The organism is Nitratireductor aquimarinus, from assembly GCF_017255295.1.
Taxonomy (GTDB): domain Bacteria; phylum Pseudomonadota; class Alphaproteobacteria; order Rhizobiales; family Rhizobiaceae; genus Nitratireductor; species Nitratireductor aquimarinus.
This window is the reverse complement of the sequence record NZ_JAFKDE010000006.1, coordinates 1-56,684: the sequence shown is the minus strand read 5'-3', so window position 1 is coordinate 56,684 and position 56,684 is coordinate 1. Positions and strand designations below refer to the sequence as shown.

At 62.2% G+C, this 56,684-nt stretch carries 51 protein-coding genes and 1 other RNA gene (1 of these 52 running past the window's edge); 35 read left to right on the top strand and 17 right to left on the bottom strand.

All coding sequences use genetic code 11. The annotated features are described in order from the left end of the window. The 8 genes from ftsA to JYP46_RS11240 all read left to right on the top strand — a co-directional run. Positions 1-500 carry the 3' portion of a cell division protein FtsA gene (ftsA, locus tag JYP46_RS11275; protein WP_113155637.1) on the top strand. 817 nt of this gene lie to the left of the window's left edge, so the window shows 500 of its 1,317 coding nt (coding positions 818-1,317); its start codon lies off the left edge, out of view; its stop codon occupies positions 498-500. A gap of 69 nt (positions 501-569) precedes the next feature. Beyond that, complete coding sequence (gene ftsZ / locus JYP46_RS11270; RefSeq protein WP_206548134.1) at positions 570-2,282, top strand: cell division protein FtsZ; 1,713 nt, start codon at positions 570-572, stop codon at positions 2,280-2,282. Positions 2,283-2,663: 381 nt separating this feature from the next. Then, positions 2,664-3,602: a UDP-3-O-acyl-N-acetylglucosamine deacetylase gene (lpxC, locus tag JYP46_RS11265; protein WP_113155635.1), complete on the top strand. Its 939-nt coding sequence runs from the start codon at positions 2,664-2,666 to the stop codon at positions 3,600-3,602. A gap of 171 nt (positions 3,603-3,773) precedes the next feature. After that, a complete protein-coding gene (locus JYP46_RS11260; RefSeq protein WP_222474089.1) occupies positions 3,774-4,616 on the top strand; it encodes an outer membrane protein assembly factor BamD in 843 nt (280 codons plus the stop codon). A gap of 8 nt (positions 4,617-4,624) precedes the next feature. Beyond that, entirely contained in the window at positions 4,625-6,298 is a 1,674-nt protein-coding gene (gene recN / locus JYP46_RS11255) for a DNA repair protein RecN (protein ID WP_206548133.1), read from the top strand. A gap of 129 nt (positions 6,299-6,427) precedes the next feature. Continuing rightward, on the top strand, positions 6,428-8,539 hold the full coding sequence (gene ligA / locus JYP46_RS11250; protein WP_206548132.1) for an NAD-dependent DNA ligase LigA: 2,112 nt from the start codon (positions 6,428-6,430) through the stop codon (positions 8,537-8,539). A gap of 1,238 nt (positions 8,540-9,777) precedes the next feature. Further along, positions 9,778-10,506, top strand: coding sequence for an AzlC family ABC transporter permease (locus JYP46_RS11245; RefSeq protein WP_206548131.1), 729 nt, complete (start codon positions 9,778-9,780; stop codon positions 10,504-10,506). Next, complete coding sequence (locus tag JYP46_RS11240) at positions 10,503-10,802, top strand: AzlD family protein (protein WP_113155630.1); 300 nt, start codon at positions 10,503-10,505, stop codon at positions 10,800-10,802. Before JYP46_RS11245 ends, JYP46_RS11240 begins: the two co-directional genes overlap by 4 nt. A 19-nt stretch (positions 10,803-10,821) precedes the next feature. On the opposite strand, the gene JYP46_RS11235 is transcribed toward JYP46_RS11240, so the two are convergent. After that, complete coding sequence (locus tag JYP46_RS11235; RefSeq protein WP_206548130.1) at positions 10,822-12,651, bottom strand: aminopeptidase P family protein; 1,830 nt, start codon at positions 12,649-12,651, stop codon at positions 10,822-10,824. Positions 12,652-12,876: 225 nt separating this feature from the next. On the opposite strand from JYP46_RS11235, the gene JYP46_RS11230 reads away from it, so the two are divergent. Continuing rightward, complete coding sequence (locus JYP46_RS11230; RefSeq protein WP_113155628.1) at positions 12,877-13,056, top strand: hypothetical protein; 180 nt, start codon at positions 12,877-12,879, stop codon at positions 13,054-13,056. A gap of 192 nt (positions 13,057-13,248) precedes the next feature. Beyond that, positions 13,249-14,427: a GGDEF domain-containing protein gene (locus JYP46_RS11225; RefSeq protein WP_206548129.1), complete on the top strand. Its 1,179-nt coding sequence runs from the start codon at positions 13,249-13,251 to the stop codon at positions 14,425-14,427. A gap of 39 nt (positions 14,428-14,466) precedes the next feature. On the opposite strand, the gene JYP46_RS11220 is transcribed toward JYP46_RS11225, so the two are convergent. From JYP46_RS11220 to JYP46_RS11210, 3 genes are read right to left on the bottom strand one after another with little or no spacing between them, the layout of a single operon-like run. Then, entirely contained in the window at positions 14,467-15,339 is an 873-nt protein-coding gene (locus JYP46_RS11220; RefSeq protein ID WP_206543879.1) for a 50S ribosomal protein L11 methyltransferase, read from the bottom strand. A gap of 12 nt (positions 15,340-15,351) precedes the next feature. Continuing rightward, positions 15,352-15,930 (bottom strand): SCO family protein, encoded by a 579-nt coding sequence (locus tag JYP46_RS11215; protein ID WP_236042179.1) that lies wholly within the window; start codon positions 15,928-15,930, stop codon positions 15,352-15,354. A gap of 40 nt (positions 15,931-15,970) precedes the next feature. Further along, positions 15,971-16,132 (bottom strand): hypothetical protein, encoded by a 162-nt coding sequence (locus JYP46_RS11210; RefSeq protein WP_206544343.1) that lies wholly within the window; start codon positions 16,130-16,132, stop codon positions 15,971-15,973. Positions 16,133-16,393: 261 nt separating this feature from the next. Between JYP46_RS11210 and JYP46_RS11205 the strand changes: the two genes are divergently transcribed. Together JYP46_RS11205 and JYP46_RS11200 are read left to right on the top strand one after the other, a co-directional pair. Next, a complete protein-coding gene (locus JYP46_RS11205; protein ID WP_206543878.1) occupies positions 16,394-16,759 on the top strand; it encodes a DUF488 domain-containing protein in 366 nt (121 codons plus the stop codon). Between the two features lie 214 nt (positions 16,760-16,973). Further along, the gene (locus tag JYP46_RS11200; RefSeq protein ID WP_113155623.1) at positions 16,974-17,438 is read left to right on the top strand and encodes a hypothetical protein; all 465 of its coding nucleotides are present in this window, start codon (positions 16,974-16,976) and stop codon (positions 17,436-17,438) included. 202 nt (positions 17,439-17,640) lie between these two features. Here JYP46_RS11200 and JYP46_RS11195 read toward each other — a convergent pair whose 3' ends face one another. After that, positions 17,641-20,139, bottom strand: a complete 2,499-nt coding sequence (locus JYP46_RS11195; protein WP_206548128.1) for an ATP-dependent helicase — start codon at positions 20,137-20,139, stop codon at positions 17,641-17,643. A gap of 117 nt (positions 20,140-20,256) precedes the next feature. After that, the gene (locus tag JYP46_RS11190; RefSeq protein ID WP_113155621.1) at positions 20,257-20,670 is read right to left on the bottom strand and encodes a MerR family transcriptional regulator; all 414 of its coding nucleotides are present in this window, start codon (positions 20,668-20,670) and stop codon (positions 20,257-20,259) included. 176 nt (positions 20,671-20,846) lie between these two features. Here JYP46_RS11190 and JYP46_RS11185 point away from each other — a divergent pair, with 176 nt between their 5' ends. Then, on the top strand, positions 20,847-21,725 hold the full coding sequence (locus JYP46_RS11185) for a dienelactone hydrolase family protein (protein WP_206548127.1): 879 nt from the start codon (positions 20,847-20,849) through the stop codon (positions 21,723-21,725). A 2-nt stretch (positions 21,726-21,727) separates the two neighbouring features. Here the strand turns inward: JYP46_RS11185 and JYP46_RS11180 are convergent, their stop codons facing one another. From JYP46_RS11180 to JYP46_RS11170, 3 genes are all read right to left on the bottom strand, one after another. Next, positions 21,728-21,955: a hypothetical protein gene (locus tag JYP46_RS11180; RefSeq protein ID WP_113155619.1), complete on the bottom strand. Its 228-nt coding sequence runs from the start codon at positions 21,953-21,955 to the stop codon at positions 21,728-21,730. Positions 21,956-22,129: 174 nt separating this feature from the next. Continuing rightward, the gene (locus JYP46_RS11175) at positions 22,130-23,770 is read right to left on the bottom strand and encodes a chloride channel protein (protein WP_113155618.1); all 1,641 of its coding nucleotides are present in this window, start codon (positions 23,768-23,770) and stop codon (positions 22,130-22,132) included. A 121-nt stretch (positions 23,771-23,891) separates the two neighbouring features. Further along, positions 23,892-24,380 carry a thioesterase family protein gene (locus tag JYP46_RS11170; protein ID WP_206548126.1) on the bottom strand — a complete coding sequence of 163 codons (489 nt, stop codon included), beginning with the start codon at positions 24,378-24,380 and terminating at the stop codon, positions 23,892-23,894. A gap of 181 nt (positions 24,381-24,561) precedes the next feature. On the opposite strand from JYP46_RS11170, the gene JYP46_RS11165 reads away from it, so the two are divergent. After that, entirely contained in the window at positions 24,562-25,980 is a 1,419-nt protein-coding gene (locus JYP46_RS11165; RefSeq protein WP_206548125.1) for an FAD-binding oxidoreductase, read from the top strand. A gap of 198 nt (positions 25,981-26,178) precedes the next feature. Continuing rightward, positions 26,179-30,051, top strand: coding sequence for an AsmA family protein (locus JYP46_RS11160; protein ID WP_328850487.1), 3,873 nt, complete (start codon positions 26,179-26,181; stop codon positions 30,049-30,051). Between the two features lie 32 nt (positions 30,052-30,083). Here the strand turns inward: JYP46_RS11160 and JYP46_RS11155 are convergent, their stop codons facing one another. The 4 genes from JYP46_RS11155 to ssrA form a co-directional block, all read right to left on the bottom strand. Continuing rightward, a complete protein-coding gene (locus JYP46_RS11155) occupies positions 30,084-30,323 on the bottom strand; it encodes a ribbon-helix-helix domain-containing protein (protein WP_206548124.1) in 240 nt (79 codons plus the stop codon). After that, entirely contained in the window at positions 30,320-30,517 is a 198-nt protein-coding gene (locus tag JYP46_RS11150) for a DUF4169 family protein (protein WP_206543872.1), read from the bottom strand. The genes JYP46_RS11155 and JYP46_RS11150 overlap by 4 nt, the downstream gene beginning before the upstream one ends. 2 nt (positions 30,518-30,519) lie before the next feature. Further along, positions 30,520-31,107: an SspB family protein gene (locus JYP46_RS11145; RefSeq protein WP_206548123.1), complete on the bottom strand. Its 588-nt coding sequence runs from the start codon at positions 31,105-31,107 to the stop codon at positions 30,520-30,522. A 268-nt stretch (positions 31,108-31,375) separates the two neighbouring features. After that, positions 31,376-31,743: a transfer-messenger RNA gene (ssrA, locus tag JYP46_RS11140) on the bottom strand. Between the two features lie 158 nt (positions 31,744-31,901). Between ssrA and JYP46_RS11135 the strand changes: the two genes are divergently transcribed. The 7 genes from JYP46_RS11135 (at position 31,902) to JYP46_RS11105 (ending at position 37,754) form a co-directional block, all read left to right on the top strand. Continuing rightward, the gene (locus JYP46_RS11135) at positions 31,902-32,213 is read left to right on the top strand and encodes a DUF2853 family protein (RefSeq protein ID WP_206543870.1); all 312 of its coding nucleotides are present in this window, start codon (positions 31,902-31,904) and stop codon (positions 32,211-32,213) included. A 186-nt stretch (positions 32,214-32,399) separates the two neighbouring features. Further along, positions 32,400-33,194 (top strand): thymidylate synthase, encoded by a 795-nt coding sequence (locus tag JYP46_RS11130; protein WP_113155610.1) that lies wholly within the window; start codon positions 32,400-32,402, stop codon positions 33,192-33,194. 14 nt (positions 33,195-33,208) lie between these two features. Beyond that, positions 33,209-33,703, top strand: a complete 495-nt coding sequence (locus tag JYP46_RS11125; RefSeq protein ID WP_206543868.1) for a dihydrofolate reductase — start codon at positions 33,209-33,211, stop codon at positions 33,701-33,703. Positions 33,704-33,850: 147 nt separating this feature from the next. Continuing rightward, the gene (hflK, locus tag JYP46_RS11120) at positions 33,851-34,951 is read left to right on the top strand and encodes an FtsH protease activity modulator HflK (protein ID WP_206543867.1); all 1,101 of its coding nucleotides are present in this window, start codon (positions 33,851-33,853) and stop codon (positions 34,949-34,951) included. Further along, positions 34,951-35,889, top strand: a complete 939-nt coding sequence (gene hflC, locus JYP46_RS11115; protein ID WP_206543866.1) for a protease modulator HflC — start codon at positions 34,951-34,953, stop codon at positions 35,887-35,889. Before hflK ends, hflC begins: the two co-directional genes overlap by 1 nt. A 12-nt stretch (positions 35,890-35,901) precedes the next feature. Beyond that, positions 35,902-36,087 carry a DUF2065 domain-containing protein gene (locus tag JYP46_RS11110; protein WP_206543865.1) on the top strand — a complete coding sequence of 62 codons (186 nt, stop codon included), beginning with the start codon at positions 35,902-35,904 and terminating at the stop codon, positions 36,085-36,087. A 167-nt stretch (positions 36,088-36,254) separates the two neighbouring features. Next, positions 36,255-37,754: a DegQ family serine endoprotease gene (locus JYP46_RS11105; RefSeq protein WP_206543864.1), complete on the top strand. Its 1,500-nt coding sequence runs from the start codon at positions 36,255-36,257 to the stop codon at positions 37,752-37,754. Positions 37,755-37,844: 90 nt separating this feature from the next. Here the strand turns inward: JYP46_RS11105 and JYP46_RS11100 are convergent, their stop codons facing one another. Together JYP46_RS11100 and serB are read right to left on the bottom strand one after the other, a co-directional pair. After that, positions 37,845-38,408: a GNAT family N-acetyltransferase gene (locus JYP46_RS11100; RefSeq protein WP_206548122.1), complete on the bottom strand. Its 564-nt coding sequence runs from the start codon at positions 38,406-38,408 to the stop codon at positions 37,845-37,847. Continuing rightward, entirely contained in the window at positions 38,405-39,292 is an 888-nt protein-coding gene (serB, locus tag JYP46_RS11095) for a phosphoserine phosphatase SerB (RefSeq protein ID WP_206548121.1), read from the bottom strand. The genes JYP46_RS11100 and serB overlap by 4 nt, the downstream gene beginning before the upstream one ends. A 29-nt stretch (positions 39,293-39,321) precedes the next feature. Here serB and miaA point away from each other — a divergent pair, with 29 nt between their 5' ends. Continuing rightward, a complete protein-coding gene (gene miaA / locus JYP46_RS11090) occupies positions 39,322-40,266 on the top strand; it encodes a tRNA (adenosine(37)-N6)-dimethylallyltransferase MiaA (RefSeq protein ID WP_206548120.1) in 945 nt (314 codons plus the stop codon). A gap of 80 nt (positions 40,267-40,346) precedes the next feature. Further along, positions 40,347-41,129, top strand: a complete 783-nt coding sequence (locus JYP46_RS11085) for a GGDEF domain-containing protein (protein ID WP_113155601.1) — start codon at positions 40,347-40,349, stop codon at positions 41,127-41,129. A 136-nt stretch (positions 41,130-41,265) separates the two neighbouring features. Here JYP46_RS11085 and JYP46_RS11080 read toward each other — a convergent pair whose 3' ends face one another. Continuing rightward, on the bottom strand, positions 41,266-43,143 hold the full coding sequence (locus tag JYP46_RS11080; protein WP_206548298.1) for an ATP-binding protein: 1,878 nt from the start codon (positions 43,141-43,143) through the stop codon (positions 41,266-41,268). Positions 43,144-43,478: 335 nt separating this feature from the next. On the opposite strand from JYP46_RS11080, the gene JYP46_RS11075 reads away from it, so the two are divergent. The 5 genes from JYP46_RS11075 (at position 43,479) to JYP46_RS11055 (ending at position 48,699) form a co-directional block, all read left to right on the top strand. Beyond that, positions 43,479-45,281: an acetolactate synthase 3 large subunit gene (locus tag JYP46_RS11075; protein ID WP_113155600.1), complete on the top strand. Its 1,803-nt coding sequence runs from the start codon at positions 43,479-43,481 to the stop codon at positions 45,279-45,281. Positions 45,282-45,364: 83 nt separating this feature from the next. Next, on the top strand, positions 45,365-45,937 hold the full coding sequence (gene ilvN, locus JYP46_RS11070) for an acetolactate synthase small subunit (protein ID WP_113155599.1): 573 nt from the start codon (positions 45,365-45,367) through the stop codon (positions 45,935-45,937). A 127-nt stretch (positions 45,938-46,064) separates the two neighbouring features. Continuing rightward, positions 46,065-46,661: a LysE family translocator gene (locus JYP46_RS11065; RefSeq protein ID WP_206543860.1), complete on the top strand. Its 597-nt coding sequence runs from the start codon at positions 46,065-46,067 to the stop codon at positions 46,659-46,661. Between the two features lie 135 nt (positions 46,662-46,796). After that, entirely contained in the window at positions 46,797-47,297 is a 501-nt protein-coding gene (locus JYP46_RS11060) for a hypothetical protein (RefSeq protein ID WP_113155597.1), read from the top strand. Between the two features lie 274 nt (positions 47,298-47,571). Further along, on the top strand, positions 47,572-48,699 hold the full coding sequence (locus JYP46_RS11055) for an ATP-dependent DNA helicase (RefSeq protein WP_206543859.1): 1,128 nt from the start codon (positions 47,572-47,574) through the stop codon (positions 48,697-48,699). A 123-nt stretch (positions 48,700-48,822) separates the two neighbouring features. Here the strand turns inward: JYP46_RS11055 and JYP46_RS11050 are convergent, their stop codons facing one another. Next, a complete protein-coding gene (locus JYP46_RS11050; protein ID WP_206543858.1) occupies positions 48,823-49,230 on the bottom strand; it encodes a SpoIIAA family protein in 408 nt (135 codons plus the stop codon). A gap of 145 nt (positions 49,231-49,375) precedes the next feature. Between JYP46_RS11050 and JYP46_RS11045 the strand changes: the two genes are divergently transcribed. From JYP46_RS11045 to JYP46_RS11020, 6 genes are all read left to right on the top strand, one after another. Continuing rightward, positions 49,376-50,116, top strand: coding sequence for a pyridoxine 5'-phosphate synthase (locus tag JYP46_RS11045; RefSeq protein ID WP_206548119.1), 741 nt, complete (start codon positions 49,376-49,378; stop codon positions 50,114-50,116). Between the two features lie 115 nt (positions 50,117-50,231). Further along, complete coding sequence (locus JYP46_RS11040; RefSeq protein ID WP_113155593.1) at positions 50,232-50,813, top strand: transglycosylase SLT domain-containing protein; 582 nt, start codon at positions 50,232-50,234, stop codon at positions 50,811-50,813. 805 nt (positions 50,814-51,618) lie between these two features. After that, on the top strand, positions 51,619-52,269 hold the full coding sequence (locus JYP46_RS11035; protein ID WP_206548118.1) for a TetR/AcrR family transcriptional regulator: 651 nt from the start codon (positions 51,619-51,621) through the stop codon (positions 52,267-52,269). Positions 52,270-52,318: 49 nt separating this feature from the next. After that, positions 52,319-53,338 (top strand): ketol-acid reductoisomerase, encoded by a 1,020-nt coding sequence (gene ilvC / locus JYP46_RS11030; RefSeq protein WP_206548117.1) that lies wholly within the window; start codon positions 52,319-52,321, stop codon positions 53,336-53,338. Positions 53,339-53,591: 253 nt separating this feature from the next. Next, entirely contained in the window at positions 53,592-53,909 is a 318-nt protein-coding gene (locus JYP46_RS11025) for a hypothetical protein (protein ID WP_206548116.1), read from the top strand. A 318-nt stretch (positions 53,910-54,227) separates the two neighbouring features. Continuing rightward, positions 54,228-56,435, top strand: a complete 2,208-nt coding sequence (locus tag JYP46_RS11020) for a KAP family P-loop NTPase fold protein (protein ID WP_206548115.1) — start codon at positions 54,228-54,230, stop codon at positions 56,433-56,435. Positions 56,436-56,684 lie beyond the last annotated feature (249 nt).

Sequence of the window (56,684 nt, the reverse complement as noted above, 5' to 3'; positions counted from 1 at the left end):
AGCGGCTGAAGGTCATGCACGGTTCGGCGCTCATCTCTTCGAGCGACGACCGGGACATCGTTTCGATCCACCCGATGGGGGCGGACCCGAGCGAACAGCCGATCCAGGTGCCGCGCGCCGTGATGACCCGGATCATCCGCGCGCGCATCGAAGAAACGCTGGAGATGGCTCGCGACAAGCTGAACCGCTCCGGATATGGCGGCCTGGTGGGGCGTCGGGTGGTGTTGACGGGTGGCGCTAGCCAGCTTGTCGGTCTGCCTGAGGCAACCCGCCGGCTATTCGGGCGCAATGTCAGGCTCGGGCGTCCGCTCGGCGTGGCGGGGCTTCCGGAAGCGGCCAAGGGGGCGGCTTTCTCCGCCTCGGTGGGCCTCTTGATCTATCCGCAGGTTGCGGAGTTCGAAAACCGTGGCCGCAGCGGAAAGAGCGGCATATTCACTCGCGCGACTGGCACTGGTGGCCGGTTCCAGCGCGTCAGCCAGTGGCTGAGAAGCAACTTCTAGCGGGGGCGGCCCCAAATTGACGACCGCGGCGGCGACCAGGCGGCGGCAAAGGCGGAAAGGACGAGGACAATGACTATCAATCTGCAGAAGCCGGACATTACCGAGCTGAAGCCACGCATCACCGTTTTCGGTGTCGGGGGCGGGGGCGGCAACGCCGTCAACAACATGATCAATGCCGGTCTGCGTGGCGTCGAGTTCGTTGTCGCAAACACCGATGCGCAGGCTCTGACCCAGTCCAAGGCCGAGCGCCTGATCCAGCTCGGCGCTGCCGTGACCGAGGGGCTTGGCGCCGGTTCGCAGCCGGAAGTTGGTAAGGCCGCCGCCGAAGAATGCATCGACGAACTGGTCGATCACCTGTCCTCCACCCACATGTGCTTCGTGACCGCCGGCATGGGCGGCGGCACCGGCACCGGTGCTGCGCCCGTTGTGGCCCGCGCCGCCCGCGAGAAGGGCATCCTGACCGTTGGCGTCGTCACCAAGCCGTTCCACTTCGAAGGCCAGCGCCGCATGAAGACGGCGGAAGCCGGCATCGAGGAACTGCAGAAGTGCGTTGACACGCTGATCGTCATCCCGAACCAGAACCTCTTCCGCATCGCCAACGACAAGACCACCTTCGCCGACGCCTTTGCGATGGCCGACCAGGTGCTCTACTCGGGTGTCGCCTGCATCACCGACCTGATGGTCAAGGAAGGCCTGATCAACCTCGACTTCGCCGACGTTCGCTCGGTGATGCGCGAGATGGGCAAGGCCATGATGGGCACCGGCGAAGCGTCCGGCGAGGGCCGTGCAATGGCTGCCGCCGAGGCTGCAATCGCCAACCCGCTGCTGGACGAGAGCTCCATGAAGGGCGCGCGTGGCCTTCTGATCTCGATCACCGGTGGCCGCGACCTGACCCTGTTCGAGGTGGACGAAGCTGCGACCCGCATTCGCGAGGAAGTGGACCCGGACGCGAACATCATTCTCGGCGCGACCTTCGACGAAGACCTGGAAGGCGTCATCCGCGTTTCGGTCGTCGCGACCGGCATCGACAAGTCGGCAGCGGAGATTTCCGCACCTGCATCCGCTTCGCGTCCGGCTCAGCCGCGTACGGTGGAAATGCAGCGTCCGGCAGCCGTTGAAGCCAAGCCGCAGGTTGTTGCCGATCCGGTGGCCGAAGCAATCCGTGAGGCCGAGCGCGCCGAGCCTGCTCCGGTAGCCGCCCGTGCGCCGACGCCGCGTCCTGCCGTCAGCAATGGTGGTTTCCAGCCGCAGAGCTCGCTCTTCCGTGGCGCACAGCCGGTTCAGCCGGCTCCGAAGGCCGCAGCGCCTGCGCCGGCTCCCAAGCCGGTACAGCAGCAGCCCGCACCGGCTCCGGTCGCCGCACAGGCTCCGCAGCAGCCGCAGCCGGCTCCGATGCAGCCGCGCGCCGAGCAGGTTCAGCCGCAGCCGCAGGCCGCCGCACCGCGCATGCCGCGCGTCGAGGATTTCCCGCCGGTCGTGAAGGCCGAGATGGAAGCCCAGGCGCAGGAGCATGAGGATCGTGGTCCGATGGGCCTGATCAAGCGCCTCACGCATGGTCTTTCGCGTCGTGACCCCGAGCAGGGTTATTCGGAGCAGCCGCGCGAGCCGAAGCTGCGTCAGGCAGCCCCGCAGGCGCGCCGTGCACCCGAAAGCGACGGTCAGCTCTATGCGCCGCGTCAGGGTCGTCTCGACGAGCATGGCCGCCTGACCACGCAGCAGCGCAATGTGCAGGAAGAGGATCAGCTGGAGATTCCCGCTTTCCTTCGCCGGCAGGCCAACTAGATCGCCGTGCATCCAATTGGATGCACAAAGGACGATCCAGGTTTTTGAAGAGCATCGGAATCAACCGAAAACCGGATTCCGCTTTTCGGTCCGATGCTCCGGCGGTAACGCCTGTAACGAAATGTCAGGGAGGGGGATGCGGCGCATCCCCCTTTTTGTTAAAATTTATTAAACAAATCATGTCGTTATGGCGGAATCTCATTTTTGTGATGCCGTAACAAGAAGTAAGAAAGCGTGATTTGGAGTCTGTATTTGGCGACATTATCTTCCGTCGCAACTAAAGGCGGGGCGTGGGACGCATTTTGGGGGTGTTGTCCTGAAAACCATGGACGTGCTGGCGCTTGACTGAGCGCAGGCCTTTGAGAGCTTACGGGGACCATTTTGCTCGAATATCAGACGACACTCAAATCGCGCTGTTCTCTCTCGGGTATCGGCGTTCACAGCGGTAAGCCCGTTTCCATTCACTTTTCTCCGGCTGAGCCTGACACGGGCATCGTGTTTCAGCGGATCGACGAGGCCGGCACCGGTCGCGTGATTCGCGCGCTCGCCTCTGAAGTCTGCCAGACGGATCTCTGCACGGCGCTGGGCGATGCCCGCGGCGAATATGTCGCCACCGTCGAGCATCTCATGGCAGCGCTTCTGGCTGTCGGCATCGACAATGTCGTGATCGAGATCGATGGCACCGAAGTGCCGGTTCTCGATGGCAGCGCCATCGGTTTCATGGATGCGTTCGAGCAGGCCGGCATTGCAACGCTTGCCGTCAAGCGCCGCTATATCCGCGTCGTCAAACCGGTTCGCGTCGACAATGGTGGTTCCTGGGCGGAGTTCCGCCCCTATGACGGCACGCGTTTCGAGGTCGATATCGATTTCGACACTCCGGCCATCGGCCGGCAGGCGCTTGCGCTGGACCTGAATGCCGGGAACTTCCGCAAAGAGGTTGCGCGCGCCCGTACCTTCGGTTTCATCAAGGATGTTGAGCGGCTGTGGGCTGCCGGCTATGCGCTGGGTTCTTCGCTGGAGAACTCGGTTGTCATCGGTGAGGACCACAAGGTCATCAACATGGAAGGCCTGCGCTACCCTGACGAGTTCGTGCGTCACAAGATGCTCGACGCCGTGGGCGATCTGGCTCTGGCCGGTGCGCGTTTCATCGGCTGCTTCCGCTCCTACCGTGGCGGACACCGACTCAATGCGGCTGCACTGCGCCACCTTCTGACCGACCATTCTGCCTACGAGATCGTCGAAACGACGCGTCGTGAGCAGGGACGTCGTGCGGAAATGGTTGCCGTCAGCGCACCCGTTTACGCGCCCTGGACGCTTTAGTTCTGCGCTTTATGCGCCAGTTCAGGGCCTGCGCTTCCTTCCTCGTGCCACAAAATTGTACGATTGGCGGGCAATAGCGTTGCCGCGTGGCGGTCATTTGCTCTATGACTGCGTTCCGATATCGATTTTCCGTTTGCGAGAGGCGAAATGCGTTCAACTTTTGTTGCCGGCATGACCAGGACAGGCAGAGCTGCCATCACGACAGCTTCCGTGCTTGGCGTTTCGCTTCTTCTTTCCGCCTGTAATGCGGAGAAGGACCTTGATCTGTCGACCTATGTCGAGCAGACCGATCCGGCTGACGTGCTCTACAATCAGGCGCTGGCCAACATGAATGCCGGACGGCTGAAGGAGGCGAGCGCGAAGTTCGAGTCCATCGACCGTCAGCACCCCTATTCGGAATACGCCCGCAAGGCGATGGTGATGAACACCTTCGCCAACTACCGGCAGGGCAAGTATGACGAGGCCATCAACAGCGGCAAGCGCTATGTGGCGCTCTATCCGACCACGGAAGATGCAGCCTATGCGCAGTATCTCGTTGGCCTGAGCTATTTCCGCCAGATCCGCGATGTGACGCAGGACCAGCGCGAGGCGCGCCGCACCGTCGAAGCGATGGAAGAGGTTGTGCAGCGCTGGCCGGATTCGGAATATGTGCCGGATGCCGAAGCCAAGATCCGCATTGCCCGCGACCAGCTCGCCGGCAAGGAAATGCAGATCGGCCGCTACTATCTCGAGCGTCGTGAATATGTTGCCGCCGTGCGCCGCTTCCGTGGTGTGGTGGAGAGCTATCCCAACACACGCCATGTCGAGGAAGCGCTCGCGCGCCTGACCGAAGCCTATTACGCGATGGGCCTGGTGTCGGAAGCGCAGACGGCTGCTGCCGTTCTGGGTCACAACTACCCGGACAGCCAGTGGTACAAGGATTCCTACGCATTGCTGCAGTCTGGCGGGCTGGAGCCGCGTGAAAACAGCGGTTCCTGGATTTCCAAGGCTGGAGCGGCAATTCTGGGCGGCTGACCCTAACCATGCTGTCTCATCTGTCGATCCGCGATATCGTCCTGATTGAACGCCTCGACATGGATTTTTCCTCGGGGCTCTCGGTTCTGACCGGTGAGACCGGCGCGGGCAAGTCCATCCTGCTCGATTCACTCTCACTGGCTCTTGGTGGCCGTGGCGACGCCTCACTGGTGCGCCATGGCGCAAATCAGGGGCAGGTGATCGCCGTGTTCGATCTGCCGGCGGCACACCCCGTGCGCGCCGTGCTGGCCGAGAACGCCATTGACGATGAGGGCGACGTCATTCTGCGCCGTGTGCAGAGCGCCGATGGCCGCACCCGTGTTTTCATCAACGACCAGCCATCCAGCGTTGCGCTGATGCGGCAGGTGGGGCGACAGCTTGTCGAGATCCACGGCCAGCATGACGAGCGCGCGCTTGTCGATGCCGCGATGCACCGCGACCTGCTTGACGCATTTGGCGGGCATGGGCCTGACGTTGAGCGTGTGCGCACCGCATGGCGCGATCTGCGCCAGTGTGAGCAGGAGCTTGCGCGGCACCGTGCGCGTGTTGAGGCTGCGGCCCGTGAGGCCGATTTCCTGCGCGCCTCGGTGGAGGAGTTGACCAAGATCGATCCGCGTCCGGACGAGGAAGCGGTGCTCGCCGGCGAACGCGCGGACATGATGCGTGCGGAGAAGATCGCGTCCGACATCTCCGATGCGCAGGAAGTGCTGTCTGGCCATGCGTCACCCGTGTCACAGCTCTCCAGCTTGCTGCGCCGCTTGCAGCGCAAGGCGGAAGAAGCGCCGGGCCTTCTTGACGGCATCATCGAACCGCTCGATTCAGCGCTTCTGTCGCTTGATGTCGCCCAGTCCGGCGTGGATGAGGCGATGCGCGCAACCGAGTTCGATCCGAAGCGTCTGGAAGATACGGAAGAGCGCCTCTTTGCGCTGCGCGCCGTTGCGCGCAAGCACAATGTGCAGGTGGATGATCTGGCCGAGCTGTGCGCCCGCATGGTGGGCGATCTGGATGATCTCGACGCCGGTGAGGAGCGCCTTGGCGCGCTGGAGGAGCGGGCGAAGGCTGCGATCGGTATCTACAGCGCTGCGGCGGAAGAGCTCTCTCAGCGACGCCGTGAGACGGCTCTGACGCTGAGCAAGGCCGTCATGGAAGAACTGCCGGCCCTCAAGCTGGAGCGCGCCGAGTTTATCGTGGAGATTGCCACCGAGGCCGACGACCGGGGCGAGGATGGCATCGACCATGTGGAGTTCTGGGTGCGGACCAATCCGGGCACCCGCGCAGGCCCGATGATGAAGGTCGCTTCGGGCGGCGAGCTTTCGCGCTTCCTGCTGGCCCTCAAGGTGGTGCTGGCGGATCGCGGTTCTGCGCCGACGCTCGTTTTCGATGAGATCGACACGGGCGTGGGCGGTGCGGTGGCAGATGCCATCGGTCAGCGCCTTGCGCGCCTTTCCGACCGCATTCAGGTACTTTCAGTGACCCATGCGCCGCAGGTGGCGGCGCGCGCGGGCACGCATTACCTGATCGCCAAGAGCGGCGATACGGACCGCGTCGCGACCGGCGTTTCGGTGATGAACACCGACGCACGGCGCGAAGAGATCGCCCGCATGCTGGCTGGCGCCACGGTGACCGACGAGGCGCGCGCAGCCGCGCACAAACTGCTTCAGGGCAACGCAGTCGCCTCCTGATCCATTCTTCTGTTCGGGGTTTGCCGGCGACCCTTGTCAGCAGGCTTCAGGCGCTTAAAAAGACCGCTGCCCCTATCGGGCGCGAATGTTTTACACTGCGCGCCGTTTCACACAGTCGGATCCATTGTCATGCCCAAAGCCAAGCCCGCCGTTGACACGCTGACGGAAGCCCAAGCCATTGAAGAACTCGAGGCGCTCGCCCTTGAGATCGCCAAGCATGACCGGCTCTATCACGCTGAAGACGCGCCGGCGATTTCGGATGCTGACTATGACGCGCTGCGGCGGCGCAACCTGGCCATCGAGCAGCATTTTCCGGCTCTGGTGCGGGACGATTCGCCTTCGCGGCGGGTTGGTGCGCCTGTCTCCGGGAAGTTCGAGAAGGTCCGGCACAAAGTGCCGATGCTGTCGCTCGACAATGCCTTTTCCGACGAGGACGTGATCGACTTCGTGGCGCGCATCCGCCGCTATCTGAAGCTTGCCGCCGACGCGCCGGTGGTGATGACCGCCGAACCCAAGATCGACGGCCTGTCGCTTTCTCTGCGCTATGAAAACGGTCGCCTGATCTCCGCCGCCACCCGTGGCGACGGGCAGGAGGGCGAGAACGTGACGGCCAATGCGCGTGTGGTGGCGGACATCCCGAGCGTGCTTGCAGGCAATCCGCCCGAGGTGATCGAGGTGCGCGGCGAGGTCTATATGACCCATGCCGACTTCTTCGCGCTGAACAAGCGCCAGGAAGAGGCGGGCAAGCAGACCTATGTGAACCCGCGCAACACGGCTGCCGGTTCGCTGCGCCAGCTCGATTCCTCCGTCACCGCCGCCCGGCCGCTGAAATTCTTTGCCTATGCATGGGGCGAGGTGTCGGAAATGCCGTCTGACACGCAGACGGGCATGGTGGAAGCGCTCGAGGAATACGGGTTCCGCGTCAACGATCTGATGAAGCGCTGCGAGAGTGCCGAAGCGCTTATCGCGCAGTATCGCAAGATCGAGGAAGAGCGCGCGATGCTGCCCTATGACATCGACGGCGTGGTCTACAAGGTGGACGATCTTGAACTGCAACGGCGGCTCGGCTTCGTCTCGCGCAGCCCGCGCTGGGCGATTGCCCACAAATTCCCGGCCGAGAAGGCGACGACGATCCTGCATGGCATCGACATTCAGGTGGGGCGCACGGGCGCGCTGACGCCGGTTGCGCGGCTGGAGCCGGTCACGGTCGGCGGGGTGGTGGTGACCAATGCGACGCTCCACAATGCCGAGGAGATCGAGCGGCTGGGCGTGATGGTCGGCGACACGGTGACGGTTCAGCGCGCCGGCGATGTGATCCCGCAGATCCTCGGCTTCATCGAGGAGAAGCGTCCCAAAGACGCCGTGCCCTTCGCGTTTCCCACGGTCTGCCCCTGCGATCTGAAGACGCCGGTGGTGCGCGAGGGCATCGGCTCTGGCGTTGAGGGGGTGGTGCGCCGCTGTTCGGGCGAGTTTGCCTGCCCGTTCCAGCGCGTGGAGCATCTGCGGCACTTCGTTTCGCGCCGCGCCTTCGACATTGACGGGCTTGGCGAGAAGCAGATCGAATTCTTCTTCAACGATCCCGACCTGCCGGTGAAAGCGCCGGGCGACATCTTCACGCTGGCTGCGCGCGACGCCGAAAGCTTCAAGAAGCTGAAGGACAAGGAAGGCTGGGGTGCAACCTCCGCCGTCAAGCTGTTCGAGGCCATTGAGCAGCGCCGCACGATCACGCTGGAGCGCATGGTCTATGCGCTTGGCATTCGCCATGTGGGCGAGCAGACGGCGAAGACCCTGGCGCGCGCCTATGGCAGCTGGCAGGAGTTCCACGACGCCGCGCTGGCGGTGGCCAATGGCGACGTGCAGGCGCGTGAGGAAATGGACGCGCTTGACGATATCGGCGATGCGGTGATCGCTTCCATCGCGCAGTATTTCGGCGAGGCGCACAACCGGGAACTGGTCGAGCGTCTGGCAGGCGAAGTGACCGTGAAGGAAGCCGAGCGCCCGGCCGCCGATTCGCCCGTGGCCGGCAAAACCATCGTCTTTACCGGTAGTCTGGAACGCATGTCGCGCGATGAGGCGAAGGCCATGGCCGAACGGCTGGGCGCGAAGGTTGCCGGCTCCGTCTCCAAGAAGACGGATCTGGTGGTGGCCGGCCCCGGCGCAGGCTCCAAGCTTAAGAAGGCGGCGGAGTTCGACATCGAGGTGATCGACGAAGACGCGTGGTTCGAGCGCGTCGGAGGTTAGAGCGCCATGCGTCTGTTCGGACGCACAACGGACGCTCTAACCCCTTGAAAGCACGATGCGCTTCAAACAGCGCGCCGTCGGTGGTGCACTGTTTGAAGCGCACCGTGCCGCTGGCCGTCTTTGGCTCGGTGATTATGCGGTCGTGGCGTTCTGGCATGGATCCCCGGGTCAAGCCCGAGGATGACGAGTGTGTTTTGACGCTGGTACGCAACCGTATTCGAACTGGACTGGACACCACCCCCCCGTCGTCATCCTCGGGCTTGACCCGAGGATCCATGCCCGGGCATCCGGACAGCTCCAGAAACGCTCTAACCCCTTGAAAGAACGATGCACCTCAAACAGCGCGCCGTCGGTGGTGCACTGTTTGAGGCGCACCGTGCCGCTGGCCTTCTTTGGCTGGGTGATGATGCGGTCGTGGCGTTCTGGCATGGATCCCCGGGTCAAGCCCGAGGATGACGAGTGTGTTTTGACGCTTGTACGCAACCGTATTTGAACTGTACTGGACACCATCCCCCGTGGTCATCCTCGGGCTTGACCCGAGGATCCATGCCCGGGCATCCGGACAGCTCCAGAAACGCTCTAACCTCCTGAAAGCACGATGTGCCTCAAACAGCGCGCCGTCGGTGGTGCACTGTTTGAAGCGCACCGTGCCGCTGGCCGTCTTTGGCTGGGTGATCATGGGTGGTGACGATCCGGCATGGATCCCCGGGTCAAGCCCGAGGATGACGAGTGTGTTTTGACGCTTGTACGCAACCGTATTCGAAATGGACTGGACACCATCCCCCGTCGTCATCCTCGGGCTTGACCCGAGGATCCATGCCTGAGCATCCGGACAGCTCCAGCAACGCTCTACCCCCTTGAAAGAACGATGCGCTTCAAACAGCGCGTCGTCGCTGGTGCACTGTTTGAAGCGCACCGTGCGGCTGGCCGTCTTTGGCTGGGTGATTATGCGGTCGTGGCGTTCTGGCATGGATCCCCGGGTCAAGCCCGAGGATGACGAGTGTGTTTTGACGCTGGTACGCAACCGTATTCGAACTGGACTGGACACCATCCCCCGTCGTCATCCTCGGGCTTGACCCGAGGATCCATGCCTGAGCATCCGGGCAGCGCCAGCAACGCTCTAAACCCTTGGAAGCTCGATGCGTCAGGTCAGCTTCGGTATTCACTGGTCCGTGGTTCAAAGGAATTCACGTGACTGGTCAGCACTGCTGACCTAGGGTCGCGCTTTTGAGGGTTTGATGTCAGTCGAAATTGCCAGAGAAGATGCGCCTCCGCGCGAATTTATGGATGGGTTGCGCGACAGCGTGCCTGTGGTCGTCGCGGCGATGCCGTTCGGCCTCCTGTTCGGGGCGCTGGCCGTCGAAAACGGTTTCACCACGTTCGAAGTCGTGCTGATGAGCGCGACGATCTTTGCGGGCGCGAGCCAGATGGTCGGCATTGACCTGTTTGGCCAGAAGGTTGCGCCATGGCTCATCGTCCTGTCCATCTTCGCCGTCAATTTCCGGCATGTGCTCTATTCGGCCACCACGGGCAGGCGCATTGCGCATTGGGGGCCGGTGCAGCGTCTGATGGGGTTCTTCCTGCTGGCCGATCCGGTCTTTGCGGAAGCCGAGCGCCGTGGCGAGACACATGGCAAGATCACCTTCGGCTGGTATATGGGCTCCGCACTGCCGCTCTATCTGTGCTGGGTGGCGGAAGGCTGGGTTGGCGCGCTGTTTGGAAATCTGGTGCCCGATCCGCAGGCGCTGGGCATCGACTTCCTTCTGCCGATCTATTTCCTCGGCCTCGTCATGAGTTTTCGCAAGCGGTCTTTCTGGCTGCCGGTGGTGCTGATGAGCGCCGTTGTATCGGTGATCGCGTATCGCACGGTCGGCTCGCCCTGGCATGTTTCGATCGGAGCCATCGCCGGTGTGGCGCTTGCCGCTGCCGTGGCGCCGGGCACGCGGGCAGGGAAGGAGAAGTCATGAGCACGACAGTCTGGATCATTCTGGCAGGCGCACTCCTGACCTTTCTGACACGCGTTGGCGGCCATGTGGTGCTGTCGCGCTTCGAGCGCATTCATCCGCGTGTGGAGGCGGGCCTCAATGCGGTTCCCGCAGCGGTTTTGACCACACTGGTCGCACCGGCGGCGATGAATGGCGGTGTGGCCGAAACGGCGGCCCTTGTGACCGGCATCGCCGTTTCGCTGGTGACGGGCGGTATGATGCCGATGTTTCTGTCATCGGCGGCGGTGCTGATTCTGCTCCGCCACCTGCTTGGTTAGATGCCCGAACCGAACCCGCTCAATCGAGCGGGGCGGTCACTTTCTCCAGCCAGCCAAGCGCTTCTCCATAGAGCAGGGGCGAGAGCATGTCCCGCACCCGCGCATGATATGCATCGAGCCAGGCGCGCTCCTGCGTTGAGAGCAGGGCGGTGTCGATCAAACGGCGGTCGAACGGGCACAGGGTGAGTGTTTCGAAACCGTGCATGTCGATCTCGCCGCCTTCGATTGCGGTGGCAGGCTCGACGACGATCAAATTCTCCAGACGAATGCCATAGCCGCCCGGTTTGTAATAGCCGGGCTCGTTGGAGAGGATCATGCCGGCTTCCAGCGCCTGCGTACCGGTTTTGGCGACCCGTTGCGGCCCTTCGTGAACGGCAAGATAGGAGCCGACGCCGTGGCCGGTGCCATGGGCATAGTCGAGCCCGGCCTGCCAGAGGGCGTGACGCGCGAAGGGATCGAGATCCATGCCGCGCGTGCCTTTGGGAAAGCGCACGGTGGTGAGCGCGATCAGCCCCTTGAGAACCCGCGTGTAGCGCTCGCGCATTTCATCATTTGGCGTGCCGGAAATCACCGTGCGGGTAATGTCGGTGGTGCCGTCTTCATATTGCGCGCCGGAATCGACCAGATAGAGCTCGTTCTGGCCAAGCGTGCGATTGGTTTTCGTGGTCACACGATAATGGATGATCGCGCCATTGGGGCCGGCGCCGGAAATCGTGTCGAACGAGATGTCGCGCAGCGGCATCTGCAATTCCTGCCCGGTATCCGCCCGGCTTTCTTCCAGCTTGCGCACGGCGCTGATCTCATCGACCGTGCCGGGGTTCTGCCGGTCCAGCCAGCTCAGGAAACGCACCATGGCGACGCCATCGCGGCGGTGCGCCGTGCGCGCGCCCTCAAGCTCCGTCGCGTTCTTGATGGCGCGGGGCAGGCGGGCGGGATCGCCCAGATCGACAATGCTTCCGCCGGCCTGTTCGGCAACCTGCCGCAACCGCTCGGCGACCAGCACCGGGTCGAGGCCGATTGCGTTGCCGCCCTCGGCGCGCTCGGCCAGCACGTCGTCGAGCGTGGAGGGCGCTTTCAAATCGGCAAGCTGCGTCAGATAGGCTTCGGTCTCCCGGTCGAGCTTTCGTTTGTCGATGAACAGGATCGGACGCCCTTCGCCGGGGATCAGCGCGAAGCCGAGCGCGAGCGGGGTGTGCGGCACGTCCTGACCGCGAATGTTGAACGCCCAGGCGAGTGATGACGGATCTGTCAGAACGGTGCAGTCCGCGCCGCCTTCGCGCACGGTCTCGGCCATCCGTTCGAGCTTGGCGCTCGCCAGTTCGCCTGCGTATTCCTTCGGCTGGATGCGCGCCGGTCCAAGCGGCGGGGCGGGGCGATCATCCCAGATACTGTCCACCAGATTGTCATCGACCGGCACCATTTCGACGCCGCGCGCCGCAGCCGCCTTTCGCAGCGCGCGCAGTTCGACAATCGTGTGAAGCCAGGGATCGAAGCCGATGCGCGCGCCCTTCGGCGCGTTCTGGCCGATCCACGCCTTGGGCGGATTCTCGATCAGGCTTTCCACGGTGAAGGTGGATGGATCGGTCTGTTCCGCTGCCTGAAGCGTGTAGCGGCCATCGACAAAGAGAATGGCGCGGTCCTTCATGACAAGGGCAGCGCCGGCAGAGCCGGTGAAGCCGGTGAGCCAGGCAAGCCGCTCCGAGGAGGGGGCGACATACTCGCCCTGATGCTCGTCCGCCCTGGGAATGAGATAGCCGTCCAGATTGGCCTTCAGGAGCGCTTCGCGGAGCCGTCCAACGCGGGATATGCCCTGGCTGGAATCGGCGGTGACATCAAAAGACTGAAACATGGAACCCTGTCGCTTCTTCGAAATCGGCCCGAACCTACAGCATGGCCGAAGAAAGCGGAACGGGTTTCACGCGAGGCGGTATGCTGCACTGCACAATTTCAAGTGTGCAATGCAAAATGAGATGGTAGCCATGCGCAAACTGCGCTGGTTGTGCCGGAAAGACAGGCCTATCTACAGGGCCACGGGCGAGGGAACATCCTTCGCAGGATTTTTAGGAGAACTCAGATGGCCAATAAGCGTGGCTTTTTCCGCGGCGCATTCGACGCGCTGATCGAAGCTCGTCAGAAGCAGGTCCGGAGCTATGTCAACGGCGCGCTTCTGATGCTTGACGACGAGACCCTGCGTGCTCACGGCTACAACCGTGAAGAGCTGAAGCGCAGCCGTAGCGTGTCGCACATGTTCTGATCCGCTGGAAACAGCGTTTGACCGAAACCCCGGAAGCTCTGCTTTCGGGGTTTTTGTTTTTTGTTAAGCATCCTTGAGAATTTCGCCGGCATATTAAAAGTGTTCTTTCCGCTTCCATGTAAGGAAGACGGAAGTCTGCCGGGTTTTATTGTTTGCCGGCGCGAAGCTTCATGACCATCGTTGGCCTGAACCATGCAACTTGATTTCCAGACCCTCTACATCATCATTCTGCTGAACTCCCTCGGGCTGATCGTGGTCTGGACCTCCGTTGCCTTCGTTTACCGGGAGATCGCTGCCGCGCGGTACTGGCTGGCAGCGCTGGTCGGAACCAGCATTGGCGGGCTTCTTCTCACAGTTGATGCGAATGGAGCGGTCGGTGTTGCCACAGTGGCCGGCATGGTCTTCATCGGATGCGGCTTCGCGACGATCCTTCAGGGCGTGGCCGTGTTCTATGACGGCCGCGCGCGCTGGAGACTTTTAGCCGCCTATGCGGTCGTCTGCGCGGTTCTGGCGGAAATGGCGGGGCCTGACCGGGCCGTGCAGAATGTCGTTTTTGCGCTGCTTCAGGCGCTGCCGACATCACTGCTGTTGCTCGTGCTCGCGACAAGACGGCCCGTCCGGCTCGGCGCTACGGTGGCGACCTTTGCTGCCGGCATTGCGCTTTCCGGTCAGGTTCTGGAGATTGCGTCCAATCTTGCCCGGATTTCCGGTTCTCTGTCCGATGCGGGATACTACGCGTTTGCGCCATGGCTGCTGGTGGCAAACATTCTGGGAACGAGTGTTCTCAATCTCGGTTTCCTGCTGATGACCATCGACCGGTTGAGCTCCGCACTTGCTGATCTCGCCAGCCGCGATGACCTGACGGATTTGTCCAACCGCCGTGGGCTGCGCAACCGCGCACGGCGGGTCGAGAGAAGGGGGCGTGAGCAGGGGGAGTGCGTTTCGGTGATGATGCTGGACGTCGATTCCTTCAAACAGATCAACGACACATTCGGCCATCATGCCGGGGATGCCTGCCTCGTGCATATCGCCGGCATTCTGAGCAATGGTCTGCACCGCAAGGACATTCTGGCCCGTGTGAGCGGTGATGAGTTCTGCGCCATACTGCCGGCGACGGATATGCGCGATGCAGCGCAGATTGCCGATATGCTGGTGAAGCAGATCTCTACGACACCGTTCATTGCCGGCAAGAGCCGCATTCCGCTGTCGGTGAGCATCGGCATTGCCGAGTGGAGTCCGGTGGGAAGCGAGGGGCTTTTTGAAGCGCTCACGCGCGCCGATGCCGCCCTTTACGACGCCAAGCGCTCCGGCCGAAACGGCTATGCGACGGATGTGCCCGAAGGGGAAGACAGGCGTCGCGCCCTGGGCTGACAGGGAACCCGGGCGGTGCCGGGTTCCGCTTTCCTGACCCTAGCGCTTCATGTGAATGGTGACCCAGCCCTCACGCGCCTGCGTGCGAATGTGCCGGAAGCCCTGAACGCTGTAGGCCGCGATGACGGCGCGGCGCTGGCGCTCGAGAATGCCTGACAGGATGATCGAGCCACCCGGCGTGAGATGCCGGGCCATGGCCGGTGCAAGGCCCATCAGCGGCCGGGCCAGAATGTTTGCCACGATCAGGTCGAAGGGTTTCTGCTGGGCAAAGATGGCGTGGTGAAAGCCCGGCGCCGTCTGCGTGTCGACCAGGCTGGTCACGCCGTTGAGCTGGACATTGGCGCGGGCGACCTGCGTGGCGATGTCATCGATGTCGGTTGCCAGAACCGGGATGCGCGCGGCCTTGGCCACGGCAATCGCCAGAACGGCGCTGCCGGTGCCCAGATCCAGCGCATTGCGCGGCTGCTCGCATTTCAGGACATCGGCAATCGCTTCAAGGCAGCCGGCCGTGGTGCCATGATGTCCGGTTCCGAAGGCGAGACCCGCATCGATCTCGATGGCGATGTCGCCGATGCGCTGCAGATGTCGGTCGTGGCTGCCGTGAACCAGAAAGCGCCCGACGCGGACGGGCTGCAGCCCTTCCAGCGAATGGCTGACCCAGTCGATGTCCGGCACCGTCTCGCGCTCCAGCGCGGGCGTGGGCGATATGCCGGCCAGACATTCGAGAACCTGCTTTTCGAGCTGGTCGACATCGTCTTCCGTGTAGACGGAGATCTGGAAGATCCCGCTGTCTTCTTCCGGTTCGAAGATGCTGATCGGCAGCCCATCCTCTTCAAAACGGGTATCGAGGATAGAAAAGATCGCTTCGGCTTGTTCGCGCTGAGCGGTCAGGAAAAGTCGTGTCTGGCCCATGGATTTCCGATGTCAGGTTTCGTTCGCCAGACGCTTCAGCTTGGCGATTGCGGTATCACGATTTTCTTCATAGGCGATCGTTCCGAAAAAGTCGCCATCGCTGTCGAGCAGCAGGATCGATGCGGTGTGGTCCATCGTGTAGTCGTCACCTTCAAGCTCGACCTTGCGCACATAGATGGAGAAGCCCTTGGCCATGGCCGCCACCTTCTCGGGATCGCCGGTGATGCCGGTGATGCGGTCGGAGAAGTTGGAGAGATAGGTCTTCATCACTTCGGGCGTGTCGCGCTCGGGATCGATGGAAACGAAATAGGGCTCGATCTCCTCGCCTTCCTCGCCAAGCTCTTCCAGATAGCCATCCAGTTCAAACAGCGTGGTGGGGCACACTTCCGGGCAATGGGTGAAGCCGAAGAAGACGACGCGCGGCCCGCCCCTGAAGGCGGCCTCGGTGATGGTGTTGCCATCCTGATCGACCAGTTCGAACGGCACGCCGAAGGCCCTGCCGGAATTCTGCTGCTGGTACCACTGGAAGGTAAGAAGTCCGACGCCCACGGCCATGACCGCGAGAATGCCGATAAGAATGGATCGCATCATTGAAGTTCACCCGGAAACAAGAAAGCGCTGAAAGGCGGTGTCAGAGGCACCAGGCCAGCCCGGACTGGGCCAGCGCGAGAAAGATGTCGGCTCCGTTTTCCAGCCACATGGCAAAGACAAGACCGGTCAGGGCGGCAAGAACCAATGCTGCCGCGCCCATCACGATCCAGTTGGCCAAAGGCCTGGAGCCGTTTGTTTTCATGCCCCATGATAGGCGAAATGCGCTGCCGGACGCAAAGCCCATCTTGTCGCAAGCCTGTGCAGAAAATCGGAAGGGGAGGGAACCTCCCGTCGCCGGGAACGCGACGGGAGGACTGCGGGGTTGAGGTGTTTTGCCTGGAGGCATTGCGCGGGTTTCTGGCCCGCAGGAACACAATAGGCATTCACGGCTAGGAAATGGTGTCCTTGATCTTCAATCATCGGGTGTGGATGATTGTATCGCCAATCAGCAGGAGACCGGGCAATGTCGATTGCGGGCATTCGTCTCAAGCGGATCTATGATCCTGTCGAGCCGGAAGATGGGGCGCGCATCCTCGTCGACCGGCTGTGGCCGCGCGGCGTCAGCAAGGAGCGCGCGGCACTTGAAAGCTGGCTGCCTCAGATCGGGCCGAGCCACGAGCTACGCCGGTGGTTTGCGCATCAGCCGGAGCGCTGGGACACGTTCTGCAACAGATATTGCGCTGAATTGAAGGCGCAGCCTGATCTTCTCGAAGACTTGCGTGAAAAAGCGCGAAAAGGACCTGTGACGCTGCTTTTCTCGGCACGGGACCGTGAGCGCAATCAGGCGGCTGTGATCCGCAATCTTCTTCAAGAAAGCACGGATGGCTGAGGGAAAAAGTATACGAATTCTGAAAACGGCAACCTGCCATTGTACTTTTTCGCAAATGACTGTTTCTTGTAAAAAAGAGTAGAGCCGGTAATGAAACCTGTTTGCCTTTAGCGTATACGCAGGGGCTCTCTCTTGACTTCATTCATACAGACAGAGACATATGTGTTCAGGCAGCGCGCTTGTTTTGGGCAGCTGCGGCATCGGGGCGGATTTTATGATCAAGGATTTTGACAAGTTAAAGCAGCAACTTGCCGAGCTTTCCGAGGCGGTGAATAAGTTCGAGTCTGAAGCGGTGCAATTGCGCGTCGTGGAGCTTGTTCTGGGCCAGCGCGACGGTCAGGTTGCCGGCCTGTCCGAAAATGGTATCGATGGATACATTGCCGGACCGGGCATGATGCACATTGTGCGCAACACGCCGCGTCCCGGACGCAAGAAGACGACCACCGACAGCGCCAGGGGCGCCGTCGCGGCGCTGAATGAGCTGCTTGAAGGCGATTTCTTCAGCGAGCCGCGCACGATTGGCGATGTCGTCGCCCACTGCCAGAGCCAGTTTGGCACGCGCTACAAGTCGAACGCCTTTTCAGGCCCGCTCTCGCGCCATGCCCGCAACGGCATTCTGACCCGCGAGAAAAATGAAGACGGCAAGTTCGTCTACGTCGATCCGCAAAAGGCTGCCTAGAGCAGCGCGCACACATTGCGGGCCGGGTGAGTGCGCTTACAGCCGCCCGGGTTTGCTCCTTCCAGAAAACCGAAACGCTCGATTCCCGTCGGGGCCGCGCATTTTGCAGGTCAGGTGATTCCACCTGACCCCTCGTTCCTGTTTTCACGAAATTCTGGACGGAAAACCGTTTCCCGATTCTGCCGCTGGGTCTAGGCCGGCTTTAGGCCGGCTTCACGAAGCCTTCGAGAACGCGTTTCTGGCCGGCCTTGTCGAAATCGATGGTGAGCTTGTTGCCCTCGATTGCCGAGACATTGCCATTGCCGAACTTCATATGGAACACGCGGTCGCCGACCTTGAAGGTGGACGGCTTTTCGGACACGGATCTGGCGACCAGCTCGCCCTCGATCACACGGCCCTTCACCGAGCCGCGCCCCGCGCCATAGCCCGAATCCGCCTCGCCATAGCCGATGCGCTCGACCTGATGGCCGGAGCGATTGCCCCAGTTGCGCGCGGTTGCGTCGGTGCGGTTCTTCTGGGCGCGCTGCCAGCCGGGCGTCGCGTAGCTGTTGGAGAACACGCTCTGGTCGTCGAAACGCGATTTGCCATAGGGGTTGGGCCGGCCGGGCTGGCCGACGGAATACCCGCCATAGCTGTTGCTCTCTTCGGCCACGTCCACATGCGCTTCGGGAAGCTCGTCCAGAAAGCGGGAAGGAATGGTCGACTGCCACAGACCGTGGATACGCCGGTTTGAGGCGAACCACAGGTGCAGGTTCTTCTTGGCGCGCGTCAGGCCCACATAGGCCAGCCGCCGCTCTTCCTCGAGGCCCGAGCGACCGCCTTCGTCAAGCGCGCGCTGATGCGGGAAGAGGCCTTCCTCCCAGCCGGGCAGGAACACGGTCGGGAACTCAAGACCCTTGGCCGAGTGCAGCGTCATCAGGCTTACGGCGTCGAGCTCTTCATGGCGCTCGGCGTCCATCACCAGCGCCACATGCTCCAGAAAACCGCGCAGGCTCTCATATTCCTCCATGGAGCGGATCAGCTCCTTGAGGTTTTCAAGCCGTCCCGGCGCTTCGGCCGAACGGTCGTTCTTCCACATTTCCGTGTAGCCGGATTCCTCGAGGATCATCTCGGCCAGTTCCGTGTGGGGCGTCCGGTCGAGCATGCTCTGCCAGCGCTCGATGTTCTCCACCAGCGTGCGCAGCGAGGCGCGCGGCTTTGGCTTCATCTCCTCGGTGCCGACGAGATCGCGTGCGGCCTGCAGGAGCGTTGCCTCACGCATGCGCGAAACATCGTGGATCTGGCGCACGCTGGCTTCACCCAGCCCGCGCTTGGGCACATTGACGATGCGCTCGAATGCCAGATCGTCGGCGGCCTGCGCGACGATGCGGAAATAGGCCATGGCGTCGCGGATCTCGAGGCGCTCATAGAAGCGCGGTCCGCCGATGACGCGGTAATTGAGCCCCAGCGTGACGAAGCGGTCTTCGAACTCACGCATCTGGAAGGAGGCGCGCACGAGGATGGCGATGTCGTTGAGCGCGTGGCCCTTGGACTGCAACGCCTCGATCTCTTCGCCCACGGCCCGGGCCTCTTCCTCCGAATCCCAGGCGGCATGCACCTTCACCTTGGGATCGTCGGGGTCGGAATGCTCGGTGAAGAGCGTTTTGCCAAGCCGCCCTTCATTGTTGGCGATGAGGTGCGAGGCGGCGCCCAGAATGTGCTTGGTGGAACGGTAATTGCGCTCCAGCCGGATCACGGCGGCGCCGGGGAAATCCTTCTCGAAGCGCAGGATGTTGTCCACTTCCGCGCCGCGCCAGCCATAGATCGACTGGTCGTCATCACCGACGCAGCAGATGTTCACCGGTTCCGTGCTCCTGGGGCGCTGCGCGAGCAGCCGCAGCCACATGTACTGGGCGGTGTTGGTGTCCTGATACTCGTCCACCAGAATGTATTTGAACCGGCGGTGATAGTCCGCAAGCACATCGGGATGATCGCGCAGAATGCGGATCGGATGGCAAAGGAGATCGCCGAAATCGACGGCGTTGAGCGTCTTCAGGCGGTTCTGATAGGCGGTGTAGAGTTCACGGCCCTTGCCATTGGCGAAGGCGCGGGCGTCGCCCTCGGGAATTTCCTTCGGCGCGAGCCCCTTGTTCTTCCAGCCGTCGATCATCTGCGCGAACTGGCGCGGCGGCCAGCGCTTGTCGTCCAGCCCTTCGGCCTGAATGATCTGCTTGATGAGGCGGATCTGGTCGTCGGTATCGAGAATGGTGAAGGAGCTTTTGAGCCCCGCCAGCTCGGCATGCTTGCGCAGGATCTTCACACCGATGGAGTGGAAGGTGCCGAGCCATGGCATGCCCTCGATGGCCTCGCCGACCAGCGTGCCGATACGCACTTTCATCTCGCGCGCGGCCTTGTTGGTGAAGGTCACGGCCAGGATCTGCGAGGGATAGGCGCGGCCGGAGGCCAGAATATGCGCGATGCGCGTGGTCAGAACGCGTGTCTTGCCGGTGCCCGCGCCCGCAAGCACCAGAACCGGGCCTTCGGTGGTTTCCACCGCGAGCCGCTGCTCGGGATTGAGCGCATCGAGATAGCGTGTGTCGGGTCCGCCCGTGCGCGCAGCCATGGCGCGCGCTGCAATGCCTGAAGGCTTCTGCGCAGCCGGGGGCGTCGGGGCGGGTTCGTCCTCGTCAAAGAACGGAATATCATCAGGAAAGCCGGACATCGCACCTGCTTATGGTGATTCGGGGGGCATAGCCCATGGATGTTTTCTATTTGTACCGGTTTGCGCCTCACGAACCAAGGGGGTGCCAAGCCGGCAAAATGCGGGGGAACAGCGTCGTCAGTGCTCGCTTTCGCAGAGTGAATGGTCGGATAGCGCCCGCAGCACATAGCAATCGCAAACCGAGCCGCTGTCGCAACTGTCGACGATGCGCTGGAGCTCATGCTCCAGCCTTTGCAGGCGGGCAATGCGCTCGCGCACTTCGGTAAGGTGCTCGCGGGCAATGCTGTCCGCCGTTTCGCAGGGTTTTTCGGGATGCCCGCTCAGTTCGATCAGCGAACGGATTGCGTCGATGCCCAGCCCCAGGTCGCGGGCGTGGCGGATGAAGGCGAGGCGCTCCATCGCCTGCTTTCCATAGCGGCGCTGGTTGCCGGCGGAGCGCTCGGGCGGTTCGATCAGCCCGGTTTCCTCGTAATAGCGGATGGTCGGCACCTTTACGCCCACCCGTTTCGACAGTTCGCCAATTGACCACATGCCGTGCGGCTCCTTCAAAATCTCTAGTCTATATAGGTATTGCCGGTCTTCTGCGAAAGGCGAGAGGGGGGGCGGGCGAAGAGAAAATTGGTTCACGCGGGCGTGAATGGACGTTTTCCCGGCTGGCCCTACCTTGGACTTCGGCGGGAACCAGTCAACGAAATGGGAGTGAATTCATGCAGGATCAGCCGAAGATCACCCAGGCGATGATCGACGCCTATGACGAATACACCCATCTGACCCTCGACCGCCGCGCCTTCATGAACAGGCTGACGCGACTGGCCGGGTCGGGTGCAGCTGCGGCCGCCATCGCGCCCCTTCTGGCGGCAAATTCCGCCCGCGCGGCCATGGTCGCAGACGATGACGAACGCCTTGAAGCCGAAGACATCACCTATCCGGGTGAGGGCGGCGAGATGAAGGGCTATCTCGTGCGGCCTGCGGATGCGGGCGAGAAACTGCCGGCTGTGATCGTCGTTCACGAAAACCGCGGCCTCAACCCGCATATCCGCGATGTGGCGCGGCGTGTGGCGCTGGAAGGCTTTGTGGCGCTTGCCCCGGACTTCCTCTCACCGCTGGGCGGCACGCCGGAGGATGAGGACAAGGCGCGCGGCCTGTTCGGCGCGCTGGATCGCGATCAGACGGTGGGCAATGCGGTGGCCACGCAGGCCTTTCTGGCGGGGCATGACGCCACGACCGGCAAGGTGGGCGTGATCGGCTTCTGCTGGGGCGGGGCGCTGGTGAACAATCTGGCCGTTGCCGATCCCGAACTGGATGCGGGCGTCGCCTATTACGGCACGCAGCCGGCGGCGGAAGATGTGGTGCGGATCGAAGCACCGCTGCTCCTGCACTATGCCGGGCTGGATGAGCGCGTGAATGCGGGCATCGACGCTTATCGGGCCGCACTTGAAGATGCGGGCAAGACCTTCACCATCCATGTCTATGAAGGGGTGAACCACGCGTTCAACAACGACACCTCCGAAGCCCGCTATGACAGTGCTGCGGCGGAACTGGCCTGGGAGCGCACCATTGCGTTTCTGAAGGAGAATCTGACCTGACTTCAGTATGAGCCGAAGGGCAGGGGATCGAAGTCCAGAAAAATGCGTTTCTGGCGCGCGGTGCGCACAATGGCGCGCACATAGATCAGATCGATGGGAATGGGCCTGCGGTTGCGCTCCAGCCAGTAGAGCTCGTCCTCGATGGATTTGAGCGCGCGCCAGAAATCATAATCGGAGATCTCGTGCGAATGCGCGAGACTGTCCGACAGGGCTCTGGCTTCCTCGTTCAACAACTGGCTTCTCGCCGCCTACGAATCGACTGGTTTCAGGCGATGGTCTGCGCGGGGAGGGGCCGCTTCAAGCGGGCGACATGGTTAAACTTGTGCAAAGATCTGGCCGCTGGCGTTATGGTTAACGGAGCCTTTAACCAGTCCTTATCCCTTTAAGCCTTTGGCGCAAAAGAACTATCGGTGTTCTTCTTCGCTGATGTCCACCAGCGCGCGGTTGAAGAAACGCAGCGCCCGCACATGGCTGGCAAAGGCGATGACGCGGCCCGGATCCTGCAGATCGACCACGGGCAGGCGGTCATAGCCGCCCTTGTCGAAGGCGCGCAGCGCCGCCTCCAGCGTGTCGGTCGGTTTGAGCGCCGGCGCGCCCGTTTCCGGGTCGAAGGCCACAGGTTCCTCATCCTCCGGCAGTGGCTCCATGAAATCCATCACACGGGTCATGTGGCCGAGCGTCTTGTGCGGCCCCTCCACGAGAAACAGCCCGCGCATCTCCAGCTGCCACTGGAACCAGGAATGGCCGTGAATGGCCTGGGTGATGCCATGCGCCACCGCAACGGTGAGCAGGAGCGCGATGGACAGTTCGTAGCCGCCGGTCAGTTCGAACACGATGACGGTGGTGGAGATGGGGGCGCCGAGAACGGCTCCGGCAACGGCACCCATGCCGAGGATGGCGTAGAGCCCTTCGCTCGATGCCATGTTGGGGAAGGCTGCGGCGGCGATGATGCCGAATGCGCCGCCGGTGAGCGCGCCGAGGAAGAGGGCTGGGGAAAAGATGCCGCCGCCAAACCGCATGGCGAGCGTGATGGAAGTTGCGGCCGTCTTGACGACGATGAGCGCCAGCATGGTCATGAGCGGCAGGCGGTTCCACAGCGCCATGTCGGTGATCTCGTAACCGACGCCGAGGATCTGCGGGAAGACCACGGCCATGCCGCCGACGATGAGCCCGCCGACCACGGGGCGCGTCCATAAGGGAATGCGCACGCCGCGCGCCGCATAGTCGGAGACGAAGAGCGAGAACTGGAACAGGATCGCGACCACGGCGGCGGTCACGCCGAGCAGCGCGAAGGCCGGAAACTCCCAGAAGGACGTGATCTGGTGGGTGGGCACCAGAAAGGCAGCCGAACTGCCGAACCAGAGGCGCGAGGCCACCGCACCCGCCGCCGAGGCGATGACGATGGGCACGAAGGAGCGCATGGCGTAGTGCCCGAGGATGACCTCATGGGCGAACAGGACGCCGGCGATGGGTGCGTTGAACGAGGCGGAGATGGCGCTTGCAACACCTGCGCCAAGCAATGTGCGCCGGCACCATTCGGGCAGGTTTGCGCGCCAGGCGATGGCGCTGGCAAGCACTGCGCCCAGGTGCACCACGGGCCCTTCGCGCCCCGCACTCGCGCCCGAACCGAGCGAAAGCGCGGTGATGAATGCGGACAGGATGCCTTCGCGGAAGGAAAGCTTGCTGCGGCCGGAAAGCGCGCGCGCCTCGATCACGTCGGCCACCGCGCCTGTGCGGCGCGCTTCAAGCCGCGTGAGCAGCAGGCCGACGAAAAGCCCGCCCACGGTGGGGCCGGCCACGATCCAGTACCAGGGCAGCGACAGGGCGGCGGTGAACACGCGCTCCGAACGCGTGCCGAGCCAGAAAAGCTGGAAGACGCCGATCAGCTCGCGGAAGATGATTGCGGCAATGGCGACGCCGAGCCCCAGAAACAGCGACAGAAGCCAGACAAGCGGCAGGCGCGCGTTGAGGAACGCGCTGACGTTTGGTTCAATCCACGTCCGCAGAATTTGCGGAAGCCGCTGTATCAGCCTGAGAATCGACATGCCTGCCCCGTTTTCCCGAGCCTAAAGCATCGGACCGGAAAGTGGAATCCGGTATTCGGCTATTCCGGTGCTCCATCAATAGTTTAGATCGGCCTTTTGCGTCCGAAGGGACGCTGGTGATCTAGCTCTTTCGGCGACGGATTGCGATTGACCGGCCAGCGCGGGTGGGTGTTTCGAGCGTCGCGTGGAGCGTGCGCATCGCTTCGACCCGCTCAAGCACATCACGGGGGAAGGGGGTGACCTTCGGCCCCGACATGTCGATGTGAAGCGTCATGGTTTCGCAGGTGGCCGCCAGCCAGCCCTCGTCGGCGTGGCGCAGCTCCTGATAGGAGTGAAGCCGCTTTTCGTCATGGTCGAGCAGCTGGTAGGTGCCGCGCACCCGGTCGCTGAGATGCAGTTCGCGCACATAGCTAAGATGGATTTCCGCCGTGTAGGTGGTGAGCCTGCGGGTGGCCGCATAGTGCGCGCCCATGCCCAGGCTCTCGCCCACTTCCTCATAGGCGCGGTCGAAGAGCACGGTGTAGTAGGCCATGTTCAGATGGCCGTTGAAATCGATCCAGTCTTTCTGCAATTCGAAGACGCGGGAAGTGTAGGGCGCGTTGTCTGGCATTGTTCTTCCGTATTTCTGGCCTGTGGACTGTTTCGGACCTGCGGCGTTTGTGTCACCCAAATTGATCCAAACTGCCTGTAAAGGTGCTTTATTGCGGCAGATTCGGATAGAAACGAAAACCACCCCGCTGGACAAGTGTTGGACCACGCGAAGGGTTGGACCAGGTAATTGGAGAACAGGCATGGCGCTGGCGGAACTGGAAAAGCTGGATCGCAACGAAGAGGGCATTGCCCGCGTTCTTGAGATACTCGGGGAGCGCTATGGCGAGCGTTTGCTGACGGGACTTTCAGTGCGTGAGCAGCATGCCCACTCGACCAGCTATATTCCCGCGCAATTGCCCGATGGCGTGTTCGCGCCGAACAATGTGGAAGAGGTGCAGGATGTGGTGCGCCTGTGCGCCGAGCACCGCGTGCCGGTCATTCCCTTCGGCACGGGGTCTTCGCTTGAAGGGCATGTGAATGCGCCGGCCGGCGGCATTTCGCTCGATCTCATGAACATGAACCGCATCATCGCCGTCAACGCCGAGGATCTGGACTGCACGGTCGAACCCGGCGTGACGCGTGAGGATCTGAACCACTATCTGCGTGATACGGGCCTGTTCTTCCCGATCGATCCGGGCGCGAACGCCAGCCTTGGCGGCATGGCCTCAACGCGCGCTTCCGGCACCAACGCCGTGCGCTACGGCACGATGCGCGACAATGTGGTGAATGTGCAGGCGGTGATGCCCGACGGGCGTCTCATCACCACCGCGCGGCGCGCCCGCAAGACCTCTGCCGGCTACGATCTGACCCGGCTCATGGTCGGCTCGGAAGGCACGCTCGGCATCATCACGGCGATGACGCTCAAGCTCTACGGCATCCCGCAGGCGGTATCCGGCGGCGTCTGCTCGTTCCCGGATGTGGAATCGGCCTGTCAGGCGGTCATCATGACGATCCAGATGGGCGTGCCGGTGGCGCGCATCGAGTTCGTCAACGGCCTCGCCATGAAGGCGATCAACGCCTATTCCGATCTGGATTACCCGGAAGGCCCGTGCCTGTTCCTGGAATTCCATGGAACCGATGCAGGCGTGAAGGAACAGGCCGAAACCTTTGGCGAGATCGCCGAGGAGTTCGGCGGCGGGCCGTTCCAGTGGACGAGCGTTGCCGAGGAGCGCACCAAGCTCTGGAAGGCGCGTCACAACGCCTACTGGGCCTGCGTGGCGCTGCGCCCCGGCGCGCAGGGGCTCTCCACCGATGTCTGTGTGCCGATCTCGCGGCTGGCCGAATGCATTGTCGAGACCGAGGCCGACATCGCCGAATCCGGCCTGATCGCCACGGTCATCGGCCATGTGGGCGATGGCAATTTCCACGTGCTGGTTCTGATGGACATGAACGATCCGAAGGAGATCGAGCAGGCGGAAGCCTTCGTTGCGCGTCTCAACCGGCGGGCCCTCTCCATGGACGGCACCTGCACCGGCGAACACGGCATCGGCCAGGGCAAGATGCGCTTCCTCGAAGAGGAGCTGGGCGACGCGGTGGACGTGATGCGCGCGGTCAAGGAAGCCATCGATCCGCACAACATCATGAACCCGGGCAAGATCATCGGGGCAAGGCGCACATAAGCCGGATTTGTGCGACCATGCGTGGTGTTAGAGCGCCGTGCGTCCATTCGGACGCACAAAGGACGCTCTGACCTGTTGAATCTGCGCATCGTGCTTTCCGAAAATCGATCTCGATTTTCGGGCCGATGCGGCAGCCCCTTTAACGCCACTGAAATACGCATAGTGTAGGGGCTGAGGACGCATATTTAGGAGACGGAACTGGCCCGGCTGTTCGTATTCTTCGGTGGACTTGTGGTGCTGGCGCTGACCTCGGCGCTGGTGGCTCCCTATTTCATCGACTGGAACCATTATCGCTCCGCCTTCGAACGTGAGGCGGGGCGGGTGCTTGGCCGTGAAGTCCGGGTGGAAGGCTCTGCGCGCGCGCGGCTTCTGCCGTTTCCGTCTCTGACCTTCACCGATGTCGTCGTGGCCGGGAAGACGCCGCAGGCGCCGGGCATGACGGTGGACGAGTTCTCCATGCATGCGGAGCTTGCGCCCTTCCTGCGCGGCGAGGTGCTGATCTTCGACATGCAGCTCACGCGGCCGCATGCGCAGATCGCGATTGCCGCCGATGGCGGCATCGACTGGGCGGTGCGTCCGTCCGGGCCGTTCGATGCGCGACAGGTGACGCTGGAGAATGTCTCCATCGTCGATGGCTCGGTGACGCTGGCACATGCGGCAAGCGGGCGTCAGCACGAACTGACCGACATCGATGCGCAGCTTTCCGCCCGCAGTCTGGCCGGGCCGTGGCGTATTGGCGGAACGCTCTCGCTCGACGAGATGCCGATGCGCGTTTCCGTTTCCACCGGCTCGCTGGGCGATGATGGCCGCATGCGGGTGCGTTTCGAGGCGCTGCCGGACGATTTGCCGGTCAGGCTCGCCACCGATGGACAGGCGCGGATTGAGGAAGGGGCCGCCTTTTATGACGGCGCCTTTGCGCTCAACACCTATTCCGATGAGGCCATGGCCAGGCTGCGCAAGGAGGCCGAGCGGCCGCTGGCGCTGACGAGTGCCGCCGCCACCAACCGGCTGACGGGTCTCTTCGACCTGCGCCACGACCGTCTGGCGGTCGAGCAGTTCCGTTTCGAGACGGGGCCGGCCGACGCGCCTTACACCGCCGAGGGGCGGGCCAGTCTGGAGCTTGGCGGCGAACCGCGCTTCTTCATTTCAGCCGACGGCGCGCAATTGCGTTTCGATGGCGAGAATGACGGCGACAGCGCGTCGGGCGGTCTGGATATCGCCAGGCGTTTCGAGGCGTTTGCCGCACTGATCCGCGCCGTGCCTTCGCCAACCATACCGGGCGAGGTTGCAATCAACCTGCCGGCGATCGTTGCCGGCGACACGACCATCCGCAACATCGAACTGCGCGCCGAACCCGCCGAGGGCGGCTGGGCGGTGGGGTCCGTTGCGGCCACACTTCCCGGGCGCACCCGCTTCGAGGCGAACGGATTTCTGGCGACGGATGAAGAACTCGGCTTCAACGGGCACATGCTTCTGGCAATCGCCCAGCCCTCGGGCTTTGCCGCCTGGGTTTCGCGCGATGTGGACGACGCGATCCGCCGACTTCCGGCTGCGGGTTTCAGCGCCGATGTGGCGCTTTCGCGCCGCGCGCAGACCTTTGAGGGGCTTGAACTCATCCTGGGTGACGCGCGTTTCAACGGACGCGTCGAGCGCCGGGAACCGGAGAACGCAAAGCCCTGGCTCGATGCAACGCTCGACGGTGAGACGCTCGATCTGGAAGGCATTCAGGCCTTCATGTCGCTGTTTGTCAGCGATGCGGGCGTGAACCGGCTTTCGGGCCATGATGTGGATCTCGACATCAAGGCCGGCCCGGTGGCGGCGCTGGGCATGCAGGCCAACACGCTCGACACGGCACTTCGCCTGCGCGAGGGCGTTCTGGAAATCGACCGGCTGACGCTCGGCGGGTTTGCCGGCGCGCAGCTGAGCGCGACCGGTCAGTTGCGCAATTTTGCAGGCATGCCCACGGGGCAGGTCGATGCGACGGTTCTGTCGACCGATCTTGGCGAGCTGGTTCTGGCGCTGGCGGGACGCTTTCCCGAGAACCGTGTCTTCAGGGCGCTGGCGCAGCGCGTTCAGGCGTTTCCCGGTCTGCTTCAGGACGCCGAGCTGAACCTCGTCGCCAGTGCCGCCGAGAATGGCGATGAAACCATGGGCATCGCCGTCAGTGCCGAAGGCGTTGCCGGCGGCACGGATCTGAGCCTTTCGCTTTCCGACAGCGGTGCAGAGGACGATCTGGCGCGCGGTGATTTCAAGCTCTCGCTGACGGCGCGAAACGACGAAGCCGCCGTTCTTTATGGACTGGCCGGCATTCCGGCCCTGCCGCTTGGTCTGGTCGGCGAGGCGCGGCTTGAGCTTTCGGCCGAAGGCTCTCTGGCCGATACGGTTGACGGGCAGGCGCGGGTGATGGGCGAGGGGCTTGTCGCCTCCTTCAAGGGGCAGGCGCTCAATGCGCTTTCCGCGCCATCGCTCGACGGCGAGGTGAAGCTTGTCAGCGATGACATTGAAACCTGGCTTGCCGTTGGCGGCGTGGTTCTGCCCGGTTTCGGGCTTGGCATGCCCGTTGCGCTTTCCGCTGATCTTGAATGGAGCGAGAAGCTTGCCGTTCTGACCGATCTCGAAGGCGAGGTGGCAGGCAGCGGTGTGACGGGGGATCTGAACATCGCGCTCGATGGCGGCAAGCCGCATATCGATGGCGCGCTCACCATGACGCGCTTTGATCTCGCACCGGCTGCCGAACTCGTCATGGGGCCGGACGTGCTTTCGGGCGAAGAAGACGGGGCATGGCCGCAGGCGCCATTCGGCAACGACGTGTCTTTGCCGTTCTCGGCCAATCTCGACCTGCGCACGGATGCGCTTTGGACGGGATTTCTCTCGGCTGGCCGCGATGCGCGCCTGAAACTCAGGCTGGACGATGAGGGGCTGACGGTCTCCGATCTCAAGGCGTCCCTGTTCGATGGTTCCGTTGAAGGCTTTGCCACGCTGAAAAACAATGCAGGCACCGGGCTTCTTTCGGCCCAGATCGGTCTCAACGACACCGCGCTTGATACGCTGATGCCGCAGGGCAGCCTGGAAGGGCGCATGAGCGCTCGCGCCAGCGTGACCGCCAGCGGCAAGAGCGTGAATGCGATGGCGGCGGCCCTGACGGGCTCCGGTTCCGCGACGCTGAAGGATCTGGTCATCAACGGGCTGAACCCGAAGGCGCTGCCGCAGATCCTTGAAGAAGCCGATGCGGTGGGCAATGGGATCGATCTTGAAAAGACCGAGGCTTTCGCGCCGCGGCTGATCCGCGAAGGACAGTTTTCCGCAGGCGAAACGGAATTCGCCTTCACCATTGCCGGCGGCATGGCGCGCACGCCGCCCGTGCAGCTGGCGACGGATGGCGCGACCTTCAGCACCACGGCCACGGCCGATTTGCAGAAGATGGAAGTCTCCACCGATGGCGCGCTGGTCTTCGATCCCGGTGTGGATGCGGTGGTGGGGGCGGAGCCGCGTGTCGAGGTGGTTGCCTCCGGGCCATTCGGCTTTGTTGGTTCCCGGCTTTCGGTCGAACCTCTGGCGCAGTATCTCACCCAGCGCGCGCTTGAGCGCGAGCAGGTGCGTGTGGAGCGCATGCAGTCGGTGCTTCTGGAGAAGCAGCGCCTACGCCGTGAAGCGCGATATTTCGCAGAGCTTGAGGTCAAGCGCGAGCAGGCCGAAGCCGAGCGGCAGCGGCTTGAGCGCGAACTCCGGCTGGAGCGCGAGGAGGCCGAGCGCCGCGCGGCTGAAGAGGCGGAGCGCAAGGCGCGTGAGGCGGAAGAGGCCCGCCGCCGTGAAGCCGAGGAAACGGCCCGGCTGGAGGCTGAAGAGGCCCGCCGCCGCGAGGCGGAAGCCGCTCGCGCCGCCGAAGCCCTTAAGCGTACGCAGCGTGTCGCGCCGGCTCCTTCTGGAAATGGCTCCGCAGCAGAGATCGAGCGTGCGCCGCTTGAGCCGCTGTCAGGCGGCATCAATACGCCTGATGCGGTGTCGGAGTTTTTCCGGGCCAAGGATCTTTCAGCGGATCGTCTGCGCGAACTTCTGGACGGTGGCCAGTAGAGCGGTCGCCGCTCAATTCTCCCGGCAGGCTCTCATGCCTTGTCGTTCGTTTCCTCAAGACGCGCCTTGAGATCACGCAGCACATGGAGGCGAAGCTCGGAGGACAGATTGTTGTCCGCGCTGCGGTTCTCATCCACCTCGGCAATCAGCGTGGCCAGCGGCATGTTCTGCCGCCGGGCTATGGCTTCAAGTTCCTGAAGGAATGGTTTTTCGAGGGAAATGCTCGTGCGGTGGCCGCGAATGCTGACCGAACGCTTGGCAATTCCGCTCATTTTGGATCGCGTTCCGGGCGACCGGTGAGCCGGTGCCCGTCCAGCTGCGCGATGGTCTGCGATCTGTCACTCTCATCGCGCATGCGCTCGGCCTTGCTGCGGCCATGCAGGATGCGGTTTTCGGCGGCGCGCTGCTCTTTTTCCGCACGCGCACGCTGCTTGCGGCGCTGGCGAAGATTGACCAGCTCGCCCATCGTCACTTCTTCCGGAAGGCGTCCAGGGAAACCACTTGCGCACCCTTGTTCCCGGGCCCGGCGTCGTCTTCTGCCTCATCGGTTGCCGTCTCGGCATCCGCTTCGGCCTTTTCCTTCTTCTTCGGCTTGCGGGCGGCTTTCTTTGCGCCGGCCTTTTTCGCCGATCCCTCATCCGCCTCGTCGCCATCGGTGTGAACCGCGGTGATCTCGGCGCTGGGAGCGTCTTCCTGCTCGGGCTTCACATCGAATTCGAGCTCGAAATTCACGGACGGATCGTAAAACCCGCGCACTGCAGAGAAGGGAACGCTGAGCATTTCCGGCACATCGGCGAAGGAGAGGCCCACTTCGAAACCCGTCTCGCTGACTTTCAGGTCCCAGTACTGATACTGCAACACGATTGTCATCTGTTCGGGATAACGTTCACGCAGGCGTGACGATACACGGACACCGGGTGCATTGGTCAGAAAGGTGATGAAGAAGTGATGCTCGCCGGGAAGCCCCGTGCGCGCAACTTCAGTCAGGACTTTGCGCATGACGCCACGCAGCGCATCCTGAGCGAGAATATCGTATCTAATGCGGTCTTCGGCCATTCTGCGAACCGGTTGTTGAATCTTTGACTTACCTCTAATCAAGGACCGTGCTCACGTAAACCGGCAAAAGGCGGCTTATGTCTGTTCGCACGCTCCCACCCGCCTGACAGACCAGTTTTTTCAACCATGGCCCTCTTGTCTGTATTGCAGACAATCGCTGCGGGACGCTGCACTGCGCCGGAGACATTGCCTGACAGCTTCGCTGTCTGCGCGCGAATGTCGATGCAGGGAAGGGGAGATTGAAAGGAGAGGTCGAGAGCGGGGCAAGAGTGGAGGCTTCTGTTGCCAGGTGCCTCCGGACCCCGCCTAAAGGTGCGAACCCTTAGGAGTTCAAGTGAAGCTGTCGCACTGCATTAAGCAGCGAGACGTGCCTCCGCATAGTTGTCGTTTGCAACTACTAGTTTGACCCGATAACGGTGGTATCATGCCGAGCGAAAGTCCGATCTTTACACCCTCGTCGATCCTGTTTCGCCCCCATCAGAAGCCGCCCTTGGGCCGGAGCCCTGCGGCGGTTTGTGGTGGAGGCGCCGGGCACTGCCCCCGGGTCCGAATGGCTTATTTCACCGGCAGTTTATCGCCATAGTCGGTCAAGCCGACGCAGCGAATATAGTGACCCGGCCCTCGCAAGAAAAGGGGTCTTCGCGTGAAACCCGTGGGGTTTTCGCATTGACTTAGCGTCAACCTTTAATAAATGTCTTTTTTGGTGTGAGGCGGCTTTGGCAAACGCACAGGTTGCGTGAGGTCCGGCCGTTTCTGTGGAAGCGTACCCACGTTGAAAAGTGAGGGAAAAGATCATGGCCGATTATCTTGCGGATGTCCGCAAATACGATGCCACCGCGAGTGAGGAAGTCGTCAACAAGATCGTGAAGCATCTTGGCATCGCGTTGCGCAACAGGGATTCCTCCCTGGTCTCCTGCAGCGATTCCAGCGAGCTTGACCGCGTTCGCACCAGCTGGTGCATGAAGAAGCTCGGACAGACCGACGCCGCAAAATGCGATGCCGTGATCGAGACCGTGTGCGAAACCATGTCTGGCGACCGGTCCAAGAGCCGCGTGACGTTCTACTATCTGGTTGCGAAGCATCTGGGCCAGCTTTCCGAACTTTGAGGTTCCGGCTTCGCTGAACTTCGCCGCCTCTTTCTGCCGGGGGGAGGGGCGGCTTTCTCCTTAACCCTGTTGCCCGAATGTGCGCCGGCGTATGTGGATGGCGTCGCCAAACCCTGTGGCGCGCACTTTTCGTGGCAGGTGGCTGCTTTATGATGGCGCGATAACGCCAGCCCGAATCGGACAGCCATGCGCCAGTATCTCGATCTTCTTTCCCATGTTCTCGAAAACGGTGTCGACCGCGACGACCGCACGGGAACCGGCACGCGCGGCGTGTTCGGCCATCAGATGCGCTTTGATCTGGAAGAAGGCTTTCCCGTTCTCACCACCAAGAAGCTGCATCTGCGTTCGATCATTCACGAGCTGCTCTGGTTTCTGAAGGGCGACACCAACATTCGCTACCTGAAGGAAAACGGTGTTTCCATCTGGGATGAGTGGGCGGATGAGAATGGCGATCTGGGGCCCGTCTATGGTGCGCAGTGGCGCTCCTGGCCGGCGCCGGATGGCGGGCATATCGACCAGATCGCGAATCTTCTGAAAGGTTTGCGCGACAATCCTCATTCGCGGCGTCACGTGGTGTCGGCGTGGAACCCGGCCGAGGTGGATTCCATGGCGCTGCCGCCATGCCACTGCCTTTTCCAGTTCCACGTGGCCGACGGGCGGCTTTCCTGCCAGCTCTACCAGCGCTCCGCCGACATTTTTCTGGGCGTGCCCTTCAACATCGCCTCCTATGCGCTTTTGACGATGATGGTCGCCCAGGTGACCGGGCTGCGCGCCGGCGATTTCGTGCACACGCTGGGCGACGCCCATCTTTATTCCAACCATTTCGATCAGGCGCGCGAGCAGCTGACGCGCACGCCCAAGCCCTTGCCCACCATGTGGATGAACCCGGATGTGACGGATCTCTTTGCGTTCCGCTTTGAGGATTTCCGTCTCGATGGCTATGTCGCGGATCCGACGATCCGTGCGCCGATTGCCGTTTGAGCGGGGAGGGGGCGATGAGCATCGAACTGGTTGTGGCAATGGCCGAAAACGGTGTGATCGGCCGCGAGGGCGACCTGCCGTGGCGGCTGTCGACCGATCTGAAGCGCTTCAAGGCGATCACCACGGGCAAGCCCGTGGTCATGGGGCGCAAGACCTGGGAAAGCATCGGCAGACCGCTGCCGGGACGGCGCAACATCGTCATCACGCGGCAGGCGGGATACGAGGCTGAAGGGGCGGAATGCGTCTCTTCGCTTGCCGTTGCGCTTGCGCTGGCTGGCGGTGGCGATGCGAAGGCCGATGTCTGCGTCATCGGCGGCGGGCAGATCTACCGCGAGGCGATGGAGATGGCCGACCGTCTGCATGTCACGCATGTGCATGCCGAGATCGACGGTGATACGGTGTTTCCCGAAATCGACCCGGAAATCTGGGAAGAAGTCTCGCGTGAGGACGTGCCCGAAGGCGAAAAGGACGTTTACGCCACAACCTATGTGGTCTACCAACGGCGCTGAACAGGCTGGGCAAGGCACTCTTTTCCCTGCAAAGATCAGGGAACGCGGCGGGCTGCCGCGTTGAAAGGGGATTTGCCGCTACCTATAACTGACCGGATGGGAGAGCTGGCCTTTGGGCCGGAGCCCGGATCAAGAAAAGGAACACGAATGCCCTGGAACAATCAAAGTGGCGGAGGCGGCCCTTGGGGCGGCGGCAATAACGGGGGGCCCTGGGACCAGGGACCGCGTGGGCCGAGCGGACCGCAGGGATCTCCGCCCGATCTGGAAGAGATCATCAAACGCGGACAGGACCGGTTGAAGAACGCACTGCCCGGTGGCGGTGGCGTCAGCCCGGCCATGATCGTTCTGGTGCTCGTTGCGTTGGCCGGTCTGTGGCTGTTCAAATCCGTTTACACGGTTCAGCCGGACGAACTGGCGGTGGAACTGCGTTTCGGTAAGCCGAAGCCGGAACTCTCCGAGCCGGGCCTGCACTTCCATTGGTGGCCGATCGAAACGGTCGAGAAGGCCACGGTCGCCGAGCGTCTGGTGGACATTGGTGAGACGCGGGGCGGCACGTCCAGCGGTCTCATGCTGTCCGGTGACCAGAACATCGTCGACGTGAAGTTCTCCGTCGCCTATCAGGTTGCCGATCCTTCAGCCTATCTGTTCAATGTCGCCAATCCCGACGAAACTCTGCGCCAGGTTGCCGAAAGCGCCATGCGTGAGGTTGTCGGTCGCAGGCCGGCTCAGGACATCTTCCGCGATGACCGTCAGGGCATTGCAGAAGACGTGCGCACGACCATCCAGACCGCGCTTGATGAGTATGGCACGGGTCTGACGGTCAACGCCCTGTCGATCGAGGACGCTGCGCCGCCGCGCGAAGTGGCCGATGCGTTTGACGAGGTGCAGCGCGCCGAGCAGGACGAAGACCGCTTCGTTGAGGAATCCAACCAGTACTCCAACCAGCAGCTCGGTCAGGCCCGTGGTGAAGCGGCCCAGATTCGCGAAGAAGCCGCGGCCTATAAAAACCGCGTCGTGCAGGAAGCCGAAGGTGAGGCCCAGCGCTTCGTCTCCGTCTATGACGAGTACGCAAAGGCCCCGGCCGTGACACGCAAGAGGCTGTTCCTCGAAACCATGGAAAACGTGCTTCAGGGCTCGAACAAGGTGATTGTCGGCCAGGATGGCGGTTCGGGCGTTGTGCCCTATCTGCCGCTGCCTGAACTTCGCCAGCAATCGCAGCCGCGCACGACTGCGGGAGGGAGCAACTGATGTCCAACCGTTTCCCCATTCTCGTCGTCATTGGCGCAGTCATCCTGTTCCTGGTCTATTCGTCGATCTTCGTGGTCAATGAACGCCAGCAGGCCATCGTTCTTCGCTTCGGTGAAATCGTCGATGTGAAGACCGAGCCGGGTCTCTACTTCAAACTTCCGTTCGGCTTCCTCGAAGCGGACAACGTCCAGATCATCGAAGACCGCATCCTGCGCTTCGATCTTGACGACATCCGCGTTCAGGTCTCGGGCGGCAAGTTCTACGAAGTGGACGCCTTCATTGCTTACTCGATCAGCGATCCCCGCCGTTTCCGGCAGGCCGTTTCGGGTAGCGTCGCTCTTGCCGAGCAGCGTCTGCGCACGCGTCTCGACTCCGCCCTGCGCGGTGTCTATGGCCGTCGCGGCTTTGAGGCTGCTCTCTCGGAAGAGCGCGCATCGATGATGCGTGAAGTCGCCGACGAACTGCGTCCCGCCGCTGCATCGCTGGGCCTGGAGATCGAAGACGTGCGCATTCGCCGGACGGATCTGACGGCAGAGGTTTCTCAGCAGACCTATGACCGGATGAAGGCCGAGCGTCTGGCCGAGGCCGAGCGCCTGCGTGCCCGTGGTCGTGAGGCCGCTGCCCGCATCCGCGCCCGCGCCGACCGTGAGGTCGTCGAGATCCTGGCTGCTGCACAGCGTGAATCGGAAATCCTGCGTGGTGAGGGCGAAGCAGAGCGCAACGCCATCTTCGCTGATGCTTTCTCGCGCGATGAGGACTTCTTCGAGTTCTATCGTTCGATGAATGCTTACCAGCAGGCGCTGAACCCGGAAGGCACGACCATGCTGCTTTCGCCGGATTCGGAGTTCTTCCGCTTCTTCAACGACTCGACCGGCGGTGCCTCGGGCTCATCCGCTCCGGCGGCTCCGGCCGCACAGGGCGCGACGGCCGGCCAGTAGCCGGCGGTCGACATGAGCGACTTCCTTGCCGCTCTGGGCCTTGTCCTCGTTATCGAGGGTCTGGTCTACGGCGGCATGCCAGGGCTGGCCAAGAGGCTTGCCGAGCAGGTCCTCGAAATGCCGGACAGTGCGCTTCGCACTGCCGGCATCACCGCCATGATGCTGGGGGTGTTCTTGGTCTGGCTCGTCAGAGGATGAAACATTTTGCGGCCCGTACGGAAATCCCGTGCGGGCCGCAAACGTGCCGTAATCACGGCGAATCATGGAAATTTGAAGCGCCTGTTAATGGAATCGGCCCAGCATAGGGCGTAGAATTCCGGCCAATCGTCGTTCCACCAAGCAAGCCATCTGGAGAAATGCTCTTTATGACCCCATCCAAGATTTTACGCGCCACGCGGGTGGCGCCAGTGGCCGCTCTCCTTGCGCTTGGAGGTCTTGCCGCAACGCCGGTCATCGTTGCGCAGGAAGCGCGGGCGGAAGGCCCTGCCTCGGTTGCCGACCTTGCCGAGCGGCTTGCCGGCGCGGTGGTCAACATTTCCACCTCGCGCTCCGCAGGTGGCGGAAGCTCTGGCCGGGTGCCGCTGCCCAAGCTGCCCGAGGGCTCGCCCCTGCAGGAGTTCTTCGACGATTTCTTTCAGGATGAGCCGGAGGCCGATCGCGGTCCGCGTCAGGCCCAGTCCCTGGGCTCGGGTTTCGTGATCGACGCCAAGGAAGGCATCGTCGTCACCAACAATCACGTGATCTCCGATGCCGACGAGATCGTCGTAAACTTCACCGATGGCGGCAAGCTGGACGCCGAGCTGCTGGGCGTCGACACCAAGACGGATCTTGCCGTTCTGAAGGTGGATGCGAGCAAGCGCGAATTGCAGGAAGTGCCGTTTGGCGATTCCGACAGGATGCGCATCGGTGACTGGGTCATGGCCATCGGCAACCCGTTTGGCCTTGGCGGCACGGTGACGGTGGGCATCGTTTCGGCCCGCAACCGCGAAATCGGTTCCGGCCCCTATGATGATTTCATCCAGACGGATGCGGCCATCAACCGGGGCAATTCCGGTGGCCCGCTTTTCAACATGGATGGTGAGGTGATCGGCATCAACACGGCGATCATTTCCCCGACCGGCGGTTCCATCGGCATCGGCTTCTCCATTCCCTCGGCGCTGGCGATCAAGGTTGTCGATCAGCTGCGCGAGTTCGGCGAGACGCGTCGCGGCTGGCTCGGCGTTCGCATTCAGGAAGTGACCGACGACATTGCCGAGAGCCTCGGCATGGACGAGGCCATGGGTGCGATGGTGAGCGGCGTGATCGAAGGCGGTCCGGTCGATGACGGGTCGATCCAGCCCGGTGACGTGATCATCACCTTCGACGGTCAGACGGTCGAAAATGTGCGCGAACTGCCGCGCATCGTCGCTGAAAGCCCGGTGGGCAAGGAAGTGGATGTCACCGTTGTCCGCAAGGGCGAAGAAGAGACCGTGAAGGTCACGCTCGGCCGTCTTGAAGACAGTGAGAAGCTGGCTTCCACCGAAACGCCGGGCGATGAGCAGGCCGGCGAGAGCGAAGCCGTGTCGTCTGCTGCCGTTCTGGGCATGCACATGGCCGAGCTGAATGACGCGCTGCGCGAGCAGTATGAGATTTCCGCCGATGTGAACGGCGTCGTCATCACCAAGGTAGATGAGGATTCGGTTGCCGCAGACAAGGGCGTTGCCGTTGGCGATGTCATCGTCGAGATCGCCCAGGCGACGGTCTCTACGCCGAAGGAGGCGCTGGACCGTCTTGAGGAGCTGAAAGGGCAGGGCCGCCGCAATGCGCTTCTGATGCTGGCTTCCAAGAATGGCGAGCTGCGCTTCGTGACGCTGCGGATGGACTGATCTTCAGGCAAACTTGCCAGATCAATGCAAAACGGCCCGGAAGCGATGGTTTCCGGGCCGTTCTCTTGTCTTTGGGGAGAAAAGTGCCGGCTATGCCTGCCGGGCTTTCCAGTCCGCGCGGGACAGGCGGTAGAGCACGTGGCGCTTCAGCCCGCGGTGCGTGTCGGGCACGGCGGGATGGTCGAAATCGTCAGCTGCGTCGTGGCGCATGCCGATGCGGCGCATGACGGCGGTGGAGCGCTCATTGCCGGCAACCGCAAATGAAACGATTTCATCAAGGCCGAGCGTTTCGAAACCATGGGCAAGCCATGCGCGCGCAGCCTCCGTGACATAGCCCTTGCCCCAGAATTCCGGTGCCAGACGCCAGCCGATCTCGATGGCGTCTTCGGGCAGGTTGGAGAGCCCGCGCGGGCGGTGCAGCCCAACAAAGCCGATAAGGTCGCCGGTTTCCTTCAGTTCCACCGCTGCAAAGCCGAAACCGTTCTGTTCGATGCCATCGCGGATGAAATCCATCGCTGCGTCGGCGTCCTCGCGGCTGCGACGATAGGGGAAGAACTCCATGATCGTCTCATCGGAGTTGATGTGGTGGAAGAAGGCGCGGTCTTCCTCGCCCCAGTTGCGCAGGATCAGGCGCTCGGTCTCAAGAAGCGTCATGTGACGAAGTCCGCTTCGCGATAGCCCTGCAGGAAGAGAAGTGCGGTGAGGTCGCCATGGTCGATGCGCACCCGCGCCTGTTCCGCAACTGCGGGCTTGGCGTGGAGGGCAACGCCGAGGCCGGCCAGAACCAGCATGTCGAGATCGTTGGCGCCGTCACCCACGGCCAGCACATCGTCCGGCGTCAGGCCGTGTTCTGCGGCAAAGCGGTTTAACGCGACGGCCTTTGCCTCCCGCCCCAGAATGGGCTTCTTGACCTCGCCGCTCAGCCGGTCACCATCGGTCAAAAGATGGTTGGCCTGCTGCGTGTGGAAGCCGAGTTTTGCGCCGACCGGCCCGGTGAACTGTTCGAACCCGCCCGAGACGAGGGCGGTGAATGCGCCTGCGGCTTTCATCGTGGCGACGAGCGCCGGGCCGCCGGATGCGAGCGTGATGCGCTTTTCGATCACGCTGTCGATGACGTTGAGCGGCAGGCCTTTTAAGAGCCCGACGCGCTCTTCCAGCGCCGGCTCGAAGGCGATCTCGCCATTCATCGCGCGCCGTGTGATGCCGGCAACGGCGTCCTTCAGACCAAGCTCGGCTGCCAGTTCATCAATGCACTCCTGATCGATCATGGTGGAATCCATGTCGGCGATCAGCATCTTCTTGCGCCGGTTGTCGGTTTTCTGCACCGCGACATCGATGGGCGCACCGGCCAGTGCCGTGCGCAGGCGTGCTTCGGCCTCTGCGGGATCGGAACCGGGGGCCAGGGCGATGTCGCAGGCCAGGTTTTCACCCAGCCAGTCGATGGCGCTTGCATCGAGCGCCTCCATGGCCATAGTCGCAACCGCGGGCGTGAGAGCGCGCTTTGCCGGATGAGAGATGAGTGTGGCGACGAGGGACATGAGCGTTTCCGGAATAGTGAGCGGCGGGCATGTTGAATAATGCGATCCTGATAGCGGGGCCGACTGCCAGCGGCAAGTCCGCTCTGGCGCTGGCGCTTGCGCAGGAAACGGGCGGGGTGGTGATCAACGCCGATTCCATGCAGGTCTATGACGTGCTTTCGCGCCTGACCGCGCGGCCCTCTGCCGAAGATCTGAAACGCGCGCCGCACTTTCTCTATGGGCATGTGTCGCCATCGGTCGCCTATTCAACCGGCGCGTGGCTCGACGATGTGGCGAAGCTTGTCGAGAGCGGCGCGCTTGAAGGAAAGCGCCCTGTCTTCGTGGGTGGTACGGGGCTTTATTTCCGCGCGCTTCTGGAAGGCATTGCGCCGGTGCCGCCGGTGCCCGATGCGGTGCGCCGGCACTGGCGTCAGCGCATGGAGAAAGACGGGCCGGAGGCGCTGCACGGGCTTCTGGCCGAGCGCGACCCTGACGCCGCTTCCGCCATAGGCACGGGAGATGCGCAGCGCATCACCCGCGCGCTCGAGGTTTTCGAGGCTTCGGGGCGTCCGCTGAGCGCCTGGCAGCAGGAAAACACGCCGCCGCTGGTCGACCGGGCATCCAGCCGCTGCATTGTTCTGGAGCCGGAACGCGAATTTGTCAGGCAGCGCATCGGCCAGCGCTTCGACCGCATGGTGGAAGAGGGCGCTCTGGAAGAGGTGAAGGCGCTACTGGCGCTTGATCTGCCACCCGAACTGCCGGCGATGAAAGCCATTGGCGTGCCCGAACTGGCAGCCTGTCTCGCCAATGAATGCACGCTGGAAGACGCAATCGAGCGGGCGAAAACCGCCACGCGGCGCTATTCCAAACGCCAGGGCACCTGGTTCCGCAACCAGCTTGGCGAAGACTGGCTCCGTGTGCCGCTTTCTTCGGAAAACGCGCTTCCGCGAAGTCTTGCCGGGGTTCTTCAGGCGAGCGCCAAACCGGCGGAATAGAAGCATTCCGCCTGTGGAGATTAACCTTGCGTAAGTGAGACTGTGCGAGAAGGCGATAAAGGGTGTCATTCGGGGCAGGCATGCGTTTCCACAAAGCGGAATCCGCGTTCTTTGTTTTCATTTTGCTGGTGCTGGGCGCGGGTGCCCTGCTTGCCTACGCCTATTGGCTTTTACGCTCCGACATCAGCATTTTTCCGGCTCCGCAGGATCTGAAGAGTTTTATCCAGATTCTGTTCGTCACCGGCGTCCTTCTGGCGACCGCCATCATTTTCGGCATCTTCTTCATCTATCCGCTGATCCGCACCCAGGTGCGCGAGGAGGGGAAGTTACGGGCCATGACGGAAACGCTCAGCGCCCGTTCGGAATCGCTCCAGCACGCCGCCCTGACCGACAGCCTGACAGGCATGCAGAACCGGCGCTTCTTCGATGATGCGCTGCGCGAATATCTTCAGGAGTTCCGCCGCATCGAAAAGCCGGTCGGCCTGATGGTTCTCGATCTCGATCATTTCAAGCAGGTCAACGACACGCATGGTCACGATGTGGGCGACGATGTGTTGCGCGAAGTGGCGCGCTGCCTGAAAGACCTGACCCGCTATCATGATGTGGTCGCGCGCATGGGCGGCGAGGAATTTGCCGTGGTCGCGCCGAACATGAACAATGAATCTCTGGTCAAGCTTGCCGAGCGCATTCGCCGCGCCGTGTCACAGCTGTTGATCGAAGCGAGCAATGTGAACATCCGGGTGACGATCAGCGTCGGCCTGTCCATCTGGGACGGGCGGGAATCGGCTGAGGAATTCTACCGTCGCGCCGACAAGATGCTCTATGAGGCCAAACGCCTGGGCCGCAACCGCGTCTGCGCCTGAGAGGCGACACTTCCCTACGCTCAACTGAAAGAGCTGAACGCTGCGCTGGCGCGTGGCGCGCTACCGCATGCGTGGCGTCCGGCTCCGGCAGCTTGCCGGAACCTTCATGAGCCGTGCACTGAAAAAATGAAGAGCGCTAGCGGTTTCCGAAATGGCTGCGCGACGGCACTGTGTAGCTCGCCGGACGCGCGTAATCGTCGGACGGCCGGGACCATTGTTCGAAGGTCTCGGGCTGAACAGGCGTCCTTGCCGGCCGGGGCCGGTAGTCGCGGTCGCCGGCCTGCATGTCTGCGGGGACGGGCGAGCCGATATCCGGTGGCGACTGCACCTGCGAGCGCATGGAGCGGCCGGCATCGCGCAGATTTGCCACGATCGAGGCGAGATCCACGTCATTGTCGATGTCTTCGGGGCGCGACGCCTTCTTCTTCGCATCGTCCCGCTGGCCCGGAAGCGCATGCGCCGGCAGTTGTTCGAACTTCATGCGCATGGTCGTCGCGACACCCTCGCCAAAGGCGATGGCTTCGCGCCGGCCCATGGCCGAGAGGAATGACAGCATGGACGCAGAGGAGTCCGCGATTGCCGAACGGATGATCGCCTTGTCCTGATCGTTGGCGAGCCGCATGGCGAACACGGTGGAGCACTGCGACAGGACCGTCGGGTCGAGTTCGCCCGGGCGCTGTGTCACCACACCGAGATAGCAGCCATATTTGCGGCCTTCCTTGGCGATGCGTGCGAGCGCATGGCGCGTCGGCGCAAAGCCCAGGCGCGGATCGGCGGGCATGTAGCGGTGTGCTTCCTCGCAGACGACCAGAAGGTTGAGCTTTCCATTGCTCCACAGCGCCAGGTCGAAGGCGAGGCGGGCCATGACCGAGCAGACGGAATTGACCACCTCCGGCGGCATGCCGGCCATTTCGAAACAGGTCACCGTCTTGCCGTGGCTGGGGATGCGGAAGAGCCTGCCGATCGTTTCGTGGATCGAATCCTCGATGAGGCGCGAGGCGAACATGAAACGGTAACGCGGATCGTTCTGGGCAGCCTCGATGCGTGTGCGCAGGCTGCGATAGATCGGCCGGTCGGACTTGTTGGCAAGCTGGCCGGTGCGCTCCTCGATTTCCTTCAGCACATCGGCCATGCGGTAGGGGACCGGCGTGTCCGCCGTCAGCCCGCCCGTGTCGTTTGACCGTCGCAGCGAGGCAGCGCTTCCCGGATTGCGGTAGAGATGCTTGGCAGCGGGAATGATCTCGCGCAGCAGTTCCACCTCTTCCGTCACCGGCTCGCGGCCCCGGAAAAGCACTTCCACCAGTTCTTCAAGGCGAAACAACCAGAACGGCAGGTCCAGCGTGTTGGTGTCGATGCGCACCGCGTATTCCGGCAGGGCGGAGGCGAATTCATTGTGCGGGTCGAGAATGAGCACGCGCAGATCCGGGCGTGAGGCGATGGTCTTGCGCAGAAGAAGCGATACGGCCGACGATTTGCCGACACCGGTGGTGCCGACCACTGCGAAATGGCGGTTCAGCGTGTCATCCACCGCAATACAGGCATCGATGCTTTCGTCCTGCGACAGCTTGCCGATCACGGCCTGCTGGCGGCCGGCCAGATCGTAGACCGCCTGCAGGTCGCGCGAGCGGATGCGGTGGGCGGGGGCGCCGATATGCGGATATTCCGTGATACCGCGGTCGAACACGGGCTCGGCGCCACGGTCGCGCACTTCGCCGACCAGTTCGACCGAGATCGCGATGGGGTTCGCCTCGCCATCGCGCCAGCGGTGTTCGGGCCGCTCCACCGCATAGACGAGACCGACCGTGCGGATCGCCCCGAGATTGATGGAGATCATCTTGCCGACGGTCCAGTAATTGGACTGGCCGCTGTCATCGGTGTCGGTCTCGGCGGCAATGGTGGCGCGGGAGCCGTCGCAATGCACGACATGGCCAAGCAGGCGCGTGCGCGGCTGATCGGCTGCGCGCCTTTCCTGAGATGTCGTCTCGCCCTGCGTCGTTCCGCGTTCCACAAACATCATGCCACCCCATTATCCCTAACGCTCAAGGCTAGTGCCGCGAAGTTAAGGCGGCGTGTCGCGGGATGGTTGAGGAGGGGTAAACGGGGCTCTTCAAATTGGCCTTATCAAGCTGGTTGACGATACGTTCAAGCAACCTTATTGTGCGCAGCCATGATGACAGGAAACATTCTTATCGTAGGAAGGCGCATGGGCAAGGCAGCGTAGCTGTCTGGCGAAAGCACCCCATGCGCGAAACACAGGCTCCCTCGGGGGCCTTTTTTATTGGCCTGGTGTTTCCTTGGGGGCGTTGGGCAGCTAAACAAATCGCCGGTAGAGAGAACGGAAAGACCAAGATGAACAAGGCAGTGTCGGAGCCAGCAGCGGACGCATCCGCCCAAAACGAGATGACGGGTGCAGAGATCGTCGTGCAGGCGCTCAAGGACAATGGTGTCGAGGATATTTTCGGATATCCGGGCGGCGCCGTACTTCCCATCTACGACGAGCTCTTCCAGCAGGAAGATGTCCGGCACATTCTTGTACGTCACGAGCAGGGAGCAGGCCACGCAGCCGAGGGCTATGCGCGCGCCACCGGCAAGGCCGGCGTCATGCTGGTGACCTCCGGCCCCGGCGCGACCAATGCGGTGACGCCGCTGCAGGACGCGCTGATGGATTCCATCCCGCTCGTCTGCATCAGTGGTCAGGTTCCCACCGCGCTGATCGGCTCGGACGCCTTCCAGGAGTGCGACACGGTCGGCATTACCCGTCCCTGCACCAAGCACAACTGGCTGGTGAAGGACGTGAACCAGCTTGCCGCGATCATTCACGAGGCCTTCCACGTGGCGACCACGGGCCGCCCGGGACCGGTCGTCGTGGACATTCCCAAGGACATCCAGTTTGCCAAGGGCACCTACACCCCGCCGCAGACCGCGCCGCGCACCAGCTATCACCCGCAGGAGCAGGGCGACATCAACCAGATCAAGGCGGCGATCGAACTGATGGCCAACGCCAAGCGGCCGGTGATCTATTCGGGTGGCGGCGTCATCAATGCCGGTCCGGAGGCGAGCCATCTGCTGCGCGAGCTGGTGGATCTGACGGGCTTCCCGATCACCTCCACGCTGATGGGACTGGGCGCTTATCCGGCATCCGGCGACAACTGGCTCGGCATGCTGGGCATGCACGGCACCTATGAAGCCAACATGGCGATGCATGACTGCGACGTCATGCTGTGCATCGGTGCGCGCTTCGATGACCGCATCACCGGCCGTCTCGACGCCTTTGCGCCGCATTCGCGCAAGATCCACATCGACATCGATCCGTCCTCGATCAACAAGAACGTTCATGTTGACGTGCCGATCATCGGCGATGCAGGCCGTATCCTTGAAGACATGGTGCGCCTGTGGCGCGCGACCGCGAAGGCGGACAAGGCCGCGCTCAAACCCTGGTGGACGCAGATCGACATCTGGCGCGCACGCGACTCGCTCGCCTACAAGCCGAATGACGACATCATCATGCCGCAATACGCGATCCAGCGGCTCTATGAGCTGACCAGGGAACGCGATGTCTATGTGACGACCGAAGTCGGTCAGCACCAGATGTGGGCGGCGCAGCATTTCGGTTTCGATGCGCCGAACCACTGGATGACCTCCGGCGGTCTGGGCACGATGGGATACGGCCTGCCGGCGGCGCTTGGCGTGCAGATCGCGCATCCCGATGCGCTGGTCATCGACATTGCAGGCGATGCGTCGGTGCAGATGACCATTCAGGAGATGAGTGCAGCGGTGCAGCACAATGCGCCGATCAAGATCTTCATCCTGAACAACCAGTATATGGGCATGGTGCGCCAGTGGCAGCAGCTGCTGCATGGCAACCGCCTGTCGCACTCCTATACGGAAGCGATGCCTGACTTCGTCAAACTGGCCGAAGCCTATGGCTGCCACGGCATCATGTGCGACAAGCCGGGCAAGCTGGATGACGCCATCCGCGAGATGATTGAAGTCGACAAGCCGGTGATCTTCGATTGCCGTGTTGCCGCACTCGCCAACTGCTTCCCGATGATCCCGTCGGGCAAGGCGCATAACGAGATGCTGCTTCCCGACGAGGCCAGCGACGAGGCGGTGGCCAACGCCATCGACGAAGAGGGCCGGCAATTGGTGTGACGGTTATGAGGCGTCCTGTCTCAGCGGCAGGACGCTTTGTTTTCAGTCAGTTACACGATGGTTTTGCAAAAGAGATTCATGCAATGAACGCGCAGCTACAACCCACCGGCTCTGCCTATTTCATCACCAAGGAAACCCAGGTTGCCGAGACGCGCACCCTGGCCGTCCTCGTCGACAACGAACCGGGCGTTCTTGCCCGCGTGATCGGCCTGTTCTCCGGTCGCGGCTACAACATCGACAGCCTCACCGTCTCCGAGACCGAGCACGAACGCCACCTTTCGCGCATCACCATCGTGACGCGCGGCACGGGCCATGTGCTTCAGCAGATCAAGCATCAGCTCGAGCGCATCGTTCCGGTGCACCGCGTGGTGGACCTCTCCATCGTCGCCGATGAGCGCGGCCATGACCGCCCGATGGAGCGTGAACTGGCGCTGGTCAAGGTTCGCGGACAGGGCGAGGACCGCGTCGAGGCGCTGCGCCTGGCAGACGCTTTCCGCGCTCAGGTGATCGACGCCAACACCGAGCACTTCATCTTCGAGATCACGGGGCGTGTCTCCAAGATCGAGCAGTTCATCGCCATCATGAAGCCGCTCGGCCTGGTCGAAGTGTGCCGCACGGGCGTTGCCGCCATGAACCGCGGCCCGGAAGGCATGTAGGCGCAGCCTCTCCGTGAACGGATATTTTCTGCGGGCAGGGCGATCTGTATCTTGCCCGCAGGAAAAATAAGGTCAATAATACTGACCTAATTGCCCCTGTGCCGGGCGACCGTTTGGGAGTTGGCGGATGTCGCCGGACGTTTTCCTTGCCCTCTTGGTTTTCTCCTTCGTCGCTTCGGTGACGCCGGGGCCGAACAATTTCATGTTGCTGGCCTCGGGCGTGAATTTCGGTTTCCGCCGTACCATCCCTCACATGCTTGGCATTGCCGGTGGCTTCGCGTCGCTCCTGCTCGCGGTTGGCTTCGGGCTTGGCGCTGTTCTGACGGCGTTTCCCGCGCTCCACACGATCCTGAAAATCGCCGGCGGGGCCTATCTTCTCTACCTCGCCTGGCGCATCGCCATGTCGCGCGCGCTGGGGCAGGGCGGTGAAGGCAATGCGCAGCCGATGACGTTCCTGCAGGCCGCCGCGTTCCAGTGGGTCAATCCGAAGGCCTGGGTCATGGCGCTGACCGCCATGGCGGTCTACACCGACCCCACGGCGCCTTTTGCGACGGTTCTTCTCGTGGCGCTCGCCTTCGTCATCGTCAATTTCCCGAGCGTTTCCGTCTGGGCCGGGTTCGGCGTGGTTCTGCGCGGCTTTCTGGCCGATCCCGTGCGGCTTAAATGGTTCAACATCGTCATGGGGCTGGCGCTCGCCGCCACCTTATGGCCGATGATGCGCTAGCATTCGCGGGCAGGCTGACAACAATCCATTCCACAAAATGCGGGGTGAGCGGGTCTCTCAGCCACAATTTCTGCGGCTAGATAGTTAGTCGGCTATATGATTGAATGCGCCCCGCGTGAAACGCGGAGCGAGCAAATGGCGGAATTCGACGAGGCCGCCCTTACCTGGCGACTGTTTCTGGTGACGTCTGGCATATGCCTTGTGCTGTTGGCCATAGGCTGGGTGACCTGTGAGCGCGCCGAGGAGAAGCCGCTGCTCGCCGTCCTGGGCGGTGGTTTCACGATCGATCACAACTCTTCGGAAATTCACTACGATCTGGCGGTGCGGGAGATCCGTCATCTGCGCCACGGCATGATCATCGAGGCCGACTTCGAAGACCCTGCGGGCAATGGCTATTATGTGGTGCGCGAGCGCGTGCAGCGCTGGCGCAAGCGCTACAGCCTGCGTTCACCGCCCGTTTGCGGGGTGCGGGCGCGCAAGCGCTATCTCGTCATGCTGCGGGTTCTGAACGATCAGGGCGAGGAAGAGCTGTGGAGCGACATCATCTATGTGAGCAGCCATCTGGGCGAAGACGTGATGCCCGAGCCGCCCCTGACCACCTGGCCCGGCCGGGACCTCTCGCCGCACACGCGCTAGGGAGGGGGCGGACACCGGTTTCAATGCCCTGCTGCATTGATGTCTTGCGTGGTTCGACAGGCTCCCCATGAGGGAGGCCGGCTTTGCGTCAGAGGCTTGTTCCATGATGCTTCAGACGGGTTTTGCCGTCCCATACCCCACCCTCATGGTGAGCCTGTCGAACCACGCACAACACTGTTGCAACGGGTTTGGGCACGAATGGCGTGAGCGATCCTGCTGCCTCCGGTGTGATTGCAGCCTGTTCATTTCGGGCCGAATCTGCTTTCTGGACGGCATGGAATTCTCCCCGCAACAGGATGCAGCGCTTAACGCTGTGGCGAGCTGGCTCAAGGCCGGTCAGACCCAGGTTTTCCGTCTGTTCGGCTACGCCGGAACGGGCAAGACCACGCTGGCGCGCTATTTCGCAGAGCATGTCGATGGCGAGGTGCAGTTCGCCGCGTTCACCGGCAAGGCCGCGCAGGTGCTGCGCTCGCGCGGCGCCAAGAATGCCCGCACCATCCATTCGCTGATCTATCGCCCGCGCGGCGAGGAAGAGGTGGAAGACGAGGTGACGGGACGCACCTCCATGTCGCCCACCTTCTCGCTCAACCGCCAGAGCCCCATCGCCAAGGCTGCGATGGTGATCATCGATGAATGCTCCATGGTGGATGAGGCGCTTGGCCGCGACCTCCTGTCCTTCGGCACGCCGATTCTCGTTCTGGGCGATCCCGGCCAGCTTCCGCCGATCTCCGGTGGCGGGTTCTTCACCGAGCATGAGCCGGACCATCTCCTGACCGAAATCCACCGGCAGGCGCGCGACAATCCCATCATCCAGCTTGCGCTCGATGTGCGCGAGGGGCGGGATATCTCCTATGGGGATTATGGTGCGGCCAGGGTCATTTCAAAGGCCGAGGTCGATCAGGATCTGGTGCTTTCTGCCGATCAGGTGCTTGTCGGTACCAACCGCACGCGCCGCCGCTACAATCAGCGCCTGCGCGAGCTGAAGGGGTTCGACGCCGACTATCCGCAGGCCGGCGACAAGCTGGTGTGTCTGCGCAACGATCCCGCCAAGGGGCTGTTGAACGGCTCGCTGTGGAAGGTGATGACCTCGTCGCGCGAGACCGTGAAGCCGGGCATCAACCTTCTGGTCTCGCCCGAAGAGGATGATCCCGATCGCGGCGTGGCCAAGATCAAGCTTTTAAAGGCGGCGTTCGAGGATCCCACGGCGGAAATTCCGTGGCAGACCAAGAAGCGTTACGACGATTTCGACTATGGCTACGCGCTGACCGTGCACAAGGCGCAGGGTTCGCAGTGGGATGAGGTGGTGCTCTTTGATGAGAGCTATGCCTTCCGCGACACGCGCCAGCGCTGGCTCTACACGGCCATCACCCGTGCCTCCGAGCGCCTGACCATCGTGCGCTAAAGCATTTTGCAGCCGGATGCGTCCATCCGGCGTCGCACAAATGCGGGAAATCAAAGAGCATTTTGCAGCCGGATGTGCGCATCCGGCGCAGCACAAATGCGATAGGGCACTGGCCAATGCCGGTCAGCCCGGCGGCGGGGCTGGTTCCGCGCCCAGCCAATTCCAGGCGTCCTCCACCTTCTCATAGGGAAAATACTCCATCTCCATGGAGAAGAACGGACGGAAAAAGGCGATGGTCGTGCCCATCCAGGCCGGTCCGCCGGCCACTGCATATTTGCGGATGTGCTTCAGTGCGTTGGTCTTGCCGATCATCGTCTGTTCCTTGAAGGCGGCATGCCAGTCGAAGCCTTCATAGTCGTGAATGATGACCAGCACGTCGATCTTGTCGTGCACTTCATAAGCGCCTTCGAGAAGACCGTAGAGGTTTTCCATGTCGGCTGCCGTGATGTGGCCGACGATCTCGAAGGCATAGGCGTCGTCGCGGTCTGTCTCGATGCGCCGCACATTGGGGGGATTGTCGTTGACGGTCATGGTCTGCTCCTGACGCTTTCCGGCTTGCCTCTATCGACCCGGCTTGTCTGTATCGACAACGCGATCTGGGCCTGTCCGTTCCGACCCGAACGCGGTATGGAGCGATGGTAACGCATCGAGCGCAACAGAAAAGCGGGACGCAACAATGCCGGCAAAACTCTCCGTCAATCTCAACGCTGTCGCCATGCTGCGCAACCGGCGCGATCTGCCATGGCCGAGCGTGATCGGGCTTGGCCGCATCGCGCTTCAAGCGGGCGCCTGCGGGCTGACCGTGCATCCGCGCCCCGACCAGCGCCATATCCGCTTTTCCGACCTGCCGGAGATCCGCGCGCTGCTCGATGACGAGTTTCCCGGCCGCGAGTTCAACATCGAGGGCTTTCCCACCGAGGAATTCCTGGCGCTCGTCGAAGAGCATCAGCCCGAACAGGTGACGCTGGTGCCCGACGATCCGGCACAGGCCACCTCCGACCATGGCTGGGACTTTGCCGGGCAGGGCGGTTTTCTAAAACCCGTCATCGCGCGGCTCAAGAAGCAGGGCTTTCGCGTTTCGCTTTTCGCAGACCCCGATCCCGATCAGGTGCCGGCGGCGGCAGTACTCGGGGCGGACCGTATCGAGCTCTACACCGGCCCTTATGGCGGTTGCCATGATGATTCCGCAAAGGCCGCTATCGAACTGGAAAAGCTCGGCAAAACGGCGGACGCCGCTGCCGCGCACGGGCTCGGCGTCAATGCCGGTCACGATTTGACGGTGGCGAACCTTCCGGCCCTTGCGCGCCGCATGCCGGAACTCTGCGAGGTTTCCATTGGCCACGGTCTCACCGCCGACGCGCTGGAATACGGCATGGCGGAAACCGTGCGCCGCTTCATCCGCGCCTGCGAGGGCTGATCCACCTCCAAATCGCCCGCAAATGGTCACGGCATTGCCCAGACCGTTAACGCGCATGGACAGGGTTTCTTAGGATTCCCTGACCTATGCATGGGGTGGGTTTTGAGGTGTTTTCATGCGTATCGTTGCAGTGACCGTGCTGCTCGCGCTGGCGTTGGCAGGCTGTGCCTCGACGCCGCGCAGCATCAACAATGTTTGTACCGTGTTCGACCAGAAGCAGAGCTTTTTCGGCGGCTGGTATACGCAGGCCAAGCGCGCCGAGCGCAAATATGGCGTGCCGGCGGAAGTGCTGATGGCCACCATCCGCATCGAATCCGGCTTCGACGCCGATGCACGCCCGCCGCGCCGCAAGCTGCTCGGCTTCATTCCGTGGAAGCGCGCCTCCAGCGCCTATGGCTATTCGCAGGCGCTTGATGGCACCTGGCAGCGCTACAAGCGCGAGACCGGCAATATGATGGCGCGGCGCAGCAGCTTCGCCGATGCGGTGGATTTCGTCGGCTGGTATCACCAGACCAGCAACCGCACCAACGGCGTGGCGCTCAACGACGCCTACAGCCTTTACCTGAACTATTATGCCGGCCATGCGGGCTATCGGCGCGGCGTATGGCGCAACAATCCGCAGATGCAGAAATCCGCCCGCAAGGCGGCCACCATGTCCAGCAATTACGGCCGCCAGATGCGCCAGTGCGGGCGCTGAACGACCTGCTTCCAGCGGTCTCCACTCTTCATTGCATAGCGAAACGCTCTCATTCATTCTTCTTGGACAATTGCGGGCGCCGACTTTGAAGCCCCTTCTCCCCGCGCGCGGGGAGAAGGTGAGGATGAGGGGCGGGCGCCAGGTTCTGCGAACCCGCAAATGGCGAGACTTTTATGCGCCGCGTCAGCCCCTCATCCCCCTGCCGGGACCTTCTCCCCGCGCGCGGGGAGAAGGAGGCTGCCCGACCGTCCCGCCCAACGGCCCAATGCCGCACGCCGTTAAACGACCAGGCCCCACCGTCAAGGCCCCTTTCTCCCCACGCGCGGGGAGAAGGAGGCTGCCCGACCGTCCCGCCCAACGGCCCAATGCCGCACGCCGTCAAACGACCAGGCCCCACCGTCAAGGCCCCCTTCTCCCCGCAAGCGGGGAGAAGGTGAGGATGAGGGGCGGGCGCCAGGTTCTGCGAACCCACAAATGGCGAGACTTTCATGCGCCGCGTCAGCCCCTCATCCCCCTGCCGGGACCTTCTCCCCGCGCGCGGGGAGAAGGAAGCTGTCATCCATGTGGAGCGCTTCCGCTTTTCCTGAAAAGCTCATAGCCAGAGCCCGGCCTGACCGCCTGTCTTCATCGCTGGGCCCCGTATCCGCCGGATGCGGGGCCGATGCCGTTTCGCAGGGCCGGGCGGGCGAGGGGCGCAATCTCCCCGGACCCTGTGGCAAAGCGGCTTGCATTTTGTTTTTCCCTATGACAGAACCGTACCGTACGGTACGATCCGTAAACGGGAACAGAGACCTTCGTGCGCCACATGTCGGAAATGCAGGATACATTCACACCGCGCCAGCGCGCGGTTCTGGACAAGGCGCTGGGCCTCCTGCTGGAAGGCGGCGAGCGCGCGCTGACGACCGCCGGGCTGGCGCGCGCGGCCAACTGCTCCAAGGAAAGCCTCTACAAATGGTTCGGAGACCGCGACGGTCTTCTGGCGGCCATGATCTCCCATCAGGCGAGCAAGGTGCGCGCCCAGATCGACGGCGGCGAGCGGCTGGATCTTGGCCGGTTCCGCACGCATCTGGTGGATTTCGCAAATGACCTCTTGCAGGTTCTCGGTGGAGATGTATCGCTGGCGCTTAACCGGTTGGCCATTGGACAGGCGAGCCGGGAAGGTAGCCGGCTTGGCGCGCTTCTTATTGAGCGGGGTCGGCATGGTATTGATAAACGCGCCGGCGCGCTTTTGGAGGCCGGCAGGCAGCGCGGCCTTATTGCCTATCACGACCGCGAAACTGCCTATCACACATTATACGGCCTGATCGTGCGCGACCTTCATGTGCGCATGCTTCTGGGCGAGGCCGGTGTGCGCCGGCCTGAACATTACGCCGTCCTTGCAGAAGAGGCGGTGGACCAGTTTTTCGTGCTTTTCGGGGTGCGGAAAAACGAGACGACCGGCCGCGACAGCGTCTAAGGCGGTCGAAGGTGAACAACAGTCAGTTGGATCAGGAAAGGAATTGAGTATGCGGGTGTATTATGATCGCGATGCCGATCTCAATCTCATCAAGAGCAAGAAGGTCGCCATTATCGGTTATGGCAGCCAGGGGCGCGCGCACGCGCTGAACCTGAAGGATTCCGGCGCCAAGGAAATCGCCGTGGCGCTGCGTCCGGGTTCTGCAACCGCCAAGAAGGTCGAGGCCGATGGCCTCAAGGTGATGTCGGTGGCCGAGGCTGCTGCATGGGCCGACCTGATGATGATGGCCACGCCCGACGAGCTGCAGGCCGGCATCTACAATTCCGAGATCGCGCCGAACATCCGCGACGGTGCGGCCATTGCCTTCGCGCACGGCCTCAACGTGCATTTCGGCCTGATCGAGCCGAAGAAGACCGTCGACGTGCTGATGGTCGCGCCGAAGGGCCCGGGCCACACCGTGCGCGGCGAATATGAGAAGGGCGGCGGCGTGCCGTGCCTGGTCGCCGTTCACCAGGACGCTTCCGGCAATGCGCTGGACCTCGGCCTGTCCTACGCCTGCGGCGTTGGCGGCGGCCGTTCGGGCATCATCGAGACCACGTTCCGCGAAGAGTGCGAGACGGATCTGTTCGGTGAGCAGGTCGTTCTGTGCGGCGGTCTGGTCGAGCTCATCCGCGCCGGCTTCGAGACGCTGGTCGAGGGCGGTTACGCTCCCGAAATGGCCTATTTCGAGTGTCTGCACGAAGTGAAGCTGATCGTCGACCTCATCTATGAGGGCGGCATTGCCAACATGAACTACTCGATCTCCAACACCGCAGAGTGGGGCGAGTATGTCACGGGCCCGCGCATCATCACGGCAGAGACCAAGGCAGAGATGAAGCGCGTTCTGCACGACATCCAGTCCGGCCGTTTCACCACCGAGTGGATGCAGGAGTGGCACGCAGGTGCGGCCCGCTTCAAGGCGACCCGTCGCCTGAACGACGAGCATCCGATCGAGGAAGTTGGCGAGAAGCTGCGCGGCATGATGCCGTGGATCTCCAAGAACAAGCTGGTGGACAAGGAAAAGAACTGATCTTTTCCAAAGTCACAGAGAGAAGGCCGCGGCATCGCCCGCGGCCTTTTTCTTTGCCGGTCTTCCGCCTGCCTGTCCCGCGATGAAACAGGTTTCTGGCACGGTTTTCGCTGCATAACCCGTAAGTACCGCAAGAACCGCATGGGCCTCCTGCCGCCGGTCAGGCGCGCCTGATGGGCATGGAGGTGAACGGGCATGGAGGCGAAAAGCCAGCCGCGCCTGCGGGCGTGGGGGAGGCCAGGAGGCGAGGATGATGTCGGACGTGAAAAGGCCCGTGGGCGAAAGACATGTAGGCGGAAAACCGGCGCACGCAGGCAGCCCGTTTCCCTCAGACCGCCGCGCGGCCGGGCGCGAGGATGCGACGCGTCACGCGAGGCTCTTCTGGAACCATGGCGGCTGCATGCTTCTGGGCGTCGTTCTGGACCAGAACGCGCACGGCGCCCGCATCCGCTTCGGCGACATCTGCGCCGTGCCGGATGCCTTCTACATCGAGATAGAAGGGAGCGACCGCGTCCGCCCGGCGGTCATCCGCTGGCGGAGCCTGACGGAGATCGGCGTGGCGTTTGAGTGAGGGGGCGGGCTGGCGACCAATTTGGGGAGGCGGTCATTTGGGCCCCGACTGCACTTTTGCGGCAACGCGGCTCCTGCTGTGCCGTTCGCTGCAGAGTGCGCAAATGACCGAGATGCGCACATAGGAAATATGCCACTTGGAGAATGTGAACCTTTCTCATGAGATGACTTGGCAGACGACTAATCATCCAGAATGGTTTGATACAAGTTGACATTATCTCTTCAGTAGCGCCACGTTGATTGCGTTCGGGCTTCCAGGTTTTGGTGCGCACGGTAAGAACATAAGTGCTTGATTTTTAATATAAATTCCAGAGGGCGCATGGCTATTGGGTTAGATTCTGATCGGGCGCTTGAAGATGAATCCGAAGATCAGTTTGGATTTGTGGGCATGGCCAAGCGCCTCGCTCCGTCAATTATTGAGGCCTCAAAAGGTGGCGGTATGGTCGTGGGGCTGGAAGGTCGCTGGGGGTCGGGAAAAACCTCGCTCCTGAACTTCCTGCGCGAGGAACTGGCTGCGGCGGAGTCTGAGGACATCTACACGATAACTGTGGCTCCGTGGTTAAACGGTGACTCGTCTACCTTGGTGATGTCGTTACTGGGGCCGATTGCAGACTTGCTTGAAAGGAGAGAGGCGGAAAGATCCGAGGTTAAAGGCATCCGAGGTAAGTTCAGCCGGAAGAAGGCCAGTGACGTCGGAGACTTGATCAGCCTCTACGGCCAAAAAACGGCAAGGACATTGGTTCCGCTCGCAAGTCTGGCCGGATACTTTATTCCCGGAGCGCATGTTGCAGCAGGCGCGCTAAAAGCTGGCGGTGATGCACTTGAGCAGTTTTCAAGCAGAGAGCCCACGCCCTCAGAACTGAAGCGGGCGATCTCAGAGAAAATCAAAGCACTCAATGTTGGTTTTGTTGTCATTCTTGATGATCTCGACCGACTTGAGCCAGAGCAAGCCGTTGAAGTTGTTCGACTTGTACGCTCTGTCGCCGACTTCCCACGGGTCGCATATCTTATGTGCTATGATCGCGAAGTCTTGGCTCAAGCCCTAAAGGAAGGCCTCAAGGTCCATGATGGTGACTTGTTCCTGCAGAAAATCGTTCAGCTAACCTTCGCCATTCCACTTCCAGAGCCTTTCGATCTCCGAACACAGTTCCGAAACGAAGCGGAAGCTATTTTTGCGGAAGTTACCGGTGCAGCTCCAGACGACGAGCTGCTGGAGGATCTGGCCTCAGCCGTGGATCGCGAGGGGATGGGCTTGAACACACCGAGAGAAGTAAAGCTCGCTCTTAACGGCATACGGTTTGTCTACCCCTCCGTAGTCGATGATGTCTATTTCCCCGATTTTTGCCGCCTTCACCTGATCAAGACCACGAACTTCAAGCTCTATAAGTGGCTGGAAGAATATCTGTCTGTCCGATCAATATTGGTCACGGGTGACGGTTCGATCACAAACGATTCAAAAGCAACTTTGGGCACAACCCTTAAGGAGCTCCTGCCATCCGAGGAGATCGGCGCATCGCGATCGATATGGGCTTTGAAGCAGTTTATTCCAGGCGTTCGGGCAAATGAAGACGCCTCAAAGCGAGTGTTTTCAGAGGCTTCGCTCAGGGAGGCAAGCGATGCGATTGAACTTAAGCGTCTCGGAAGCCCCCTACACTACCGCTATTACTTTGCCCTGACAGGGCCTAAAACGGTGATGTCCGATGAAGATTTCAACCAGCTCCTTGAGTTTGCGAGATCAGATTTACCCTCTTTGAAGGCGCGCCTCGAACATCACGCAAGGAGTCTTCGTCAATCGGGTAGGACGTGGTTTGAGCATATTCTCGACCGGCTCGATGACTCCCTCGTATCCAAGTTGGACAAGGAAACCGTCGGTGGGATTGTTCTGGCAATGTCCGATACCATGGACTCCGTCATCGCGACCGATAACAAGCCCCGAGCGTTTGCCTTCTCCGTTACCAGCACGGCAGTGCGCGTGGCCGAGCGTTTGTTGGTTCGATTGAGGACCGTTGACCAGGAGGCCTTCGAGAAGGTCTCAAAAGAGATGGCTGAAAAAGGCACGGCATTGAACTGGCTTGTGGGCAACTTCTTCAGAGACCAAATGTGGGACCATGGTAAAGTTGGCGACCGACCAAGCCAGCCTGGGCGATTGGTCTTCTCTGATGAGTTCCTTGATATGCTTCTGGACATCATGAGAGGGCGGATTTCATCAGCTGATGTGCAAGAGAGTATCGCAGGAATGCCCGACGTTTCGACATTCCTGTTCGGGTGGCGGGACTTATCGGGTGACAAAGAGGCAAAAGAGTGGGTGGCGTCTAACAGCGCTACCGATGAGGGTTTTCTTTCTATCCTCAATCATCTTCGTAGTTGGGCCGTGAGTGACAGCGTTTATTATCCGCTGCACAAGTCGTCTATCGAAGCATTCTTCGATCTCGAAAATGCTGTTGCACGACTAGCAGCGCTTCGAAAGAGCGAACATGGCGAGTTGGCTCGAGAGTTGGAGAGCGCCATGGAGCAAGCGCGCCATTAGGAGCCTTAAGCGGTCGTTCGATGCGTGCAATCTGAGTGTCCGCAAAGGGCCGAGTGTTGACGTATTCAGGGGCTGAATCATGTCAGCTAACCCAATCGGAGCACGCTAGCGCCGGTCTCGTTGCGGCCCCTGACCTGCTCCCCTGAGATGTTCCCGATTTTGGGTTAGCCTGTTCCTCAACGAAGGAGACAGGCAATGAAACGGTCACGGTTCTCAGAAGAACAGATCATTGGCATCTTGAAGGAGCAT

Excerpts from the sequence above, each read along its gene's own strand:
- ftsZ (WP_206548134.1), top strand. The coding sequence starts at position 570 with ATGACTATCAATCTGCAGAAGCCGGACATTACCGAGCTGAAGCCACGC.
- JYP46_RS11260 (WP_222474089.1), top strand. The coding sequence starts at position 3,774 with ATGACCAGGACAGGCAGAGCTGCCATCACGACAGCTTCCGTGCTTGGC.
- recN (WP_206548133.1), top strand. The coding sequence starts at position 4,625 with ATGCTGTCTCATCTGTCGATCCGCGATATCGTCCTGATTGAACGCCTC.
- ligA (WP_206548132.1), top strand. The coding sequence starts at position 6,428 with ATGCCCAAAGCCAAGCCCGCCGTTGACACGCTGACGGAAGCCCAAGCC.
- JYP46_RS11245 (WP_206548131.1), top strand. The coding sequence starts at position 9,778 with ATGTCAGTCGAAATTGCCAGAGAAGATGCGCCTCCGCGCGAATTTATG.
- JYP46_RS11240 (WP_113155630.1), top strand. The coding sequence starts at position 10,503 with ATGAGCACGACAGTCTGGATCATTCTGGCAGGCGCACTCCTGACCTTT.
- JYP46_RS11235 (WP_206548130.1), bottom strand. The coding sequence starts at position 12,651 with ATGTTTCAGTCTTTTGATGTCACCGCCGATTCCAGCCAGGGCATATCC.
- JYP46_RS11230 (WP_113155628.1), top strand. The coding sequence starts at position 12,877 with ATGGCCAATAAGCGTGGCTTTTTCCGCGGCGCATTCGACGCGCTGATC.
- JYP46_RS11225 (WP_206548129.1), top strand. The coding sequence starts at position 13,249 with ATGCAACTTGATTTCCAGACCCTCTACATCATCATTCTGCTGAACTCC.
- JYP46_RS11220 (WP_206543879.1), bottom strand. The coding sequence starts at position 15,339 with ATGGGCCAGACACGACTTTTCCTGACCGCTCAGCGCGAACAAGCCGAA.
- JYP46_RS11215 (WP_236042179.1), bottom strand. The coding sequence starts at position 15,930 with ATGATGCGATCCATTCTTATCGGCATTCTCGCGGTCATGGCCGTGGGC.
- JYP46_RS11210 (WP_206544343.1), bottom strand. The coding sequence starts at position 16,132 with ATGAAAACAAACGGCTCCAGGCCTTTGGCCAACTGGATCGTGATGGGC.
- JYP46_RS11205 (WP_206543878.1), top strand. The coding sequence starts at position 16,394 with ATGTCGATTGCGGGCATTCGTCTCAAGCGGATCTATGATCCTGTCGAG.
- JYP46_RS11200 (WP_113155623.1), top strand. The coding sequence starts at position 16,974 with ATGATCAAGGATTTTGACAAGTTAAAGCAGCAACTTGCCGAGCTTTCC.
- JYP46_RS11195 (WP_206548128.1), bottom strand. The coding sequence starts at position 20,139 with ATGTCCGGCTTTCCTGATGATATTCCGTTCTTTGACGAGGACGAACCC.
- JYP46_RS11190 (WP_113155621.1), bottom strand. The coding sequence starts at position 20,670 with ATGTGGTCAATTGGCGAACTGTCGAAACGGGTGGGCGTAAAGGTGCCG.
- JYP46_RS11185 (WP_206548127.1), top strand. The coding sequence starts at position 20,847 with ATGCAGGATCAGCCGAAGATCACCCAGGCGATGATCGACGCCTATGAC.
- JYP46_RS11175 (WP_113155618.1), bottom strand. The coding sequence starts at position 23,770 with ATGTCGATTCTCAGGCTGATACAGCGGCTTCCGCAAATTCTGCGGACG.
- JYP46_RS11170 (WP_206548126.1), bottom strand. The coding sequence starts at position 24,380 with ATGCCAGACAACGCGCCCTACACTTCCCGCGTCTTCGAATTGCAGAAA.
- JYP46_RS11165 (WP_206548125.1), top strand. The coding sequence starts at position 24,562 with ATGGCGCTGGCGGAACTGGAAAAGCTGGATCGCAACGAAGAGGGCATT.
- JYP46_RS11155 (WP_206548124.1), bottom strand. The coding sequence starts at position 30,323 with ATGAGCGGAATTGCCAAGCGTTCGGTCAGCATTCGCGGCCACCGCACG.
- JYP46_RS11150 (WP_206543872.1), bottom strand. The coding sequence starts at position 30,517 with ATGGGCGAGCTGGTCAATCTTCGCCAGCGCCGCAAGCAGCGTGCGCGT.
- JYP46_RS11145 (WP_206548123.1), bottom strand. The coding sequence starts at position 31,107 with ATGGCCGAAGACCGCATTAGATACGATATTCTCGCTCAGGATGCGCTG.
- JYP46_RS11135 (WP_206543870.1), top strand. The coding sequence starts at position 31,902 with ATGGCCGATTATCTTGCGGATGTCCGCAAATACGATGCCACCGCGAGT.
- JYP46_RS11130 (WP_113155610.1), top strand. The coding sequence starts at position 32,400 with ATGCGCCAGTATCTCGATCTTCTTTCCCATGTTCTCGAAAACGGTGTC.
- JYP46_RS11125 (WP_206543868.1), top strand. The coding sequence starts at position 33,209 with ATGAGCATCGAACTGGTTGTGGCAATGGCCGAAAACGGTGTGATCGGC.
- hflK (WP_206543867.1), top strand. The coding sequence starts at position 33,851 with ATGCCCTGGAACAATCAAAGTGGCGGAGGCGGCCCTTGGGGCGGCGGC.
- hflC (WP_206543866.1), top strand. The coding sequence starts at position 34,951 with ATGTCCAACCGTTTCCCCATTCTCGTCGTCATTGGCGCAGTCATCCTG.
- JYP46_RS11110 (WP_206543865.1), top strand. The coding sequence starts at position 35,902 with ATGAGCGACTTCCTTGCCGCTCTGGGCCTTGTCCTCGTTATCGAGGGT.
- JYP46_RS11105 (WP_206543864.1), top strand. The coding sequence starts at position 36,255 with ATGACCCCATCCAAGATTTTACGCGCCACGCGGGTGGCGCCAGTGGCC.
- JYP46_RS11100 (WP_206548122.1), bottom strand. The coding sequence starts at position 38,408 with ATGACGCTTCTTGAGACCGAGCGCCTGATCCTGCGCAACTGGGGCGAG.
- serB (WP_206548121.1), bottom strand. The coding sequence starts at position 39,292 with ATGTCCCTCGTCGCCACACTCATCTCTCATCCGGCAAAGCGCGCTCTC.
- miaA (WP_206548120.1), top strand. The coding sequence starts at position 39,322 with ATGTTGAATAATGCGATCCTGATAGCGGGGCCGACTGCCAGCGGCAAG.
- JYP46_RS11085 (WP_113155601.1), top strand. The coding sequence starts at position 40,347 with ATGCGTTTCCACAAAGCGGAATCCGCGTTCTTTGTTTTCATTTTGCTG.
- JYP46_RS11080 (WP_206548298.1), bottom strand. The coding sequence starts at position 43,143 with ATGTTTGTGGAACGCGGAACGACGCAGGGCGAGACGACATCTCAGGAA.
- JYP46_RS11075 (WP_113155600.1), top strand. The coding sequence starts at position 43,479 with ATGAACAAGGCAGTGTCGGAGCCAGCAGCGGACGCATCCGCCCAAAAC.
- ilvN (WP_113155599.1), top strand. The coding sequence starts at position 45,365 with ATGAACGCGCAGCTACAACCCACCGGCTCTGCCTATTTCATCACCAAG.
- JYP46_RS11065 (WP_206543860.1), top strand. The coding sequence starts at position 46,065 with ATGTCGCCGGACGTTTTCCTTGCCCTCTTGGTTTTCTCCTTCGTCGCT.
- JYP46_RS11060 (WP_113155597.1), top strand. The coding sequence starts at position 46,797 with ATGGCGGAATTCGACGAGGCCGCCCTTACCTGGCGACTGTTTCTGGTG.
- JYP46_RS11055 (WP_206543859.1), top strand. The coding sequence starts at position 47,572 with ATGGAATTCTCCCCGCAACAGGATGCAGCGCTTAACGCTGTGGCGAGC.
- JYP46_RS11050 (WP_206543858.1), bottom strand. The coding sequence starts at position 49,230 with ATGACCGTCAACGACAATCCCCCCAATGTGCGGCGCATCGAGACAGAC.
- JYP46_RS11045 (WP_206548119.1), top strand. The coding sequence starts at position 49,376 with ATGCCGGCAAAACTCTCCGTCAATCTCAACGCTGTCGCCATGCTGCGC.
- JYP46_RS11040 (WP_113155593.1), top strand. The coding sequence starts at position 50,232 with ATGCGTATCGTTGCAGTGACCGTGCTGCTCGCGCTGGCGTTGGCAGGC.
- JYP46_RS11035 (WP_206548118.1), top strand. The coding sequence starts at position 51,619 with ATGTCGGAAATGCAGGATACATTCACACCGCGCCAGCGCGCGGTTCTG.
- ilvC (WP_206548117.1), top strand. The coding sequence starts at position 52,319 with ATGCGGGTGTATTATGATCGCGATGCCGATCTCAATCTCATCAAGAGC.
- JYP46_RS11025 (WP_206548116.1), top strand. The coding sequence starts at position 53,592 with ATGTCGGACGTGAAAAGGCCCGTGGGCGAAAGACATGTAGGCGGAAAA.
- JYP46_RS11020 (WP_206548115.1), top strand. The coding sequence starts at position 54,228 with ATGGCTATTGGGTTAGATTCTGATCGGGCGCTTGAAGATGAATCCGAA.